At 63.6% G+C, this 48,114-nt stretch carries 43 protein-coding genes; 14 read left to right on the forward strand and 29 right to left on the reverse strand.

Annotated features, from left to right (window positions below):
• Positions 1-116: 116 nt before the first annotated feature.
• The 13 genes from ACIPQ1_RS24770 to ACIPQ1_RS24830 form a co-directional block, all read right to left on the reverse strand.
• Positions 117-1,274: a glutathionylspermidine synthase family protein gene (locus ACIPQ1_RS24770; RefSeq protein ID WP_207967268.1), complete on the reverse strand. Its 1,158-nt coding sequence runs from the start codon at positions 1,272-1,274 to the stop codon at positions 117-119.
• Between the two features lie 12 nt (positions 1,275-1,286).
• Complete coding sequence (locus ACIPQ1_RS24775) at positions 1,287-1,988, reverse strand: DUF1190 domain-containing protein (RefSeq protein ID WP_186729654.1); 702 nt, start codon at positions 1,986-1,988, stop codon at positions 1,287-1,289.
• 19 nt (positions 1,989-2,007) lie between these two features.
• Positions 2,008-2,436, reverse strand: coding sequence for a DUF350 domain-containing protein (locus ACIPQ1_RS24780; protein ID WP_446534963.1), 429 nt, complete (start codon positions 2,434-2,436; stop codon positions 2,008-2,010).
• 15 nt (positions 2,437-2,451) lie between these two features.
• On the reverse strand, positions 2,452-3,114 hold the full coding sequence (locus ACIPQ1_RS24785) for a DUF2491 family protein (protein WP_250962599.1): 663 nt from the start codon (positions 3,112-3,114) through the stop codon (positions 2,452-2,454).
• Complete coding sequence (locus ACIPQ1_RS24790) at positions 3,101-4,135, reverse strand: ion channel (RefSeq protein ID WP_411385753.1); 1,035 nt, start codon at positions 4,133-4,135, stop codon at positions 3,101-3,103. Before ACIPQ1_RS24790 ends, ACIPQ1_RS24785 begins: the two co-directional genes overlap by 14 nt.
• Before the next feature lie 309 nt (positions 4,136-4,444).
• Positions 4,445-5,143: a PspA/IM30 family protein gene (locus ACIPQ1_RS24795; protein WP_446534964.1), complete on the reverse strand. Its 699-nt coding sequence runs from the start codon at positions 5,141-5,143 to the stop codon at positions 4,445-4,447.
• Positions 5,144-5,165: 22 nt separating this feature from the next.
• Positions 5,166-5,747 (reverse strand): YjfI family protein, encoded by a 582-nt coding sequence (locus ACIPQ1_RS24800; RefSeq protein WP_250962602.1) that lies wholly within the window; start codon positions 5,745-5,747, stop codon positions 5,166-5,168.
• 387 nt (positions 5,748-6,134) lie between these two features.
• Positions 6,135-6,965: a YfaP family protein gene (locus ACIPQ1_RS24805; protein ID WP_446534965.1), complete on the reverse strand. Its 831-nt coding sequence runs from the start codon at positions 6,963-6,965 to the stop codon at positions 6,135-6,137.
• Between the two features lie 3 nt (positions 6,966-6,968).
• Positions 6,969-8,588 (reverse strand): DUF2300 domain-containing protein, encoded by a 1,620-nt coding sequence (locus ACIPQ1_RS24810; RefSeq protein ID WP_446534966.1) that lies wholly within the window; start codon positions 8,586-8,588, stop codon positions 6,969-6,971.
• 1 nt (position 8,589) lies between these two features.
• Entirely contained in the window at positions 8,590-13,158 is a 4,569-nt protein-coding gene (locus ACIPQ1_RS24815) for an alpha-2-macroglobulin family protein (protein ID WP_446534981.1), read from the reverse strand.
• Complete coding sequence (locus ACIPQ1_RS24820; RefSeq protein WP_186710539.1) at positions 13,155-13,814, reverse strand: DUF1175 domain-containing protein; 660 nt, start codon at positions 13,812-13,814, stop codon at positions 13,155-13,157. The genes ACIPQ1_RS24815 and ACIPQ1_RS24820 overlap by 4 nt, the downstream gene beginning before the upstream one ends.
• Positions 13,799-15,508, reverse strand: coding sequence for a DUF2138 domain-containing protein (locus ACIPQ1_RS24825; protein WP_446534967.1), 1,710 nt, complete (start codon positions 15,506-15,508; stop codon positions 13,799-13,801). The genes ACIPQ1_RS24820 and ACIPQ1_RS24825 overlap by 16 nt, the downstream gene beginning before the upstream one ends.
• 33 nt (positions 15,509-15,541) lie before the next feature.
• Positions 15,542-16,330 carry a DUF2135 domain-containing protein gene (locus ACIPQ1_RS24830; protein WP_186710545.1) on the reverse strand — a complete coding sequence of 263 codons (789 nt, stop codon included), beginning with the start codon at positions 16,328-16,330 and terminating at the stop codon, positions 15,542-15,544.
• A 268-nt stretch (positions 16,331-16,598) separates the two neighbouring features.
• On the opposite strand from ACIPQ1_RS24830, the gene ACIPQ1_RS24835 reads away from it, so the two are divergent.
• The 5 genes from ACIPQ1_RS24835 to ACIPQ1_RS24855 all read left to right on the forward strand — a co-directional run bounded on the left by ACIPQ1_RS24835 (position 16,599) and on the right by ACIPQ1_RS24855 (position 23,109).
• Positions 16,599-17,735 (forward strand): Fic family protein, encoded by a 1,137-nt coding sequence (locus tag ACIPQ1_RS24835; RefSeq protein WP_446534968.1) that lies wholly within the window; start codon positions 16,599-16,601, stop codon positions 17,733-17,735.
• Positions 17,736-17,962: 227 nt separating this feature from the next.
• Positions 17,963-18,205 (forward strand): exodeoxyribonuclease VII small subunit, encoded by a 243-nt coding sequence (locus ACIPQ1_RS24840; RefSeq protein ID WP_003185917.1) that lies wholly within the window; start codon positions 17,963-17,965, stop codon positions 18,203-18,205.
• Positions 18,202-19,089, forward strand: a complete 888-nt coding sequence (gene ispA / locus ACIPQ1_RS24845; protein ID WP_186707676.1) for a (2E,6E)-farnesyl diphosphate synthase — start codon at positions 18,202-18,204, stop codon at positions 19,087-19,089. Before ACIPQ1_RS24840 ends, ispA begins: the two co-directional genes overlap by 4 nt.
• A 113-nt stretch (positions 19,090-19,202) precedes the next feature.
• The gene (gene dxs / locus ACIPQ1_RS24850; protein WP_446534969.1) at positions 19,203-21,101 is read left to right on the forward strand and encodes a 1-deoxy-D-xylulose-5-phosphate synthase; all 1,899 of its coding nucleotides are present in this window, start codon (positions 19,203-19,205) and stop codon (positions 21,099-21,101) included.
• Between the two features lie 145 nt (positions 21,102-21,246).
• A complete protein-coding gene (locus ACIPQ1_RS24855) occupies positions 21,247-23,109 on the forward strand; it encodes a TonB-dependent receptor domain-containing protein (RefSeq protein ID WP_446534970.1) in 1,863 nt (620 codons plus the stop codon).
• A 138-nt stretch (positions 23,110-23,247) separates the two neighbouring features.
• On the opposite strand, the gene ACIPQ1_RS24860 is transcribed toward ACIPQ1_RS24855, so the two are convergent.
• The 12 genes from ACIPQ1_RS24860 to nrdR all read right to left on the reverse strand — a co-directional run bounded on the left by ACIPQ1_RS24860 (position 23,248) and on the right by nrdR (position 32,189).
• Positions 23,248-24,033, reverse strand: a complete 786-nt coding sequence (locus tag ACIPQ1_RS24860; protein WP_411385760.1) for a cobalamin-binding protein — start codon at positions 24,031-24,033, stop codon at positions 23,248-23,250.
• Positions 24,033-24,452, reverse strand: coding sequence for an MFS transporter (locus ACIPQ1_RS24865; RefSeq protein ID WP_411385761.1), 420 nt, complete (start codon positions 24,450-24,452; stop codon positions 24,033-24,035). The genes ACIPQ1_RS24860 and ACIPQ1_RS24865 overlap by 1 nt, the downstream gene beginning before the upstream one ends.
• On the reverse strand, positions 24,449-25,066 hold the full coding sequence (gene ribA / locus ACIPQ1_RS24870; protein ID WP_250962612.1) for a GTP cyclohydrolase II: 618 nt from the start codon (positions 25,064-25,066) through the stop codon (positions 24,449-24,451). Before ribA ends, ACIPQ1_RS24865 begins: the two co-directional genes overlap by 4 nt.
• Positions 25,067-25,332: 266 nt before the next feature.
• A complete protein-coding gene (locus tag ACIPQ1_RS24875) occupies positions 25,333-26,091 on the reverse strand; it encodes a substrate-binding periplasmic protein (protein ID WP_411385762.1) in 759 nt (252 codons plus the stop codon).
• 11 nt (positions 26,092-26,102) lie between these two features.
• Entirely contained in the window at positions 26,103-26,606 is a 504-nt protein-coding gene (locus ACIPQ1_RS24880; RefSeq protein ID WP_053125805.1) for a phosphatidylglycerophosphatase A family protein, read from the reverse strand.
• Positions 26,603-27,568: a thiamine-phosphate kinase gene (gene thiL / locus ACIPQ1_RS24885; protein WP_411385763.1), complete on the reverse strand. Its 966-nt coding sequence runs from the start codon at positions 27,566-27,568 to the stop codon at positions 26,603-26,605. Before thiL ends, ACIPQ1_RS24880 begins: the two co-directional genes overlap by 4 nt.
• Positions 27,569-27,589: 21 nt before the next feature.
• Complete coding sequence (gene nusB / locus ACIPQ1_RS24890) at positions 27,590-28,090, reverse strand: transcription antitermination factor NusB (RefSeq protein WP_186707683.1); 501 nt, start codon at positions 28,088-28,090, stop codon at positions 27,590-27,592.
• On the reverse strand, positions 28,087-28,563 hold the full coding sequence (gene ribH / locus ACIPQ1_RS24895; RefSeq protein WP_003206025.1) for a 6,7-dimethyl-8-ribityllumazine synthase: 477 nt from the start codon (positions 28,561-28,563) through the stop codon (positions 28,087-28,089). The genes nusB and ribH overlap by 4 nt, the downstream gene beginning before the upstream one ends.
• A gap of 214 nt (positions 28,564-28,777) precedes the next feature.
• Positions 28,778-29,869, reverse strand: a complete 1,092-nt coding sequence (gene ribBA, locus ACIPQ1_RS24900; protein ID WP_053125811.1) for a bifunctional 3,4-dihydroxy-2-butanone-4-phosphate synthase/GTP cyclohydrolase II — start codon at positions 29,867-29,869, stop codon at positions 28,778-28,780.
• Between the two features lie 16 nt (positions 29,870-29,885).
• Positions 29,886-30,548, reverse strand: a complete 663-nt coding sequence (locus ACIPQ1_RS24905) for a riboflavin synthase (RefSeq protein ID WP_186729645.1) — start codon at positions 30,546-30,548, stop codon at positions 29,886-29,888.
• Between the two features lie 46 nt (positions 30,549-30,594).
• Positions 30,595-31,728, reverse strand: coding sequence for a bifunctional diaminohydroxyphosphoribosylaminopyrimidine deaminase/5-amino-6-(5-phosphoribosylamino)uracil reductase RibD (gene ribD / locus ACIPQ1_RS24910; protein ID WP_186707685.1), 1,134 nt, complete (start codon positions 31,726-31,728; stop codon positions 30,595-30,597).
• On the reverse strand, positions 31,725-32,189 hold the full coding sequence (nrdR, locus tag ACIPQ1_RS24915; protein ID WP_163006734.1) for a transcriptional regulator NrdR: 465 nt from the start codon (positions 32,187-32,189) through the stop codon (positions 31,725-31,727). The genes ribD and nrdR overlap by 4 nt, the downstream gene beginning before the upstream one ends.
• A 127-nt stretch (positions 32,190-32,316) precedes the next feature.
• Between nrdR and ACIPQ1_RS24920 the strand changes: the two genes are divergently transcribed.
• From ACIPQ1_RS24920 to trxA, 3 genes are all read left to right on the forward strand, one after another.
• Complete coding sequence (locus tag ACIPQ1_RS24920; RefSeq protein ID WP_186707686.1) at positions 32,317-32,781, forward strand: YbaY family lipoprotein; 465 nt, start codon at positions 32,317-32,319, stop codon at positions 32,779-32,781.
• Positions 32,778-33,431 (forward strand): class I SAM-dependent methyltransferase, encoded by a 654-nt coding sequence (locus ACIPQ1_RS24925; protein ID WP_446534971.1) that lies wholly within the window; start codon positions 32,778-32,780, stop codon positions 33,429-33,431. Before ACIPQ1_RS24920 ends, ACIPQ1_RS24925 begins: the two co-directional genes overlap by 4 nt.
• A 186-nt stretch (positions 33,432-33,617) precedes the next feature.
• Positions 33,618-34,490: a thioredoxin gene (gene trxA, locus ACIPQ1_RS24930; RefSeq protein ID WP_186707688.1), complete on the forward strand. Its 873-nt coding sequence runs from the start codon at positions 33,618-33,620 to the stop codon at positions 34,488-34,490.
• Here trxA and ACIPQ1_RS24935 read toward each other — a convergent pair.
• On the reverse strand, positions 34,484-34,831 hold the full coding sequence (locus ACIPQ1_RS24935) for a hypothetical protein (protein ID WP_411385766.1): 348 nt from the start codon (positions 34,829-34,831) through the stop codon (positions 34,484-34,486). The two genes, trxA and ACIPQ1_RS24935, sit on opposite strands and share 7 nt — an antisense overlap.
• A 120-nt stretch (positions 34,832-34,951) precedes the next feature.
• Between ACIPQ1_RS24935 and ACIPQ1_RS24940 the strand changes: the two genes are divergently transcribed.
• The 5 genes from ACIPQ1_RS24940 to ACIPQ1_RS24960 all read left to right on the forward strand — a co-directional run bounded on the left by ACIPQ1_RS24940 (position 34,952) and on the right by ACIPQ1_RS24960 (position 39,170).
• The gene (locus tag ACIPQ1_RS24940) at positions 34,952-35,545 is read left to right on the forward strand and encodes a DUF2796 domain-containing protein (RefSeq protein ID WP_446534972.1); all 594 of its coding nucleotides are present in this window, start codon (positions 34,952-34,954) and stop codon (positions 35,543-35,545) included.
• Between the two features lie 159 nt (positions 35,546-35,704).
• A complete protein-coding gene (locus ACIPQ1_RS24945) occupies positions 35,705-36,415 on the forward strand; it encodes an ABC transporter ATP-binding protein (protein ID WP_186707691.1) in 711 nt (236 codons plus the stop codon).
• A gap of 1 nt (position 36,416) precedes the next feature.
• Positions 36,417-37,682 (forward strand): ABC transporter permease, encoded by a 1,266-nt coding sequence (locus tag ACIPQ1_RS24950; RefSeq protein WP_446534973.1) that lies wholly within the window; start codon positions 36,417-36,419, stop codon positions 37,680-37,682.
• Between the two features lie 11 nt (positions 37,683-37,693).
• Complete coding sequence (locus tag ACIPQ1_RS24955; protein WP_186707693.1) at positions 37,694-38,212, forward strand: DUF3299 domain-containing protein; 519 nt, start codon at positions 37,694-37,696, stop codon at positions 38,210-38,212.
• Between the two features lie 259 nt (positions 38,213-38,471).
• Complete coding sequence (locus ACIPQ1_RS24960; protein ID WP_186707695.1) at positions 38,472-39,170, forward strand: OmpW/AlkL family protein; 699 nt, start codon at positions 38,472-38,474, stop codon at positions 39,168-39,170.
• A gap of 140 nt (positions 39,171-39,310) precedes the next feature.
• Here ACIPQ1_RS24960 and ACIPQ1_RS24965 read toward each other — a convergent pair whose 3' ends face one another.
• Together ACIPQ1_RS24965 and ACIPQ1_RS24970 are read right to left on the reverse strand one after the other, a co-directional pair.
• A complete protein-coding gene (locus tag ACIPQ1_RS24965; protein ID WP_250962624.1) occupies positions 39,311-40,240 on the reverse strand; it encodes an NAD-dependent epimerase/dehydratase family protein in 930 nt (309 codons plus the stop codon).
• Entirely contained in the window at positions 40,233-41,117 is an 885-nt protein-coding gene (locus ACIPQ1_RS24970; protein WP_053188636.1) for a sugar nucleotide-binding protein, read from the reverse strand. The genes ACIPQ1_RS24965 and ACIPQ1_RS24970 overlap by 8 nt, the downstream gene beginning before the upstream one ends.
• Before the next feature lie 295 nt (positions 41,118-41,412).
• Here ACIPQ1_RS24970 and ACIPQ1_RS24975 point away from each other — a divergent pair, with 295 nt between their 5' ends.
• Positions 41,413-45,726 (forward strand): DEAD/DEAH box helicase, encoded by a 4,314-nt coding sequence (locus ACIPQ1_RS24975; protein ID WP_446534974.1) that lies wholly within the window; start codon positions 41,413-41,415, stop codon positions 45,724-45,726.
• Positions 45,727-45,849: 123 nt separating this feature from the next.
• Here ACIPQ1_RS24975 and ACIPQ1_RS24980 read toward each other — a convergent pair whose 3' ends face one another.
• Positions 45,850-47,937, reverse strand: coding sequence for a mechanosensitive ion channel family protein (locus ACIPQ1_RS24980; RefSeq protein WP_411385771.1), 2,088 nt, complete (start codon positions 47,935-47,937; stop codon positions 45,850-45,852).
• Between the last annotated feature and the right edge of the window lie 177 nt (positions 47,938-48,114).

The raw sequence follows: 48,114 nt of genomic DNA on the forward strand, positions 1-48,114 counted from the left end.
TTGTGGGAGCGGGCTTGCTCGCGAAGACGGCGCATCAAGCGACACCAATGGTGACTGTGCCGCCGCCTTCGCGAGCAAGCCCGCTCCCACAGGGGGTCAGTGCGTAGTCCAGAGAATCAATCCAGAATCAAGTGCGGCAAAAACCGGCTGGAATCCTTGGTGATCAGGCTGTTGTCTTCCCGCACGCCAATGCCGGCGGCCTGGTCGCCGATGACCCACGAGCCGATCAGGGTGTAGCTGTCGTCGAATTTCGGCAGTGGCGCGAATTCCTGGAGGATGAACGGCGCGTCGGTGTAGGGGCCGTCTTCCTTGACGATCAAGCCGTCAGCGGTCTGCAGCTCGATGTTGGCGCCTTCCCGGGAAAAGAACGGCTTGCGCACCCAGCCTTTCGGCACCGCTTTGCGGGTGTCGGTGTCCAGGTGGGCGGCAAGCAGGTTCGGGTGGCCTTTGTGGAATTCCCACAGCAGCGGCAGGATGCCTTTGTTGGAGATGATCGACTTCCAGGCCGGCTCGAAAAACTGCGTATCGCATTGAGCGATCGCTTCACCAAAGGGCTCGTGGAAGATGAATTCCCACGCGTGCAACTTGAACAGGTGAGGAATCCAGCGCTCTTCCAGGTCGACGAAACGTCCGTCGCTGTTGAGGCCGATGTCTTCGATATCGATGTGCCGCGATTCAATGCCGACTTTTTCCGCGATCAGGCGCAAGTAATCCGTGGTGCCCTTGTCTTCCACCGAGCCTTTCATCGAGGCGAAATAGAACGGCTCCTTGAGCTGCAACTGGGCGAAGGCCTGGTGCAGCTTGGTGTCGATGCTGTTGAACTGGTCGGCATGGGCCGGCAACATGCCGCGCTCGATGCATTGCTCCAGCCACCCCCACTGGAACGCCGCCGCCTCGTAGAGGCTGGTCGGCGTGTCGTAGTTGAGTTCCAACAACTTGGCCGGGCCCGTGCCGTTGTAGGAGAAATCCATGCGCCCGTACAGGTGCGGATGGCCTTCCAGCCATGACGTGCGCACCAGGTCGAAGAACGGCGCGGGAATGCTCAGGCGTTCCAGCAATTCTTCGCTCTGGACCACCCGGGCCACCAGGTCCATGCACATGTCATGGAGCTCGGTGGTCGGGTCTTCCAGGTCGTCCTCGATCTGCTTGAGGGTGAACTGGTAGTACGCGCTTTCGTCCCAATAGGGTTCGTCGTCGATGGTGTGGAACAGAAAGCCGAGTTGCTCGGCGGTCTGTTTCCAGTCGGGACGTTCTGCGCAATGGATCTTCTTCATGGCCCTCGTTCCTTAGCCGCCGGAGCTGCTCGAACCGCCCCAACCGCTGCGGGCACTGGACTTGCTGCCGAAGCCACCGCGCGAGGTGGACGACGCGACGGCCATCGCCTTGCTGGTCTTGACGGAGTCGGTGTAGCTGCCATACCGCGCCTGGTTGGACTTGGTAAAGGTCGAGCCGCTGGAAACCCGCTGGCTGAGCGTCGAGGACCCGAAGTTGCCGCGGTCATCGCGGTAGCGGTAGACCGGCTCGGAGTAATAACTGCTGCGGTTGCCGCTCAACATGTTGCCGATCAGCAGGCCGGTCAACAGGTTGCCAAAGCCTGAACCACCGACGTTCGCTTCCGAAGCCGGCAACTGGGCCCGGGCGGCATCGACCTCGGACTGCGTGACTTCGCCATCGGCGTTCAGCTCGAAACCACCCAGCTTGGGCAGGAACTTACCGGCCGAGTCCTGCTGGCACCAATCGGGCACGAAGTCGGCATCGCAATCGGCCTTGCTATCGTAGACCGGCGCGATGCGACGATGCTCACCCATGGCGGTCATGTAGGCGGTGGAGCAAATGTCCACCGGCAGCTTTTCATCGACACATTCCTGGACGGACTGGAAGTTGTACTTCTTCTGCAACTTGTAGGTTTTTTCCGCGGGCCCGCAACCGGATATCGCCAGGGCGACCGACGCGGCCAGCGAGAGCTGGACGTACTTGCTTCGTTTCATCGGGATCTCCGTGGCGCAATCAGTTCGTGGAAGGCGTCATGCACGCGGCGTTCAACATGCCGACGCTGATGGCCACGGCGGCGATGTAGATACCCGCGGCGATTTCACCGTTCTTGATGCGCGCGGAAGCGCCCTTGAGCACCAGGCTGGTGACCAGAAACGCCAGCAACTGGACGACCGCGGCGATCACTGCCCAGACGACGAAGTCCAGCATGCTGATCGAGTAGGCGATCACGTTGCTGGCCGGAATGGCGAAACCGATCACGGCGCCGCCCAAGGCAATGGCCGCGGCCACGTTGCCCGAACGGATCAGTTCGAATTCCTTGTGCGGCGTGACGCGGGTGTAGATGAACTGGAACAGCGCGAACAGCACGGCGGCGCCGAGGATGTACATGACAAAGCCAAACACGGCGGCTTTGTTCAGGGAAATGGAGAGCGCTTCAAGCATGGACTTCTTCCTTATTCAAAGAGTGTTCAGGTCAGTGGTGTACAGCGAAATACCCAGCGAAGTGCTCAGGCTGACAGTGCCTTCGGCGTCCTCTTCGACGGAAAACAACAGGAACTCCCGGCGATCCGTCAGGCCGGTGTCGCGGGCATACAGCATCGAACGGTGCTCGACGCTGTAGGACTCTTCGGGATTGCTTACGCGTTCGCTCAATCCCACCAGTTCGGTCTGGCCCGCCTCGGTGCCCCATTCGCGGGTGTACTCGACGCCGTCGTGGGTGTAGGTCGGCAGGCCGATCAGGCTTTCCGGGCCGGCCAGGCGACGCAATTCCGCTTCGCTGTTGATCGTGACGTAGCTGAGGTAGTTGAACAGGATCACCGACTCGACCTGCCCGGCGACGTCGCCGCTGGTGTGCACTTGCAACCAGTAGTCCTCGTCGTTCATGTAGCAGCGCGACAACCAGTTCGACTGCCCGAGGTCGACGATGCCCAGGCTCCAGATCTGTTGGTTGCCTGGGATGACTACGGCGGTGTTGCCGTCGAGCAGCAATTTGAGCGTGGCATCGAACATGACCTGCTTGCCGGAGGCCAGGCCCAGCGGCCCAACGACAGGCGCGCTATTGCTGGCTGCTGTGTTCGAATTCGGGGCCTCGAGCCCCATCAACTGTTTAAACCACCCCATGGGAAATTTCCTTGAGACGCGCCGAGGCGATATAGAAGAGTTCGCCGCCCACCACACGGGTGGCGCCGGGCGGGTTGATCGACGGCTGGCGGGCACCCTGGGCGCGGTAGCCGATCAGCGTAGCGTTGTGCTGTTCTTTCATCCGGATGTAGAGGTCGCCAAACGTCGCTTCAAACGCTTCGGGCAGCTTCATCAGGTATTGCGTGGCGCCTTCGCCGACGCAGAGCAATTCATTGATGACCACCGACGAGCCCGGGTCCTGGGAGGCACGCACCAGCATTTCGATGGCCATGCTGGAGGTGCATTCCAGGCTCGGCGCATAGGCGCTGGCGAGGGCGGCCACTTCGCTGTCATTGAAATGGGCGACCACATGCCCGACAGGCCCCAGTCGATTGACCGCCAGCACGGTGGCCAGGGTCAGGTCGTCGGAATGGGTGCGCACCAGCACGCGTTCGGCACCTGGCACGCCGGCACGCTGCAACAGCGCGACGGAGGACAGGCTGTCGCCTCTGATGTAGGTGGCCTTGCCGGGCATGGGGTTTTCTTCGAGATCGCAATCGCAGATGACGATCAGGTTGTCATTGGACGTTTCGTCCTGCAGCAGCAGTTCGATGACCCGCTCGCTGGTGGCGCCCTCCCAACCGATGAGCACCGTGTGGCCGACCTTGCCGGTGAAATCGCCTTTGCCCTTCATGCCTTTTCTCCATACATCGATGACGCTGCTGGTGGTTTTGCCGATGACCGTCGTCAACAGGGCAATGCCCCCGAGCATGATCCAGGTCGCCACGAAAATCCGTCCGGCGGAGGTCTGTGGCAACAGATCGCCATAGCCGACGGTGAGCGTGGTGGTGAGATAGAAGTAGATAAACGTGGCGGCGGCGATGAGGTGTTGCTCGCCCAACAGCACCAGGCCGATCCAGGCCGTGGACAGGTGCACGCCCAGCGCAATGGCCAGCCCCGCCCAACCGAAGCGATGGAAGAAGGACGATGCGTACGTGCGCAACAAAAGGAAAATCGACATTGCGTCCCTGACTCCGTGGGGCTTGGTTCCTGGCGGGATCATCGCTCCGGCGCCTGGGGGCGCGAGCGTAGTGGCCGGACAGCATTAAACCTGTTGCGGGGCTTGGATAGAAGTACCTGCAGCACAATTAAATCCATGGCGTGCCACACACTACTGTGGCGAGGGAGCTTGCTCCCGCTGGACTGCGAAGCAGGCCCCGTTTTTGGAGCCGCTTAGCGCCGCCGCGGGCGCCCGCGCCCCCGCCACCGGGTGACCCTCAGCGGGAGCAAGCTCCCTCGCCACGGGTTCACCCAGGACAGCGTGTAACGATTACTCAGCCGATTTTTTCTTCAGGCGTTCCAGGATCGCATTGGCGCTGCCTTCGTTTGGCGTGATGCCGGCATCGCGCAGCTTGCGCTCCAGGTCGGAGCCGGTGGAAGCCTCGGCCAGTTCGTCCTGGGCTTGCAGTTCAGCGGCACGTTGCTGTTGCTTGGCTTGCAGGCGGTTGAGTGTACCGACGGCGGTTTCCAGCTTGCCATTGGCGCCGCCACTGGCGATCGAGGCGCTGACCTGGGCCTTTTGCACGCTATCACGGGCCTTGGCCATGTCCACTTGCTGGCGCAGGCTCTTGATGCGGGCTTCGGCCTTGGTGATGTCCTTGCGCATGTTGTCCGCGTAACCGCCAAATTCGGTCGCGTGCTTTTGCTCGGCGTCCAGTTCGTTGGTCAGGGTCGAAATGGCTTCGGCCACTTCCAGCGCCAGGTCTTCGCGGTTGGCCTGGATCGCGGCCAGGGCCTTGGCTTCCAGGTCCTTGATCTTGGCGTTGTATTCGCCGACGCGATCGGTCGCCAGCTTGTGCTTGGCCATGATGGTGACCAGCTCACGCTTGGCATTGGCCAGCGCGCTGTCGGCATCGCGGATTTCCTGGTCGAGGATGCGCAGGGCCTGTTGGTCGACGATCGATTCGCCGACTTCGTTGGCACCGCCACGCAGTGCGGTGAACAACTTGCTCCAGATGGACTGAGTCATTGGATGGTTCCTATTCGGCGAATTAGATGAAGAAGCGTTCGAAGGCTTCGCTGGCGCGCTGGACATTGTCGACGAGGGTTTTGACCTCGGTGACGACGTTGGTCAGGCTGGAGTCGGCGCTCAACGCACCGAACATGTTGTAGACCACCTGTCCGTTGGGCATGGTCTCGATGCCGATGGACGACAGCGGGAACATTTCCCGACTGCGCAACACCGCGTCGTTGAAGGCCGCCACATCGCTGATCGACTCGACGTCCACCAGCACGGTATCGACGATGATCTGGTCGCCGACCACGGCGATGTAGATGGGCAAGCCACCGAAGTCATTCATTTCCAGCTTGATGCTGGACTCGGAGCCTTGGACGAGGGAGAGGGTGATGTCGTTCGCGACCACTTCGTCCAGGGCCTGAAGGGCGCTGTAGAGGCGATCGATGTTCCAGTTATTACCTGCGCTCATGTAATCCTCCGACATGAATGAGCCAGCCAGAATCGGTTGGCGTAGCTGTTTCTCCATTTGCTTGAGCAGGCTTCTGTTTTCGGGAAGCACCCAAGTCTCGTGTTTCACATACCCGGCGGCACTCAGGCCCGCGCGCATCTGCTTCATGTAGAAGCTCGACGGTTTTTTCGCCGAGGGTTTGGCGCGCTCTCCCGTGCGGCTCGCTGAATCGGTCACAGACCCGTCAGGCGGATCTGATGGAGAGCTGGTTGACATGGCACTGACCCCACTGTGAAAAACTCACGCGTGAGAAACACTACAGGCACTTTCCAAACCCCACAATAGCTCACGCGTGAGATTTTTCTGAATCACAAACACCGACGAACCCTGCGGGCTGACCGCTTTTGTGGCGAGGGAGCTTGCTCCCGCTGGGCTGCGCAGCAGCCCCAAGCGGCCAATACGATCAGCCTGACACTCCGTGGTGTTTGTTTTTGGGGCTGCTGCGCAGCCCAGCGGGAGCAAGCTCCCTCGCCACAGGGGTCATCCCACGCAGTTTTACGGGTAGCTAAAGCTTTTGACCAACGTCAGTTCCCCCACCGCCCGCATCGGCACGACGAAGGTTTCCATTTTCTCGTTCGGGGTGCCCTCTTCGGTGATCACGGTGACCTGCGCGGTGGTCAAGGCCTGTTGTGCCTGCGCCACGGACTCGCCCTCTTCACCGTCCTCTTCACTGCGATAACCGCCGCCGTAGTAATTCACATACACCAGGTACTGGCCCTTGATCGGCGCGGGCATGGCGAAGATTTCCGGGCCGTAGCCGGTGGTGACGTCGACGTCGAGGGCCGCGCCGTTGGCGACGGCGCGGTCGCCGTACCAGATGTGCGCGCCATCGGGGGTGACCAGGTGCAGGTCCAGGTCGGTGCCGTCGCTGTCCCACGTCAGCAGCACCCGCAGCTTGGCCGGGGTGGCGCCGCCGCTGGTGTTGAGAAACTGCGTGCGGTGGCGCTGCTGGCCATCGGCGCTGCGCACTTCAACGCTGTTGCTGCCGTTGGGGAACGAGAACGGCCGGTCGAAGCGACCTTCTTCATCCAGTTTCAGCGGCAGGCTGACGCCGTTGACGATCAACTGGCCCGGCGCGTTGCTGTCCTTGGGCGCACCTTTGATCTGCCCGGAAATGCGCGCGGTATCGGCCTGGCCCGGGGGCGTGTTGACCGACGAGGCCGGGTAATTGACGGTCTGGCTGAAGCTTTCGCCTTCACCGTCCGGCGCACCGCTGCGCCAGCCGCCAATGGGGGTATCGAGCTTGATGGAGTCGGCGGCAATGGCCGGTGATAACGCGGTCAGGGCGCAGAGCAACAGCAAGACCTGTGGATAACGGAGTGTCATGGTCTATTCCAGCAAGAGGTGACGGGCGAGCCCTTCGATATAGGTTTCGTCCTGGCCGTTGGGGTGAGCTTCGAAGGCCAGGTGCAAATATTCATGTGTCAGGTCGAGACGGTCTTGCAACGACAGCACGCCGCGCACGTAGATGCGCTTGCGTTCGCGGTCGACATACGGCCGGCCGAAGGCGACGCGGCACACCGCAAAAGCACTGATTTCGTTGTAGCCAACTTCACTTTCCAGCCGCTCGCGCCAGCCCCGGCGCTGCTTCAGCAGCCAGTCCTGGGCGGCGGGCAGCGCTTCGCAGGACGCCACCGGGTTGTCCCAACGGCTGAGGCTGGCGCGCGGGTAGGCGTGCAGGAGGATGGCGTCGTAGCGTTGGCCGGCGTTGGCCTGCTCCACGGCTTGCGCCCAGGACAGTTTGTCCGGGCCCGGCTGGTCGGAGTGGTAGGTGACGTCGGTGCCGGCCAGGACCAGGTCGCTGGTCCAGGCGGCAATGGCCCGGGTTCCAGGCGCCGCCGGACGTGGTGCGACACGCTGGCGATGGCTGCTGTCGTCGATGCTCAGGCAATCACCGTTGCGTTGGGCGTTTTGCAGCAGATACGTACGGATCGCCACCGCCAGGGCCTTGGCGGCTTCGGCGGGTTCTGCCTTGGCTTCGCGCTGCAAGACCCGGGCGACGTACTCCTCGCGGTCCAGGCGCGCCACCAGCTTGCCGGGCAGCAGGAACAGCTCGCCATCGCTGTGGATGTCCAATTGGTTGCCGTTGGTGAATTCGACGCGGTAGTCACCGCGCAGTTGGCCCGGTGTGGCCGGCCGCTCGCCGGCCATCACCCGTTGCAACGGATAACGGGCAAACAGATCGACTTCCACGCAGCGCCCGGTGTCCGCCGGCCAGCGGGACGGCAACGCCGCCGCCAGACCTTCACCGTAGACCTTGAGGACCTGCTGGCTGGTACCGCGGCCACCGGCCCACACCGGGGTGCCATCGGCCAGCCAACCGGCAAAACCGCCCTGTCGCGAGGAAGGCCCCTGGTCACCCAACCAGCTCCAGGTCTTGACCCGCAGGCGACTGCCCAACTCACCGACCAGCCGCCCGTCCGCCGCCCCGAGGACCACGTCCAACAGCACCCGACGGGCCTGGTCCTGGGCCGGCAGCATGGCCAGGGCCTTGAGCAATTGCGCGACCGGTACTTGCGTCTGGGGTTGCAGCGTTGGCAGGTCCAACAACCAGGGCGGCGCTTGGCGAGTCTGCCAGTAATCGCGCCAGTTCGAGGCCGACAGCCCGAGCCGCTGCGGCTCGAAATACAAGCCACAGGATTTCACCAGCGCCTGGTCACGACCGATGCTCTGCCCGGGATTGCAGCAATAGACTTCTTCCTTCGACTCGCCGCGGCACTCATACACCGGTTCGCGAGCGTTGGTGTCCACCAGCCAGGCGTAGACAAACAGCTTCCACAGGCTGCCCAACGGTGCCTGCAACGTGTCGGGCAATGGCTGGCGATCCAGCACCTGGGTTTGATTCACCCGCAGCAATTGACCGTCGAAGGCCAGGCGCAACGGCTCGTCCTGCGCTGTCGCCAGCGCAGGAACCAAGCACAACCACCACCAACCCCAAGGCCTGCGCATGTCAGTTGACCGTCACCTGACCGAGCGCCGGTTTCTGTTCGCGAGCCTGATTCTGTGGTGCATAGACTTGGGTGAAGCGCACCGGCGGCAAGGTGAACTGGCCTTTCTGGGAGAAGCGCACCAAGTGCCGCAGGCGCAGCTCGCCACTGAGGGCGTCCAGCGGTATCGCATAGGCCATCTGGCCCGGCTCGAAGCGCGCCTTTTCCAAGGATGTCGGCTCGCTGTCGGCCTTGCCCATCAACTGGATGCCCCAGGTGGTGCGCTCCACATCGGCGCCCGGCGGCAACGGCACTTCGAGCATGCCGTAGCGCAGTGGCGTCGGTGCCTTGCTGTTGATGATCACTTCATCCAGATAGAGGCTGTCGCTGGACAACGGTTTGTTGCCCACGGCTTCGAGCTTGAAGGTGAAGGCCTCGTCGCCCGGCACCAGGCGCGACAGGCGCCGGGTGATCGACACGGCCATCGGCGCCACCGGCGCTTGCTGGCTCTGGAAGCTCAATGCCGCTTGCAGTGGACGCTCCTCGGCACCGGTCAGGGTCAGCATCGTTGGAAGCTGCGCGCCCTGCCACTGCCAGTAGGTTTCCCCGGTCGCGCCTTGCTTGGCAACCCAGCCTTCGCCCGGCGCCAGGGCCACGGCCGGCGCGGCCTGTTCGATGCTGCGCTGCAACCAGGTCAGGGCCAGCGCCCGTTCCAGGGTGGACTGCTGCGGCAGCACGCGCTCCAGCAGTGCCGTGGCGCGGGCTTGATCGAAGCTCTGCAGCGACAGCAGCAAAGCCTCGACGAAAGGCTGCGAGCTCAGCTCCAGTTGCTGTTGCGCGGCGTCGGCCTGACGGCTGAAGGCTGCGGGCAACGGCACCTTCGCCTGCTTGGCGAGGGACGCGGTCAGCACTCGGGCGCTGGCCAGGCCAAGGGCGGAGTCCGGCGCGTACATGACCAGGCTGTCTTCGCCGCTGTCCAGCACGCTCTCGGTGCTGTCTTCGCTGGCCTTCGCCAGGTCGTCCATCAGGCCACTGAGCAAGGTATTCACCGGCAGTTGCATCTGCTTGGCGAACGAGAGGATCAACGCACGTTGCAGCAGCGGTGTATCCGCGGCCTCCTTGGCGTAGACCTCCAGCACCCGCTGCCAGTGTTCCGGCGGCAGGCTCAGGTCCAGGGCCTGGCTGGCGTGCCAGTCGGCGTAATAGGCATAGGCAGTGAGGAAGGCATCTGGCTCACCGTCCTGGCCCCACCAGGTGAAGCTCGCCGACGGCCCGGCCATCTGCACCAGGCGCAAGCGGCTGTTCTGCATGATCAAGCGCAAGCGGTCACGGATCTGCGGATTCGACGCCAGGGTCGGATAGGCGATGCTCAACGGCAACAGGCGGCTGGCGGTCTGCTCGACGCCACCGTAGGGGTAGCTCAGCAGGTCATCCAGGGCCGAACGGAACAACGCTTGCGGGCTGTCATCCAGGCGCAGGCGAATATCTGTGGCGTCGGTCGGCAGGGTCAGCGGTGTGTCGCCACTGGCCACATCAAGGCGCTGGCTCTGGGTCACTTGCCAGCCGTTGCCGCTGGCGTTCAGGTGCATGGCCAGGGCGTCCTGGGTTTCGCCGTTCAGTTGCAACTGCACGGTCAAGTCGCCGCTGCTCAATTCCAGGGCCGGCAGGGCCACGTAGTTGATGCCGTTTTTCAGCTCCGCCACCACGCGCTGTTCAGCACCGGCGTAACGGATCAGCAGCTCGGCCTTCAGGGGTTTTTCCGATTGGCTGAAGGCGAACAGGCCCAGTTGCGGCTTGTCGCCCGTGCGGAAGCGGGTCGGGCCGCTCCACTTCAGGTACAGCGGTTTTTCCGACGCAATGAACTGCTTCTTCTGGCCGACTTGGCCGTCGTCAGCGATCGCCTTGGCCGTGATGCGCCAGCGGGTCAGCGAGTCCGGCATCTTGAAGGTGAAGCGGGCCTTGCCGTTGACGTCGGTGACCAGCTCCGGCTGCCAGGCAGCGGTGTCGACGTCTTCACGCCGTGGCCGCTCCAGCACCTTGACCCCACGCTCGCTACGGTTGGCCTTGCCCGGCGCGCCGGGGCTGCCTGGCAGCGCCACGTCATAGCTAATGAACGACAGGCTGGCACTGGTGCGCACGTTGTTGCGACGCGGGTGATAGAAGAACTGGTCGATGGTCGGCGCCACTTCCGGTTGCAGGGCGTAGACCATCTCATCGACCACGCTGACCGTCAGGTGCGCCGGGATCGCCTTGCCGGCGAACTGGGTGCTCAGGTCCACGGTCACCGTGTCGCCCGGGCGATAGGTGGCTTTGTCGGTGATGACAGCCACATCGATCTGCGGCGTGATCACCTTGATGCCGGCGTTCTGGAAGCTGTACTGGCCGCCCTTGGTGTACAGCACCGAGAAGGTCAGGTTGGGCGCAAAGCTATCCTTCACGGCAATGCGCGCGCGGTATTGGGTGTCGCTGAGTTTTTCCATCTTCAGCCAGTCGCCGCCCTTGGAGAGCAGCGCCGTGGCCTCGACCTTGTCCCGCTCAAGCGACAGCAGCGCATCGCTGACCGGCTCCGGGAAGGTGATCAGCGCCAGCGCTTCGTCACCGGTCTTGTATTCAGGCTTGTCGAAGACAATTTCGACGGTGCCCGGCACAGCCTTGATGCCTTCACCGGTCACCGCATGGGCGGCGGCGCCAATGACCCGACCGTGGTCGTCCTTGAGCGTCAGGTTGTAGGTGCCGGGGCGCTCGAAGGTCAGGCTGAAGCCCTTGTCCTTGGCCGCCAGCTTGCCTTCGCCGGTGCTCTGGTCTTCCAGGCGCACCCAGGCATAGCTGCCGGGTGTCACGGCCTTGGCCTGTTCGTTGCCGCCTTCGTTGGCGTAGCTGAACGACACCTTCTGGCCAGCGGCGCTGAACCGCTGGGGAGCGCTCAGGCGGAAATTCGCCGCGCCACGGTCGATGAGGATTTCCTTGGTGGTCTTGACCCGATACGCCGCGCCATCGCTGGCGAATACGGTGAGCGTGTAGCGGCTCGGTTTGTCGGCAGCCGGCAGGTCGAGGGTCGCGTTGCCCTTGGCATCGGTGGTCACTTCGCTGCTGGTCAGTTCCACCGGGAATTGCCCCAGGTATTGCAGCTCGTTGTCGACCATCGACAATTGCTGGGCCCGCAGGCTCAGGCTCACCGTGGCATTCACCACCGGCTTGCCGTCCGGGTACAGCAGCACGAGGTTGCCCTTGACCGGCTCGCCAGTGCGGTAATCCTGCTTGGCCAGGTTCAGGGCGATCTCAAAGTGCGGCTTGATGTATTCGGCCACGCGAAAGGCGCTGCTGTAGAGCTGGTCCTTGTAACTGAAGCGCAGCTCATAACCACCGGCCACGGCGTTTTCCGGCAGTTGGAAACGGCCTTGGGTACCGGCCTTGGAGTCGAGCTTCAGGGCCAGGGTTTGCAGCGCGGTGCCGGTGGCATCGAGGACGCTGACATTGACGTCGGCGGCGGTCGGTTGCACCGAGTCACGGGCGTTCTTGAACTCGCGACCGACGATTTTCAGCGACACCCAATCCCCCGGCCGGTACAGCGGCCGGTCGGTGAACGCATACAGCTTGGTGTCGTAGATTTCGCTGTCGTAGTAGAAGTTTTCCGAAACGAATACGCCGCCCTCCTCGTCTTCACCGATGACGAACGAACGCTCCGGGCTGACGTGCTTGAGGCGCAGCAGGCCGTCTTCATCGGTGGCACCGCTGCTCATCACGCCCAGGCCGTCGGTCCACAGCACGTTGACCTTGGGCACCGAACGCCCTTCATGCTTGCGTGCGGCCCAGACCAGCAATTCATCGCCGGCAATCTTGCTCACGGCCACGGTATTGGAGACGAAGACCATGGTGGTCGCGCGGTATTTGCCGATCAGCGCTTCCACCAGGTACAGGCCTGGCTTCAACTGGCCCAGCGGCACATAGACGTTGCCCGGGGCGACGCTGACGAACTCACTGGACGAACCCGCCAGGTTGACCCCGGCTGGCGGCTGGATTGGCTTGGCCTGCCACAGCGGATAACGGAACTGGCTGACCACCGGCAAGCCCGGGATCAAGGCGAATTGCGCCGGTGCCTCGTACGGGGTCGGCGCGACCAGGGCGTCGCCGATCCTAAGTTCCGGCACTTCTTCGGTGACGTGCTGGCGCGATTCGTAGGAGAACGCCCGTTGCATCACTCGACGGGACTTGCGGTACCAGTTGTCCCACAGGTACGCGAGGGTGTTCGACAGGCCTTCGCCCTTGAACTGGCCGTCGCTGACCACGCGGTGCAGGTTTTTCTGGCGCTTGAGGAACTCCAGCGGTTTCTCGATGCGATAGACGCGGATATCGGCGCCGCCGTAGGGCTCCATGCGGTACCGACGGTAGTCGCGGCCCGGCGCTTCGAGGCGAACCATCGCCTGTTCGTCGCTGGCAAAACTGCTGTCGGCCAGCAGGAAAAAGCTTTCGCCGGACACCGGCGTGTAGCCGCTGGGCCCCACCGTGTCTTCGGCATTAACCATGGGTGCCAGCAACAGGGCGAACAGCAGGGGCAGTTTTGAACACAAGCGCAGCATGCGGGCACCGGTCATTGGGAGAGAAAGTTGAGTCGATAGACGCCGATGAAGTTGGGGTTGGCTGCGTCGGGTATCCATCGGGTGTCCTTCCAGTTCATGAGTTGTTGCAGGCTTGCGGAGCGCATGCCGTTGTCGGTAGGGGTTGTGGTGCCGGTGTGATAGGCGATGTAGCGGCCCATCCAGATCATCAAGTGCTGGTCATCGCCCTGATCGAAGAACATCAGGTCGCCGGGGCGGGCCTGGGCGACATCGCGGCCCACCAGGCGACTGTTGAACTGGATCAGCTTGATGGCGTTGACGTAGGGCCCGACCTTGCCGCCGCCCTGCTGCCACTGCTGGGCGAGGCGCCGTTGCGCATCGCTGAGGGGCAGTTCCGGGGGCAGGTAGCGATTGGACAGGCCATTGCTGCGCAGCCATTTTTCATCGTGGACCTTGAGTGCTTCGTTGGCGGCGAAACGCACCAGCCCGGCGCAATCCTGCTGGTACCAGCGCGGGCTCGGGCCTTTGGTCAGCTGTTCCTGGGCAATGCGCACGAACCAGGCGCGAAAAACCTGGGACTGCTGCACGTCCAACGCCGGCGCCTCGACGGCACGCGCCGGCCCGCCGAGTAGCAGCGCCAGCAGCAGCGTCAACGCAGGGTTGCGGATCAGTGCGGTCACAGCGCTTTCCATTCCAGCGGCAGCCACTGCCAATGACCGTCCGGCTCGCTGCCTGCGGGCAAGGTCAGGGCGTATTTGCCGTAGCCGCCGAGGGTGCGCAGTTTCGGGATCAGATAGGTTTGCGCGGCGTTATAAAACACCGGCTCCATGTCCTGGGGCAGGCTGTCGAGGGTTTCGCGCTGCATCAGTTGCGCCATGGAATCCGGGCCGAAGTAGACCGGCATCGGCAGGTCTTGGGGCACCACCTCGGCCATGGGCGGGAAGCGCTTGTCGAGGGTGCCGAGGGCCTTGTCCACCAACTTGTCGTCGAGGGAGAACAGCAAGGTCGAACCGTGGCGCGCCAGGCTGACCCGCAGGAACGCCTTGCCGGTAATCGCTTCGGGTTGCTCGGCTTCCTTGGCCGAATAAGGCCCGAAGTTGGAGCTGACCTGGCGTTGCCATTGGTGCGTCGAACCTGCTTGCTTTTCCACTACCGGGAACGCGTGTTCGGCGACGTTGTTTTCGTAGGCGCCGACCATCGAACCGAACAGGTTGCCCAGGTCGGCGTCGAGCTTGCCGTCGTCGTCATTCAGGCTCGCCACCAACAGCGGCGTGTACAGCCGCGAATCGGCGTACCAGCACAGGCCGGCGGCACCGGTCACATGATCGACCATGGCCTGGGCGGCTTTTTCCTCGGCGCCCAGTTTCACCAGCAATGGTTTCTGCTGCTCGGCCGCCAGGGGCAAGGCCACGCAGGCGCTGGCGCCCATGGGCATGGCTTGCCAGATTGGCTTGAAGTCGAAGTCCGGCTGGTTTTCCAGTTCGTCCATGGCCAGGAAGCTGTGCCAGCCCTTGTCGTCCATATCGAAGCGCAAGCCGGCGAAGTTTGGGATGAACCGCTGGTAGCCCATGGCGAGCACGCTGGCGTTGACCGAGATGCGTTGCTTGACCTCCGGCGCCTTGGCCGGCAGGCCGAAGGCTTCAGGGAACAGTTTGTCGCCGTTGAGCAAGGCCGCCAGGGCGGTCGTCGAAACGCTGCCCGGCTCCACCGCCGACCCGCTGGCCGGGTCGTACAGCTTGGTCGGGTTGGACAGCACGACCAGTTTGTCGCCGTGGGAGGCGAAGGCCAGGGATTTGCTGGCGTTGTAGCTGAGCTGGTAAAGCGCGACGTCGTCGCCGCCGACCTTGAGGTCGCTGAGCTTGCTCAGTTGGGTGTCATCCAAGGCGACCTTCGCCAACGGCTCCAGCACCTTGGCCAGGCCGCCGCGATCCATCACCAACAGGAAATCCTTGAGGCGACCGTCCGCACCGCGCCACAACGCGACGTCGGCCGGCTGGTCGAAAAGCGCTTCGATCAGACTGTCCTGCAGCTTGAGGTCATGCTCGTAGATGATCCGGCGCAGGCTGCCGATCAGCCCGAGGCGATCGGCGTGGGCTTCGTAATAGAAGACGAAGTCCTCGGTGAGCGTGGCCTTGAGGAACGGCACCGCCAACAGGTCCTTGGGCAACTGGCTCAGGGAATGGGTCTCGAGCAAGCCGTCGGGACGGCTCAGGCCGAGTTTGTCCAACGCCAATTCCATGGGCGGCGCCTTGGGCTTGGTCATGAACCAGCCCAGCCCGGCGGCCACACCGGCGACCAGGCACAGCCCGATCAGTATCGCCGGCCAGCGGCGCACAGGTTTGGCGACAGGTGTCGGCGTGGTCGGGGAAGCAGTGTTGTCGCTCATATTCACAAGGGCCTGTTCATCCGTGGAGCGGATTTAGTAGTTGAAAGTCTTGACCAGCAACAGATCGCCAATGGCGCGCAGGGGCACGACAAAGGTCTCGCGTTTTTCATCGACGGTGTTTTCGTTGAGCACCAGATTGATCTGCGAGGTGATCACCTCGTTCTGGTTGCTGGTCTCATCGAAGTTGTAGCCGCCGCTGCCGTAGTTGCCCCAATAGTTCACGTAGACCAGGTAGGTGCCGTGCATCGGCGCGGTCATGGTGAACATCTCAGGGCCGGGACCGTCGACGCCATCCGGGTCGAGGCCGCCGCCGTTGGTCAGCGCCGGGCGACCGAAGAAGGCATGTTGGCCGTCGGGTGTGACGATATGCAGGTCGAGCTCGGCCTTGGGGTCGTCCCAGCCCAGCACCACGCGGATCTGCGCCGGGGTGCGCAGGTTGTTGGCTTCATAGAATTGCACGCGCTTGAGGGACTGGCCTTCGGAACTGCGCACCTCGACGCTGTTGGAGCCGGCGCCGAACGCATACGGCCGGGCGAACCGTCCTTCGTCGTCGGTATAGAGATTCAGTGGATTGCCGTTGACCGCCAGGCTGTGGGGCTGGCGCGCCGTGCCCATCGCCTTGATCTGGCCTTCGATCATCGTGCGGTTGCGCTGGATGCCGCGATCGATGGGTGGCGTGGGATACGCGACTTGCGGGTTTTCCGTACGATCGAGCAAGCCGCTGTAGCGCCAGCCGCCGACCGGCTCCGACATTTCAGCCGAAGGCGCGGCCCACGCCAACGGCGCACCGAGCAACACGATCAATAAAGAAAGAAAACGCACGTATGCCTCCTGCCATGCACGACGCAACCCGGCGCCCTTCCAGGGCGCTGCTTGTGATTATTCGGGTTTCGTCTGAAGGCCCCGTTACAAGGGGCCGTAGATGGCGCGAAGAGTAGCCATTTGACGGATTTTTCACAATCGGGGAACACGCGATTCTGTGTGGGAAATCACGTACTGGGAGAAGCGTGAGCCGAATAGGGGATTTATTCGGCTCACGAAATGAGCCGAATAGCGCTATTATTCGGCTCATTCCTCTCTGGACAGGCTCATGGCACCTCATTGGATCTGGCAACAGCCCGACTGGCCCGACTTCCACTGGCAAGCGGAAGCATTGGCACCGCTGTTGCGCGAATGCGTGCAGGCCCAAGGTCAATTGCTCGGAATGACCGGCGCGGTCACGGCTTCGCTCAACGCCCAGAACGAACTGGATGCCTTGCTGCAAAACATCGTGACCTCCTCGGCCATTGAAGGAGAACAATTGAATGTGGGTTCGGTGCGCTCGTCCTTGGCTCGCCGACTGGGCCTGGAGCCCGTCGACAATAATCCCGCCAGCCCACGCAGCGAGGGCTTGGCGAATCTGTTGCTGGACGCAACCCGGCATTTCAACCAGCCGCTGACTGTCGAGCGCTTGCTGGATTGGCACGAGTGGCTGTTTCCTGATCAAACCAACGATCTGGCTCATCGGCAGATCCGCGTCGGCACGCTACGCGGCGATGAACCGATGCAAGTGGTCTCGGGCAGGTTGGACCGACCTACCGTTCACTTCGAGCCCCCCCCGCGCCAGGGTCTTGAAGATCAGTTGCAGCGGTTTGTCGACTGGTTCGAGGCGAGCCGTCATCAGGTCGATCTCGACCCGTTGCTGCGAGCCGGCATCGCTCATCTCTGGTTCGTCACCCTGCACCCATTCGACGATGGCAATGGCCGCCTGACCCGCACCCTGACCGACCTGGCATTGGCCCAGGGCGAGGCCCAGGCGATCCGCTTCTACGCCATGTCCGCAAGCATCCTGGATGACCGCGCCGGTTATTACCGAACCCTTGAAAACAGCCAGAAGGCCACGCTGGATATCACCGCCTGGCTGACCTGGTTTCTGCAAACGCTGTTGCGCAGCCTGCACACCGCGATGGCGCAAATCGAAAGCGTGCTGGGCAAGACACGGTTCTGGCAGGCCCATCGCGCCTCAGCTCTCACCCCTGAACAGACCAAAGTGCTTAACCGGCTACTCGATGGAGGTGAAAAAGGGTTCGAACAGGGGATCAGTGCCGCTCAATACCAGGCCGTGGCCAAGGTCTCAAAGGCGACGGCCACGCGACACCTGGCGGAACTGCTGGAAAAAGGCTGCCTGGAGCGGATGCCCGGTGGCGGACGCAGCACCCGGTACAGAATCAACTATCCAGCCGACTGAACACCCTGTGGCGAGGGAGCTTGCTCCCGCTGGCCTGCGAAGCAGGCCCCAAGCATTGGCGACCGCTTCGCGCTCGAGCGGGAGCAAGCTCCCTCGCCACAAAAGCCGATCGACCACAGCCTGTATCGGTTCATCCGTTGCGCTTCGATTCACCCCGCCCTGATTTGCCCGAACACCCCATGTCTGCTAGTGTCGCGCCGGTTTAACAGTCAACCGGAATAGCCGCCATGGCCCGCAAAAAAGCTGCACTGGATTTCGAACAATCTCTGGCCGACCTGCAAACGCTGGTCGAACGCCTGGAGAACGGCGAATTGTCGCTGGAAGACTCGCTGACCGCCTTCGAGCAAGGTATCGGCTTGACTCGCGACTGCCAGGCGGCGCTGGCCCAGGCCGAGCAGAAGGTGCAATTGCTGCTCGAACGCGACGGTGAACTGACCGAAGAGCCTTTCGACGCGGAACAACCTGAATGATCGGCGCGTATCAGGCCAGCAGCCAGGCCCGGGTCAATGCTGCACTGGATACCTTGTTCAGCGCCCCGAGCCCGGAATTGGCGCGCCTGTACGAAGCCATGCGCTACAGCGTGATGAACGGCGGCAAACGTGTACGGCCGCTGCTGGCCTATGCCGCGTGCGAAGCCTTGGGCGGCCAGGCCGAACAGGCCAACGGCGCCGCCTGTGCGGTGGAACTGATTCACGCCTATTCGCTGGTGCACGACGATCTGCCGGCCATGGACGATGACGACCTGCGCCGCGGCCAGCCGACCACTCACAAACAATTCGACGAAGCCTGCGCGATCCTGGCTGGCGACGGCTTGCAGAGCCTGGCCTTCAGCGCCCTGCTGGACCCGGCCTTGAGCGATTGCCCGGCGCAGGTTCGCCTGGACATGGTCAGCGCCCTGGCGTTGGCGGCAGGCCCGGCCGGAATGGTCGGCGGCCAGGCCATCGACCTGGGCTCGGTGGGCCTGAAGCTGGACCAGGGCGCCCTGGAATACATGCACCGGCACAAGACCGGCGCCTTGATCGAAGCCAGCGTCAAGCTCGGCGCCCTGGCCAGCGGTCGGGCCACCCCCGCACAACTCCAAGCCTTGCAGACCTACGCCCGGGCCATCGGCCTGGCGTTCCAGGTGCAGGACGACATCCTCGACGTCGAAAGCGATACCCAGACCCTGGGCAAACGCCAAGGCGCCGACATCGCGCGCGACAAACCGACCTACCCGGCCCTGCTTGGCCTCGACGCGGCCAAGGCCTATGCCCTGGAGTTGCGCGACCAGGCCCTGGCCGCGCTGCGACCCTTTGACGCGGCGGCCGAGCCGTTGCGCGACTTGGCGCGTTATATCGTCGAACGACGCAGCTGATACAAGGTCAACCCTAAAGATTGCGTATCGGCCAAGTTCCGGCCTACGCGTGGGCAGCTTGCGATGCATAAGGTAAACTGCCGCCTCTTTCTATACCTATAACGATTCGCCTGATGCCCACGACGTTTCAAGAGATCCCCCGCAAGCGCCCGACCACGCCCCTGCTGGACCGCGCCAACACGCCGGACGGCCTGCGTCGCCTGGGTGAAGCCGAGCTGGAAACCCTGGCCGATGAGTTGCGCCTGGAATTGCTCTACACGGTCGGCCAGACCGGTGGGCACTTCGGTGCAGGCCTGGGCGTCATCGAGCTGACGATCGCGCTGCATTATGTGTTCGACACCCCGGACGACCGGTTGGTGTGGGACGTCGGACACCAGGCCTACCCGCACAAGATCCTCACCGATCGTCGCGAGCGCATGGGCACGCTGCGCCAGAAGGATGGCATCGCCGCCTTCCCGCGTCGCTCCGAGAGCGAATACGACACCTTTGGCGTCGGCCACTCCAGTACGTCCATCAGCGCCGCCCTGGGCATGGCGATTGCCGCCCGCCTGCAAAACAGCGAGCGCAAGGCGATTGCCGTGATCGGCGACGGCGCACTGACCGCGGGCATGGCTTTCGAGGCGCTGAACCACGCGCCGGAAGTCGACGCCAACATGCTGGTGATCCTCAACGACAACGACATGTCGATCTCGCGCAATGTCGGTGGGTTGTCCAACTACCTGGCGAAGATCCTTTCCAGCCGTACCTACGCAAGCATGCGCGAAGGCAGCAAGAAGGTCTTGTCGCGCCTGCCCGGCGCCTGGGAAATCGCCCGGCGCACCGAAGAATACGCCAAGGGCATGCTGGTCCCCGGCACGCTGTTCGAAGAACTGGGCTGGAACTACATCGGCCCCATTGACGGCCATGACCTGCCCACGCTGATCGCCACCCTGCGCAACATGCGTGACCTCAAGGGCCCGCAGTTCCTGCACGTGGTCACCAAGAAAGGCAAAGGCTTCGCCCCGGCGGAAGTCGATCCGATCGGCTACCACGCCATCACCAAGCTCGAACCCGTGGACGCCCCGGCGGCCGCGCCGAAAAAAGCCGGCGGACCGAAATACTCCGGCGTCTTTGGCCAATGGCTCTGCGACATGGCCGCTGCCGACCCGCGCCTGGTGGGCATCACCCCGGCGATGAAGGAAGGCTCGGACCTGGTGGCCTTCAGCGAACGCTACCCGCAGCGCTATTTCGACGTGGCGATTGCCGAGCAGCACGCCGTGACCCTCGCCGCCGGCATGGCCTGCGAAGGCGCCAAGCCAGTGGTGGCGATCTACTCGACGTTCCTGCAGCGGGCCTACGACCAATTGATCCATGACGTGGCGGTGCAGAACCTCGACGTGTTGTTCGCCATCGACCGCGCCGGCCTGGTGGGCGAAGACGGCCCGACTCATGCTGGCAGCTTCGACCTGTCGTTCCTGCGCTGCATCCCCGGCATGCTGGTGATGACCCCGAGCGATGAAAACGAGCTGCGCAAGATGCTCACCACCGGCCACCTGTTCAATGGTCCGGCGGCGGTGCGCTACCCGCGTGGCACCGGCCCGAACGCGACGATCTCGGCCGACCTCGAGCCCATCGAGATCGGCAAGGGCGTGATTCGCCGCCAGGGCAAGCAAACCGCCCTGCTGGTGTTCGGCGTGCAACTGGCCGAGGCCCTGAAAGTCGCCGATACCCTGGACGCCACCGTGGTGGACATGCGTTTCGTCAAACCCTTGGACGAAGCCCTGGTGCGCGAGATGGCCGGCAGCCATGAACTGCTGGTGACCGTCGAGGAGAACGCCATCATGGGCGGCGCCGGAGCGGCGGTCAGTGAGTTCCTGGCGCGGGAAAACATCCTCAAGTCGGTGCTGCACCTGGGCCTGCCAGATGCCTACGTCGAACACGCCAAGCCGGCGCAAATGCTGGCCGAATGCGGCTTGGACGAGGTTGGGATCGAAGCGGCGGTGCGTCAACGGTTGCAGTTGTTGGGCTTGTAAGTACAGCCAACACAAGCCCCCTGTGGGAGCGAGCTTGCTCGCGATAGCGGTGTGTCAGCCAATCATTAATTGACTGATCTCCCGCTATCGCGAGCAAGCTCGCTCCCACACTGGCTTGGTGTGAATCAGCATGATCGGAACATCAATGAAACGCCGCCTCACCCTAGCCCTCGCCCTGCTCCCCATCCCCAACCTGCTCGCCGACACCTTCGAACGCGACCAGGCCCTGAAGCTGCCCGATATCGTCATCAGCGCCAACCGCCAGGTCGAGGCCCGTAACGACAGCAGCGCCGCCAACACGATCTTCACCCGCGACGACATCGACCGCCTGCAACCGGCCAGCGTCACCGACCTGCTCAGCCGTGTGCCTGGTGTGCAAGTGGCGCCCCTGGGTGGGCGCGGCAGCCTGCCGGGGATTTACATTCGCGGCACCAAATCAGCCCAGAGCCTGGTATTGGTGGACGGCCAGCGCATCGGCAACGCCACCTCCGGCGACAGCAACCTGCAGCGCCTGAACATCAACCAGATCGAGCGCGTGGAAGTGCTGCGCGGTTCGCGCTCGGTGATCTACGGTGCCGATGCCGTGGGCGGGGTGATCCAGATTTTCACCCGGCGCGGCAGCGAGCAAGGCCTGCAACCGCGCCTGCATGTGGGGGTCGGCAGCCACCAGACCTGGGAGCGCAGTGTAGGTCTGTCCGGCGGCGATGAGCAGACCCGCTTCAACCTCGGCGCCAGCCTCGACGACAGCGCCGGCAGCAATCGGACCCACGACTCCTACGCCAGCGACCGCGACAACGATGCCAATCGCAACCAGTCCTTCAGCCTGAGCCTGAGCCATGCCGCCAGCGATGACTTGGAAGTTGGCCTGAACCTGCTGGATAACCGCGGCAAGAGCGAATACGACAACCCGGCCGCCATCGAATCCCTGCCCCAGCAACCCTATAGCGAGTTCGCGGTGAGCAGCTTCAGCACCTATATGGATGGCCGAATCAACGACAGCTGGAAGTCGCGCCTGGAACTGGGCCACAGCGAAAACCGCGAAAAAACCTTCGACAAGCTCAGCGACGTCCGCGAAGTCTTCAACACCTACCGCGATTCCGTGACCTGGCAGAACGATGTGACCCTGAACGCGCGCAACAGCCTGATCGTGGGTGGCGACTGGTATCAGGACCGGGTCAACAGCAGCACGCCGTTCGACGAAGACAGCCGTTGGAACCGCGCAGCGTTTATCCAGCACCGCTTCCAGGCCGAAACCTTTTCGACAGAGCTGGGCCTGCGCCGCGACCAGAACCAGCAATTTGGTGGACAGAACAGTTGGAGCGGCACCCTGACCCTGCCGGTCAACCCGGACAACGACGTGCTGCTGACCTACAGCGAAAGCTTCCGCGCGCCGACCTTCAACGACCTGTACTACCCGGACTACAGCAACCCGGACCTGAAACCCGAGACAGCCAAGAGCTACGAACTGCAATGGCGCAGCCAACTGAGCGACAGCGCCCGCCTGGAAACCTCGCTGTACCGCACCGACCTGGAGGACGCGATCATCTTTGGCCGCGACTCCCGCCCGCAGAACGTCGTCTCGGCGCGGATCAACGGTTTCGAGATGGCCTACCTGCAGGATCTGTTCGGCTGGCAGGGCAATCTGGCCCTGGCCATCATCGACCCACGGGACCGCGACAGCGGCCACACCCTCGCCCGCCGCGCCCGGCGGACGTTGAGCCTGGACCTGGATCGGCAATTCGATCGGCTGGGCCTGGGCGCCACCTGGCAAGCGGTGAGCAGCAGTTACGACGAGGAAGACAACCGCAACGCCCTGGGCGGCTATGCCCTGCTCGGGTTGCGCGGCAGTTGGGCGTTGACCCGGGAGGTGAAGCTGGAGATGAAGGTGGATAACCTGTTGGACAAAGGGTACAGCCGGGCGCTGTATAGCCATGATGGAGGGCAATATGGGTATCGGGAGGAAGGTCGGAGTTGGTTGTTTGGGGTGACTTGGACCCCGGCACTCTGATCTGGGATTTGTAGTGCCTGGGCCGGCCTCTTCGCGAGCAAGCTCGCTCCCACAGTTGGCCTGTTGTGAATATGGAATTGGCGCTCGCCACACATCCTCTGTGGGAGCGAGCTTGCTCGCGATTGCAGGCGCCGCGGTCTACCGATCTGGCGCAATCAACTCACACAACCGCGCCGTCGCCTCGATCATCTGCCCACTGGGCCGTTCCAGCCCCTTGTCGTTGACCAGCAGCAATCGCCCCTGCGCCACCGGCCAGGTTTTCCAGGCATTGAGCTGCGCCTGCTCCGTAGCGAGGATGACTTGCGGATTGCGCTGCAGCACCGCTTCCACACTCACCTGCGGAGCCGGCACGCTCAGGTCGGCGAAGACGTTGCGCGCCCCGCACACCGCCAGCGCATCACTGATGATCTGCCTGCCACCGACGGTGTATAGCGGCCGGTCCCAGACTTGGTAGAACACCGGCAACGGCGGGTCCCGTCGATAGCGCTGGCGTAACCCCTCGAGACGCACGCGCAACTGCGCCGCCCGCTGCACGCCGCGCTCCGGACGACCGAGTTGCAAGGCGATGGTTTCGATTTGCGTGATGAGTTGGTCGAGGCTGCGAGGCTCGGCGGTATAGATGGGAATGCCCAGCGTTTTAAGCTGCTCGCGCTGGGCCGGGCCGACACTGCCGGGCCAGAGCAGGAGAAGATCGGGCTTGAGGCTGAGCAAGCGCTCCATCTCCAGTTGCCCGTAACGACCCACCGAGGGCACTGCCTTGAGCACCGGCGGACGCTCACCGCCATCCAGCACGCCTACCAACAGGTCGGCGGAATCCAGCTCAACGACGATTTCCGACAGCGAGGGCGCGAGACTGACGACCCGCGAGGCCGCCATCGTCGAGGCGCTGACGGCCAGCAGCAAGACCGCCAGCCAGCGGCTCATCAGCCGAGTTGACGCGGGATGCGGTACAGGTAGAACAACACGGCGGTCGACAAGGCCAGCAGCATCAACGGCACCGCTTCCAGCCCAACGAACACCGCCAGGGCGCCAACCCAGGCCGGCAACCCGGCCACCAGCAAAGCGGCGCGGCGACGGGCCGCCAAATCAATCCAGGCCTGGGGTTCTTCGGGCGTGTCGAGGGCTTTCTGGGTGGTGATCAAGGCCTGTTTATACGGCCCGAAGAAGCGCAGGCTGACAAACATCGACGCCACGCCGGCAATGAACAGCGGCATCGCCAGCACCGGCAGAATCGCTTCGCCCTGGCCGAACACCGCGTTGATAACAAACAAGGGCAGCAAGGCCAGGGCCAGGTATTGCCACCAACTGACCGACAGCCGCCGCCGAACCTGACCGCGCGTCACGCCCGATCAACCTCGCCCTGGTGCTCGTTGCCCATCATGTGGTCGAGCTTGCTGGCCTTGGTCGCCAGGTAGAGTTTGTTGTGGGGGTTGTGACCGGTGTGCAGCGGCACACGCTCGGCCACCACGATACCCATGTCGGTCAACGCCTTGACCTTGCGCGGGTTGTTGGTCATCAAGCGCAGCGACTTGACGCCCAGGTGCTCCAGCATCGGCAGGCATATGCTGTAGTCACGCAGGTCGGCGGCAAAGCCCAGGCGTTCGTTGGCTTCCACGGTATCGGCGCCGCCGTCTTGCAGCTCATAGGCGCGGATCTTGTTCAACAGGCCAATGCCACGGCCTTCCTGGCGCAGGTACAGCAACACGCCACGGCCTTCCCGGGCGATGGCCTGCAGCGCGGCCTCGAGTTGCGAACCGCAATCGCAGCGCTGGCTGAACAATGCATCGCCCGTCAGGCATTCGGAATGCAAGCGGCCCAGCACCGCAGAACCGTCGGCGACATCACCCAGGCTCAGCACGACGTGCTCACGGCCGGTGGCCTCATCGAGAAAACCATGCATGGTGAATTGCGCAAAGGGCGTTGGCAGCTTGGAAGCGGCAACAAAAACGACAGGCACCGGTGTGCTCCTGATCTAGTACTGGAGATTCGCAGAGACGGGCATTGTAACAGCACGATCCGGCAGACGCTTAGGCTGAATTATCGGCCAGTGGCCTGTGTGGTTAGTTCGTTAGTTCAAATTCGGATGCCAGAAGTCCATAACCAAGGCGCTGTGACGAGTCATAGCCCGCTATGGCGAGGAGCAGCAACGCAGGATATGGGCTTCTGGCGCCGAAGTTGACTAACAGAACTGACCACACAGGCCACTAGTATCGAAAAGTTTGATCAAGGCTTCGGTGGCTTGCCGTGCTCGTCAAAAGGATAGGGTTGCTTCCACTGTTCGAAAATCGGCTTCAACTGGCCGCTCTTCACCAACACTTCCATGCGCTGGTCAAACAGCGCACGCAGCACACGACCGTTTTCAGTGTTGGCGAAGCCCAGGTACAGCGGCAAATTAATCAACGGTGAGAGTTTGAATTGCTTGGGATCATCGGCCTTGGCGAGCACTTCTTCGATTTCCATCGACGCATCGATGTAGAAATCCGCTCGCTCATGAATCAGCATCGGCAAGATACCCACCGCCCGGTGGATCTCATTGAAACGCCGGATGTTGGGCAGGTAATTGTTGTATTCGTACCCGCGCATCCATACCAGCCGATAGTTGCCAATCGTCGCCAGGGTGGGCGTCGGCTTGGAGGCCAACCCCAGGGCATAGATATGATCGACGTCGTAGTGCCACCTCGGGTAGAGCACGCCTTCGGACTCATCCCGATAGGCGCCGACCTGCACGTCAACTTCGCCACGCTGTACCAACCCGATCGAGCGGGTGTAGGGCACACTGCGGATTTCCAGCTTGACGCCTTCGGGCTCGAACACCGCCCGCAAGATATCCCAGCCCATGCCCTGGCCATCGGCCTGGGTGTAGTCGGCCCACTCCTCGCTGGCCGCGCGGACCTTGGCGGGCAATGGCGCCGACTGGGCCGCCCCCGCTGCCACACAGGCTCCCAAACACAGCAACAGCAGTAGTGCGCGGCTTACGCCCATGCCTGGCTCCTTCAGGTGAAACACCACACCAATCCCTGCATTGCCAGCCAGGCGAAAACCCCGGCCAGTACATCGTCAAGCATGATCCCGACACCTCCGTGCACATGCCGGTCGATCCAGCGGATCGGCCACGGCTTGAGGATATCGAAGAAACGGAACACCAGAAATCCCGTCAGCAACCAGTACCAGCCCTCCGGTACCAACCACAAGGTGATCCACATGCCGACCATTTCGTCCCAGACGATACCTTCATGATCGTGCACCCTCAGGTCGTCCGCCACTTTGCCACATAGCCAGAAGCCAAACAGCATGGTGATGCCCAGCATCAACCAGTAGCCCCAGTCCGGCAACATCTGCCACAACGGTATGAAGGGTAGCGCAACCAGCGAGCCCCAGGTGCCCGGCGCTTTGGGTAAAGTGCCCGAACCGAAGCCAAACGCCAGGAAATGCCAGGGATTGCGCCAGACCGAAGGCGGAACGAACTCTGCCGGGACCTGGTTGGGATGATCTGTCACGGTGTCTCCCGAAAATGTTGATAGCCCCGTGTTTGCGGGGTGATGTCGTGCCCGACGTCGTCGACCAGCGTGACGCCCTGTCCGGCCAGTACGCTGCCGATCACATGGATCGGCCCGCCTTCGGCCTGCAACGCCGGCCATCGGCTTGGTGGCACGGCGAACAACAGCACGTAATCGTCACCACCGCTCAGGGCGGCCTGCTCAGCATCCGCCCGGCCAAAAAACGCTAGCAGAGCGTTGGACAGCGGCAGTCGGTCCCGTTCCACCTGCAAGGCCACCCCGGATGCGAGGGCGATATGCCCGCAATCGGCCAGCAAGCCATCGGAAATATCCATCGCCGCGCTGGCCTTGCCCCGCAACGCCAGGCCCAAGGCAATCTGTGGTCGCGGTGACCAATAATGAGCCAACAGCGGCTCGGCGATGGCGGGCTCGGCGTGACGCTGGCCAAGCACCAACGGCAATGCGCCGGCGGCATTGCCCAACTCGCCGCCGACGCACAGCAGGTCGCCGGGCTGCGCGCCGCCGCGGGTCAAGGCCTGGCTGCCAGGCACATGGCCGAATACCGTCAGGGTCAGGCTCAACGGCCCGCGCGTGGTGTCGCCTCCCACCAGCGCCACGCCACAGGCCTGGGCCATCTGGTTCAAACCGCGGGCATAGGCTTGCAGCCAATCGGTGGTCACCGTCGGCAAGGTCAAGGCAAGGGTAAAGGCGAAGGGCTTGGCGCCCATCGCGGCCAGGTCGCTGACCGCCACGGCCAGCGAGCGCTGGCCGAGCAGGAACGGATCGCAAGGGTCTGGAAAGTGTACGCCGGCCACGAGCGTGTCGGTGGACACCGCCAGCTGCTCCCCGGGAGGAACGGCCAGCAGGGCGCAGTCGTCGCCGATCCCCAGCGCAACGCCCTCGCCGCCCTGCGCACAAGGCGCGGCGGCGAAGTAGTTACGGATCAGCTCGAACTCACCCATTAAGTGTCGCTCAAGCGCCAATCAGCGCTTGAACGCCTTCACTTCGGCTTCACGCAGGCGTGGGGCGAGCTTGTCGAGCACACCGTTGACGAACTTGTGGCCATCGGTGGAACCGAAGACTTTCGCCAGCTCGATCCCTTCGTTGATCACCACGCGGTACGGCACGTCGACGCGCTGCATCAGTTCCCAGGTGGACAGGCGCAACACCGCCAACTCAACCGGGTCCAGCTCGTCGATCGTCAGGTCCAGGCAAGGTGCCAGGGCGATGTCGATCTCGGTCTTGTGAGCCGGCACGCCATGCAGGATCTCGCGGAAATAAGCACCGTCTACATCACTGAAATCGTTATCGACCCGAAATTGCGCTTCGATCTCGTTCAGCGATTGCTTGGCCATGTGCCATTGGTACAGCGCTTGCGTCGCGAGCTGACGGGCTTCACGGCGCTTGACGCTTTTCGACGGCTTGCCGGCATCCGCAGGCTTTGGATCGCGCGGGTTGAAACGATCGCTTTCGTCGCTAATCACTTGGCCTCCAACTGCGCCAGCAGGCTGACCATTTCCAGGGCGGACAGGGCAGCTTCGGCACCTTTGTTACCGGCCTTGGTGCCGGAACGTTCGATGGCTTGCTCGATGGAATCAACGGTCAGCACGCCGAAAGCGACCGGCACGCCGAATTCCATGGACACTTGGGCCAGGCCCTTGGTGCATTCGCCAGCCACGTATTCGAAGTGCGGAGTACCGCCACGAATGACCGCGCCCAAGGCGATGATCGCCGCATATTCGCCCTTTTGAGCGACTTTCTGCGCAACCAGCGGAATTTCGAAGGCGCCAGGGGCGCGGATGATAGTGATGTCGCTTTCGCTCACGCCATGGCGAACCAGGGCATCGACCGCACCGCCCACCAGGCTCTCGACCACGAAACTGTTGAAACGGCCCACTACCAGAGCGTAGCGGCCTTTGGGGGCGATGAAGGTACCTTCGATGGTCTTCAGGGTCATTCGTCAGATCTCTTAAAGAGCCAGAGCGCGTTCTATACGCGCTCCTTCAGTGATATTAGCCACGAATACTAACTTCAATCGAGGACGAAGGCCCCTGTGGGAGCGAGCTTGCTCGCGATGGCGCCAGATCAGCAACACGGTTGTTACCTGACACATTGCTATCGCGAGCAAGCTCGCTCCCACAGGAGGCCCCTTTCTCAATTGAATGAGGTCATTATTCAGAGGGCACGTATTCTACAACTTCCAGATCGAAACCGGATATCGCATTAAATTTCATCGGTGCGCTCATCAGGCGCATTTTACGCACGCCCAGGTCCCGAAGGATCTGCGAACCGGCACCGACAATGCTGTAGGTGGTCGGTTTTTTCGGCGCCGCCTGGTCGGCGGTTTCGCGGATGTGCGCCAGCAGCACGTCGCCATCAAGCGGGTGCCCGAGCAGCAACACTACGCCGCTGCCGGCCTCGGCCACGGCGGCCATGGCGGCCCGCAGGCTCCAGCGGCCGGGTTGCTTGACCATCAGCAGGTCGCGCAGCGGGTCCATGTTGTGCACCCGCACCAGGGTCGGCTCTTCGGCGCATACGGTGCCCAAGGTCAGCGCCATGTGCACGTCACCTTCCACCGAGTCGCGGTAGGTCACCAGGTTGAACTGCCCCAGTTCGCTGTCCAGTGGCTGCTCGGCAATCCGCTGAACGGTACGTTCATGGATCATCCGGTAGTGGATCAGGTCGGCGATGGTGCCGATCTTGATGTTGTGTTCGGCGGCGAAGGTTTCCAGTTCCGCGCGACGGGACATGGTGCCGTCGTCGTTCATCACTTCGCAGATCACGCCGCTGGGTTCGAAACCGGCCATGCGCGCCAGGTCGCACGCCGCTTCGGTGTGGCCGGCGCGGGCCAGGGTGCCGCCGGCCTGGGCCATCAGGGGGAAGATGTGGCCGGGGCTGACGATGTCTTCGGCCTTGGCGTCCCGGGCGGCAGCGGCCTGTACGGTGCGTGCGCGGTCAGCGGCGGAGATCCCGGTGGTCACGCCCTCGGCGGCCTCGATGGACACGGTGAACTTGGTGCCGAAGCCCGAGCCGTTGCGCGGCGCCATCAGCGGCAGCTTCAACAGCTCGCAGCGCTCGCGGGTCATCGGCATGCAGATCAGCCCGCGGGCATGCTTGGCCATGAAGTTGATGTGCTCGGCCTTGCAGCATTCGGCGGCCATGATCAGGTCGCCTTCGTTCTCGCGGTCTTCGTCATCCATGAGGATGACCATCTTGCCTTGGCGGATGTCTTCAACCAGTTCTTCGATGCTATTGAGCGCCACGCGGCACCCCCTTGGGTCAGGATTTGAGGTAGCCGTTGGCGGCCAGAAAACTTTCAGTGATGTTACCGGCTGCAGGCGTTGCGGCCTTGTCGCCCAGCAGCAGGCGCTCCAGGTAACGGGCCAGCAAGTCGACTTCCAGGTTGACCCGGCGACCTGGCCGGTACGAAGCCATGATGGTTTCGCTCAACGTGTGGGGAATGATCGTCAGCAGGAATTCGGCGCCGTCCACCGCGTTGACCGTCAGGCTGGTGCCGTCGACGGTGATCGAGCCTTTATGGGCGATGTACTTGGCCAGTTCCTTCGGGGCGCGGATGCGAAATTCCACGGCCCGGGCGTTATCCGTGCGCGAGACCACTTCGCCGACGCCGTCCACGTGGCCGCTGACCAGGTGCCCGCCCAGGCGAGTGGTGGGGGTCAGGGCTTTTTCCAGGTTGACCGGGCTGCCGCTCTTGAGGTCGTTCATGGCCGTGCAGTCGAGGGTTTCGCGGCTGACGTCCGCCAGGAAACCGTTGCCCGGCAATTCGACGGCGGTCAGGCACACGCCGTTTACCGCGATGCTGTCGCCCAGCTTGACGTCGCTCAGGTCGAGCTTGCCGGTTTCGACATGGACCCGCACATCGCCGCCCTTGGGGGTGAGTGCACGGATGCTGCCGATGGATTCGATGATGCCGGTAAACATGGAGTCCTCCTCGAGAACGGGCCGCCGCTTGAGCGAAAGCCGGGAATTATACGCTGGCCGGTGGAACGGGAACGGCGATGACTCGCCAGTCATCGCCCACGGCGCGGATTTCGGTGATTTTCAGCGCCGGGGCGTCTTTCATCTGCGCCAGCGGCCAGTCCAGCAGTGGCCGCGCCGAAGAACCGAGGAATTTGCCAGCGATGAAAATCTGGAACTCATCCACCAACCCCAGCCGGGCGAAAGCCCCCGCCAGGCGCGGACCGGCCTCCACCAGCACCTCATTGACGCCACGGCCCGCCAGCTCCACCAGCAGGCGATGCAGATCGACCTGGCCGTCATCGCCGGCCACGATCATGCATTCGGGACCGTTGGCGTATTGTTCTTCCACCGCCATGCAGGTAGCGACCAGCGCCGGGCCGGCCTTGAAAAACGCCGCATCCAGCGGCACCCGCAGGCGCCCGTCCACCAGCACCCGCAGCGGCGGGCGGCTCATGACCAACGCGGTCTGCTCGGCATCGAGCCCCAGTTCATCGGCGCGCACGGTCAACCGGGCGTTGTCCGCCAACACCGTGTCGGCGCCGGTCAGCACCACGCTGGCCTGGGCGCGCAGGCGTTGCACCGCCGAGCGTGCAGCCGGGCCGGTGATCCACTGGCTTTCGCCGCTTTCCATGGCGGTGCGGCCATCAAGGCTCATGGCCAGCTTGACCCGCACGAACGGCAGGCCCTGTTCCATGCGCTTGAGAAAACCTTCATTGAGCGTGCGCGCTTCGCCTTCCAGCACGCCGCTTTGCGTGGCGATGCCGGCCTGGGCCAGGCGCTGCAGGCCGCGACCGGCGACTTCCGGGTTGGGGTCCTGCATCGCTGCCACCACCCGCGCCACGCCGGCATTGACCAACGCATCGGCACACGGCGGCGTACGCCCGTGATGGCTGCACGGTTCGAGGGTCACGTAGACCGTGGCGCCCCTGGCATTATTGCCGGCGGCACGCAGGGCATGGACTTCGGCATGGGGCTCGCCGGTGCGGATGTGCCAGCCTTCGCCGACAACCTGCCCGTCCCGCACGATCACGCAACCGACCCGGGGATTGGGGTGGGTGGTGTAGTGACCGCGCCGTGCCAACTCCAGGGCACGGGCCATGTAATGGGCGTCGAGGACGGCCTGCTGCGCCGAGGCGGTCATTGTTTCACCGGTTCGCGGGCCAGGCGGTCGATTTCTTCGCGGAACTCGTTCAGGTCCTGGAAGCGTCGGTATACCGAGGCGAAACGGATGTAGGCGACTTCGTCGAGCTTCTGCAGCTCGGCCATCACCAGCTCTCCGACCACCAGGGACTTGACCTCGCGCTCGCCGGTGGCCCGCAGCTTGTGCTTGATGTGCACCAGCGCCGCTTCCAGGCGTTCGACGCTCACCGGGCGTTTTTCCAGGGCGCGCTGCATGCCGGCGCGCAGTTTTTCTTCGTCGAACGGCTGGCGGCTGCCGTCGGTTTTGATCAGGCGCGGCAACACCAGTTCAGCGGTCTCGAACGTCGTGAAACGTTCGCCGCAAGCCAGGCATTCGCGGCGGCGGCGGACTTGTTCGCCCTCGGCGACCAGTCGCGAGTCGATGACCTTGGTGTCGTTGGCACCGCAGAAGGGACAGTGCATGGTGGCAGGCAACAAAAAAAGGGAGGGCCATGGTAGCGCATCCCACTGGCAAGACAAGCCATAGGGTTTACGGTATACAGACGGGCTTACCGTCAGATCCATGGAATTCACCTTGCTGGAGCCACACATGCCGCTACGATCGCTCGTTTTGCTCAGTTTTTTCAGCCTGCTGATGGCGTGCAGCAGCGATGCCCCAAAGCCCGCCGCTCCTGCTCCGGCCCCCGCGCCGAAACAGGCCCAGGAAAAGGCCCGGCAGGCCACCGAGCTGGGGCCGCTGCCGGCGCATCAGCGTGAGTTGAGCGGCACCTTGCAAGGCGTGCCGGCCGGTGCCGAGGTCGAATTGGCGTTGCTGGTGATCGACGAGAAAGACCGTCCGCAGCAATTGCTCGCCAGTTCCAGCCTGATCGGCACCAATCAGGCCCTGCCCTTCCGCCTGCGCTTCAACCCGCAAGCCTTCCCGGTCGGCGCCCGCGTGGAACTGCGTGGCCGCGCCAGCCAGTCCGGCCAGTTGATCCTGCACTTGCCGGAGCAACGCATCAGTCAACCGACCACCCAGGCGTTGGGCACCCTGCAATTCGTCAAAGCCCCATGAATGCACCGCAAGACTTGCAACGGGCGTTGAGTGAATTGCTGGGCGACGCGCGCCTGGTGGCTTGTCCGCTACCCGGCACTGACTTGAAGTTGTGGCTGATCGACGGCGACAACATGGATCGCGCCTTCAGCCCGGAAGAAACCCGGCGCATCCTCCACGAGCCGCCCTATTGGAGTTTCTGCTGGGCCAGCGGCCTGGCGATGGCCCGCTACCTGGCCGAACAGCCGCGGTGGGTCGAGGGCAAGCGGGTGTTGGATTTTGGCGCCGGCTCCGGCGTGGCAGGCATCGCGGCGGTCAAGGCCGGGGCGCTGGAAGTGGTGGCCTGCGACCTGGACCCATTGGCGATTGCCGCCTGCCAGGCCAATGCCGCGCTCAACGGCGTGGCGCTGGGTTATTCGACGAATTTTTTCGCCGAGGCTGATCGCTTCGACCTGATCCTGGTCGCCGACGTGCTCTACGACCGGGCCAACCTGCCGCTGCTCGATCAATTCCTCAGCCGTGGCCGCGAGGCATTGGTGGCCGATTCCCGGGTGCGGGATTTCCAGCATCCGCTGTACCGGCGCATCGAAATGCTCCAGGCCATGACCCTGCCGGACCTGGCCGAGCCCGAGGAGTTTCGGCATGTGAGCCTGTACCACGCTCGGCGCTGACTCATAGAAGCATCGCGAGCAAGCTCGCTCCCACAGGGCCCGCATGAACACTTGAGATTCCTGTGGGAGCGAGCTTGCTCGCGATAAGGCCCTGCCAATCAATACACCTCTCACTGCCACCCCGCTTTCAGCCACCCCCCACCAAGCCGTATAGTTGCCCCATTCAAGCGCTCTACGAGATTGCCCATGACTCAGGAAACGCCCTACATCTTCGACGCCACCACGGCCGATTTCGATCAGTCGGTGATCGCCAACTCTTTCCACAAACCGGTGCTGGTGGACTTCTGGGCCGAGTGGTGCGCGCCGTGCAAGGCGCTGATGCCGATGCTGCAAAGCATTGCCGAGAGCTACCAGGGCGAACTGCTGCTGGCGAAGGTCAACTGCGACATCGAGCAGGACATTGTCGCCCGTTTCGGCATTCGCAGCCTGCCGACCGTGGTGTTGTTCAAGGACGGCCAGCCCGTGGATGGCTTTGCCGGTGCCCAGCCGGAATCGGCGGTGCGGACGATGCTCGAACCCCATGTGCAAATGCCGCCGCCGGCCGCCGCCGATCCGTTCGAACAGGCCCAGGCGCTGTTCGACGACGGTCGTTTCGCCGATGCCGAAGCCGTGCTCACGGTATTGCTGGGTGAAGACAACACCAACGCCAAGGCCCTGATCCTGTACGCCCGCTGCCTGACCGAGCGCGGCGAGCTGGACGAAGCGCAGACGGTACTCGACGCGGTGAAAAGCGACGAGCACAAGGCCGCCCTCGCCGGTGCCAAGGCGCAGATCCAGTTCCTCGGCTTGGCCAAGCACCTACCGGACGCCGCCGACCTCAAGGCCCGCCTGGCGAAAGACCCGCAGGACGATGAAGCGGTGTACCAACTGGCGATCCAGCAACTGGCGCGCCAGCAGTACGAAGCGGCCCTCGATGCGCTGCTCAAGCTGTTCGTGCGTAACCGCGGCTACAGCGAAGGCTTGCCCCACAAGACCTTGTTGCAGGTGTTCGAACTGCTGGGCAACGACCATCCGCTGGTGACGACCTATCGCCGCAAGCTGTTCGCCGCGCTTTACTGACCGACCCAACTGTAGAGCGGTGTATCGGCGCCGCTCAGCACCTTGACCTCGGCGCTATGGCGCAAGCGCACCAACAAGCGCTTGCCCGCCGAGGCGCTGCCAGTCAGGCCTTCGAGCTGTTCCAACAGGTCCGGGCCGCTCAGTTGCCCGGCCTTGCGCAACAGCTCCTTAGCGATCTGCCACTGGGCGTCATCTTGATTCGCCGGTTTGGCCGCAGGCGCCACTACGTTCTCGGACTTGGCCACTTGCAACTGCGCGCCGAGCTGCGCCCAGTCGCCCTCATCCATCTCAATCGTCAAGTCCACCGGCCATTCGCCGACGGTTCCGCGTATCCGCAACATCACCGTGCTCCTGAATATTTCATGTACGCATGCTCCCATGGCCCTTGCGCGACGCCAAGCAGCCGGTCAAACTCTGCACACTTTCGTTATAAGATTACATAACCTTTTCGGAGACTCGTCATGCGTCGTCTGCTTCTCGCTTTGCCGTTCGCCTTGCTGCCATTGGCTGTCGCTCACGCGGCGGTGGAGCATGACCACGATCATGATCACGAACATGGCAGCCTCGGCGCCCATGAACACGGTGTCGCTCGATTGAACGCTGCCCTGGATGGCCAGACCCTTGAACTGGAGCTGGAAAGCCCGGCAATGAACCTGGTGGGCTTCGAACACGCCGCCACCAGCGATGCCGACAAGGCCAAGGTCGCCGCCGTACGCGCACAGCTGGACAAGCCGCTGGCGCTGTTCAACCTGCCGGCCGCCGCCACGTGCACCGTGGCCCAGCAGGAACTGGAAAGCCCGTTGTTTGGCGATGAACCGGACCACGATCACGACCATGACGAGGACGCTGATGGCGACGAGCACCACGGCGAGCACAGCGAGATCCATGCCCACTACCAGTTCACCTGTGCTGCCCCTGGCGCCTTGAAGAACCTGGACCTGGCCACACTGTTCAAAACCTTCCCGGCCACCCAGAAAATTCAGGTACAACTGATCAGCCCGAGCGGCCAGCAAGGTGTGGAAGTGACGGCCAAGGCGCCAGCCCTGAAATTCTGATTCATCGCAAAACCCAAATGTGGGAGCAAGCCTGGTGGGAGCAAAGCTTGCTCGCGATAGCAGTCCAACCGTCAGCTACCCAGTTGAATGTGATGGCCTCATCGCGAGCAAGCTCGGCTCCCACAGGTCTTCCACAGGTTCCACTTTGAAGCGACAAACATGACCCAAGCACTCATCGAACTGTCCGACCTGGGCTTCAGTTGGCCCGGGCATCCGCCCTTGCTGGATATCCCGGCGTTTCGCCTGGAAGCCGGCGAAACCTTGTTCCTCAAGGGCCCGAGCGGCAGCGGCAAGACCACGTTGCTGGGGCTTCTGGGCGGGGTGCAGACGCCGGATCGCGGCAGCATCCGCCTGCTGGGCCAGGAACTCAGCGAACTGGGCGCCGGCCGCCGAGACCGCTTTCGCGTGGACCACACCGGCTACATTTTCCAGCAATTCAACCTGCTGCCGTTTCTCTCGGTGCGCGAGAACGTCGAACTGCCCTGCCATTTCTCCAAGCTGCGTGCGCAACGGGCCATCCAGCGCCATGGCAGTGTCGATCAAGCCGCCGCCACGCTGCTGGCCCACCTGGGCTTGACCGATGCGAAGCTGTTGGAGCGCCGCGCCGACTCGCTGTCCATCGGCCAGCAACAACGGGTCGCCGCGGCTCGGGCGCTGATTGGCCAACCGGAACTGGTGATCGCCGACGAACCCACTTCGGCCTTGGACTACGACGCTCGGGAAAACTTCCTGCGGCTGTTGTTCGCTGAATGCCGCGAGGCCGGCTCGAGCCTGTTGTTCGTCAGCCACGACCAGAGCCTGGCACCGCTGTTCGACCGCCACCTCTCGCTGGCCGATCTCAATCGTGCCGCCACGCCACTCGAGGTTTGAGATGTATTTGTTCCGTCTAGCCATGGCCAGCCTGGCGAACCGCCGCTTCACCGCGATCCTCACCGCATTCGCCATCGCCCTGTCGGTGTGCCTGCTGCTGGCGGTGGAACGGGTGCGCACCGAGGCGCGGGCCAGTTTCGCCAGCACCATCAGCGGCACCGACCTGATCGTCGGCGCCCGCTCCGGCTCCGTGAACCTGTTGCTGTACTCGGTGTTTCGCATCGGCAACGCCACCAACAACATTCGCTGGGACAGCTTCGAGCAGTTCGCCAACAACCTGAAAGTGAAGTGGGCGATCCCCATGTCCCTCGGCGATTCCCATCGTGGTTATCGGGTGATGGGCACCACCGAGGCCTACTTCGAGCACTACCAGTACGGCCGCCGGCAACACCTGGAGCTGGCCGATGGCCGGGCGTTCGCCACCGATCCGTTCGAAGTGGTGCTCGGCGCCGAAGTCGCCGAAGCGCTGCATTACAAGCTCGGTGACAAACTGGTGCTGGCCCACGGCGTGGCGGCGATCAGCCTGGTCAAGCATGACGACAAGCCCTTCACTGTGGTCGGGATTCTCAAGCGCACCGGCACCCCGGTGGACCGCACGCTGCACATCAGCCTCGGCGGCATGGAAGCGATCCATGTTGATTGGAAGAACGGTGTGCCGGCCCAGGGCAACGGACGCATCAGCGCCGACCAGGCCCGCAACATGGACCTCACGCCCCAGGCGATCACCGCGTTCATGCTTGGCCTCAACAGCAAGATTTCGACCTTTGCCTTGCAACGCGAGATCAACGAGTTCCGTGGCGAACCGCTGCTGGCGATCCTGCCCGGCGTAGCCCTACAGGAATTGTGGAGCCTGATGGGCACGGCGGAGAAAGCCCTGTTCGTGATTTCGCTGTTCGTGGTGCTGACCGGGTTGATCGGCATGCTCACGGCAATCCTCACCAGCCTCAACGAACGTCGCCGGGAAATGGCGATCCTGCGTTCGGTGGGCGCGCGGCCGTGGCACATCGCGACGCTGCTGGTGCTCGAAGCCTTTGCCCTGGCATTGGCCGGGGTCACCGCCGGGCTGGCACTGCTGTACATCGGCATCGCCGCCGCCCAGGGTTACGTGCAGTCGGCCTACGGTTTGTACTTGCCGCTGGGCTGGCCGAACGAATATGAATGGACGCTGCTGGCTGGCATCCTGGTCGCCGCCCTGCTGATGGGCAGCGTGCCGGCCTGGCGCGCCTATCGCCAATCGTTGGCCGACGGCCTGTCGATCCGTCTATGAGGACCTTGAAAATGCCCCGCGCCCTGCTAGCGCTGTTGATGATGGTCACCCTGCCGTTGTGGGCGGCCGAGCCGAGGGACCTGGCCTGGTCGGAAATGATCCCGCCGGACGCACCGCCGGAAGTGCCGAACATGACGCCGCTGCATGACCTGTCGAAGATGAGTGATGCGTTGGCCGCCGAAGCCGCGCCCGCGGCCAAGCAGGACCTGCCCAACGCCCCGGTGGTCAAGGCCCTCGACGGCCAGCAGATTCGCTTGCCGGGCTACATCGTGCCGCTGGAAGTCAGCGAGGAAGGCCGCACCACGGATTTCCTGCTGGTGCCATATTTCGGCGCCTGCATCCATGTGCCGCCACCGCCGTCGAACCAGATCGTGCATGTGAAAAGCGAAGTCGGGGTCAAGCTCGATGAGCTGTACCAACCGTACTGGGTCGAGGGGCCGATGCAGGTCAAGCCGTCCACCAGTGAACTGGCCGATGCCGGGTATCAGATGGAGGCTGAGAAGATTTATGTGTATGAGCTGCCGGAGTGAATCTGGCTATTAGTTGTTGCCTGTTAGATAGCTTTCGCGAGCAAGCCCGCTCCCACAGTTTTGATCGCATTCTTCCTGAAGAAACTCGGTCTATTGTGGGAGCGGGCTTGCTCGCGAAGGGGGCCTCGAAATTGACTCATCATCATTTCATTGAGCTGAGTCAATTAAACACCCCCTGACTCATTGAGCTGTGTCAAAAGACCGGGCCAGACGGCTTCGTACCATGGGACATCAAATTTCGATGCCCTTTGGAGCCCCCATGAACAAGTCCTTGCTCAGCGCGTCCCTCGTTGCCCTCGCCCTCGCGGCCCCGCTCGCCCAGGCCCATACCGCCGGCGACATCATCGTTCGCGCCGGTGCGATCACCGTCAACCCGGACGCCGACAGCTCCAGCGTCAAGGTCGACCGTGGCCCCCTGGCCGGCGCCGACCTGGGTGGCAAGGCGACCATGAGCAGCGACACGCAACTGGGCCTGAACTTCGCCTACATGATCACCAACAACCTGGGCATCGAACTGCTGGCGGCCTCGCCGTTCGAGCACGACGTAAAGCTCAAAGGCACCGCCCTGGGCGCGGCCAATGGCAAGCTCGGCACCCTCAAGCACTTGCCGCCGACCCTGAGCCTGGTCTACTACCCTCTCGACGCCAAGTCGGCGTTCCAGCCTTACGTCGGCGCGGGCATCAACTACACCTGGATCTATGACGAACACGTCGGCAGCGACGCCAGCGCCAACGGTTTCAGCAACTTTCGCGCAAGCAACAGCTGGGGCATGGCGTGGCAAGTCGGTGCTGACTACATGTTGACCGACAACATCATGATCAACGGCCAGATCCGCTACATCGACATCGACACCACCGCCTATGTGGACAACAACGCCGTGGCCGGCGGCACCCGGGCCAAGGTGGACGTCGATGTGGATCCGTTCGTCTACATGGTGGGGTTGGGCTACAAGTTCTGACCCAAGACTTGAAGGTACAAACATCCCTGTGGGAGCGAGCTTGCTCGCGATGACGGTGGATCAGCCAACAAAGATGTTGACTGACCTACCGCTATCGCGAGCAAGCTCGCGCCCACAGTGTTTTTTGGGCGGGGAGAGTCTCAGCGCCCCAACAACCGCGCCAGGCCCACGCTCATCGGTGTCTGCTGAGGGAAGCTGAAGCGTTGCAACAGCCGATGGTTGTCCGCCCGGGAATGGCGGATGTCGCCGGAGCGCGCCGGGCCGTAGCTGATCGGCGGCAGGTCCCCCACTACGGCGGCCAGGGCCTGGAGCATCTGCTTGAGGGTCGTGGCCTGGTTCCAGCCGACGTTCACCGCACCCACTTCCACCTCGGGCTTCTCGATGGCCTGCACCAGCAAGTCCACCAGATCTTCCACATAGACAAAGTCCCGCGTCTGCTCGCCGTCGCCAAACACGGTGATCGGCAGGCCTTTCTGCGCCCGTTCGCTGAAGATGCTGATGACGCCCGAATACGGCGAGGACGGATCCTGGCGCGGGCCGTAGATGTTGAAGAAGCGGAACACCACCGGTTCCAGGTCGTGCTGGCGGCGATAGAAATCGAAGTAGAACTCGCTGGCCAGTTTGTCCGAGGCATAGGGTGTGAGCGGGGCCTTGGGGGTGTCTTCGTCGATGGGCTCGCCTTCGCCGTTGTTGCCATAGACCGCCGCGCTGGAGGCGAACAGCACGCGTTTCACCCCGCTCTGGCGCATGGCTTCGCAGACATTCAGGGTGCCGATGAAATTGCTCTGGTGGGTGCGCACCGGGTCATCCACCGAGGCTTGCACCGAAGCCACCGCCGCCAGGTGCGCCACGGCGCTGCAACCGGCCATGGCCCGGGCCACCAGCGCGGCATCGGCGACGTCGCCTTCGATCAGCTCGACCGCCGGGTTGTCCAGCGGCAGGTTGCTGCGCTTGCCGGTGGACAGATCATCGAGGATCCGCACCGCATGCCCCTTGGCGAGCAAGGCGTCGGTCAGGTGCGAACCAATGAAACCCGCACCGCCGGTGATTAAAACAGGGCCTTTAGCCATGGCGATAAAACCTATCCAGTAAGCCCGGGAGTGCCGCGCGCCAGGCGCGGGGCTTGATCCCGAAAGTGTGCAGAATTTTCTTGCAGGCCAGCACCGCGTGCTGCGGTTCTTCCGCGGCGTCCGGCCGTGCGGCATGAGCCTGGGGGGTGGGCGACTCGATGGCCAGCGGATGCAGGGCGCGGGCTTCGGTGAGGATCGCCTGGCCCAGCGCCAGCGGCGTGGTCGCCTCGTGCCCGGCGTAATGATAGGTGCCCCACAGCGGCGCCGCGCAATCGAGCTGCTTGAGCACCGAAATGATCACCCGCGCCGCATCGTCCACGGGCGTCGGGTTGCCGCGACGGTCGTCCGCCAGCAACAGCTCTTCGGGCTGTTCGGCCCGGGCCAGGAAACGGCCGAGGATACCGTCGGCGCTGTCATCCAGCAGCCAGCCGAAGCGCAGCAGTACGTGTTGCGGGCAGGTGGCGCGCACGCTTTGCTCGATCCGCCAGAGCGCCTGGCCACGCACGCCCAAGGGCACCGGCTCGTCCTTTTCGCTGTAGGCCGTGGCGCGGGAGCCATCGAACACGCGATAGCTGGACGGTTGCAACAAGACGATGTTGTGGTGCTGGCACAGCTCGGCCAGGCGCTCGACAGCGCGCTCCTGGCTGGCCAGGCGCTGCTCGCTGACAGCCTCGGCCTGGAACCAGTCGAAGTAGTACGCCAGGTTGATCAAGGCGTCCGGACGGGTATCGTCGAGCAGTTGCGTCAGGCTCGCGGCATCCCAGCCGTCTTCGGGCGGGCGGGGGGCAAGAAAACCGATGTCTTCTTCTGCACCGAGGCGAATCAGCGCCTGCCCAAGGGCATTTCCGCCGCCCAGTAACATAAGGCGCATTCGCATAAAGTCAGCAGGCCCAGTCTATTGGCACAAGAATTTGGTCGATAACGCCCGCAGGCGTTGTCGGAATCGTTGCATTTTGCGGGTTTAGTGCGCAACCGTCATCCGCAATGTGCAGATCACCGGGTTTGTACAGGTCTTGGGGCCCTCATCGCGAGCAAGCTCGCTCCCACAGGGGATCTCCAATGTGCATGCGATCCCTGTGGGAGCGAGCTTGCTCGCGATGAGGCCGGAACAGCCAATGGAGATCCCGGACGGTACTTGCATCTTCCCCACCCCACCCGCCTAAACTGCCCACATGAATCTGCCCCTTGCAGCCAACCACGCCATGGCAGGCTTTCACCCCGCCGTTCGTGCCTGGTTCAGCCAGACCTTCCCGGCGGTCACGGCCGCCCAGGCCCAGGCGTGGCCGTTGATCGGCCAGCGTCGCTCGGTGCTGGTCGCAGCGCCCACCGGCTCGGGCAAGACCCTGACGGCCTTTCTCGCCGTGCTCGATGACCTGGTGCACCGTGGCCAGGAACAAGGCGGCCTGCCGGACCAGACCCTGGTGGTCTATGTCTCGCCGCTCAAGGCCCTGAGCAACGACATCCAGATCAACCTGCAGAATCCCCTGGCCGGCATCACTGAACAGCTACAGAAAATGGGCTTGCCGCCCTTGCCGATCACCACCGCCGTGCGCACCGGCGACACGCCGCAAAAAGACCGCTCGGCGATGCGCAAGACCGCACCGCACATCCTGGTGACCACGCCTGAATCCCTCTACGTGCTGCTCGGCTCCGATTCCGGCCGACAGATGCTCGCCAGCACCCGCACGGTCATCGTCGACGAAATCCACGCCATCGCCGCCAGCAAGCGCGGCAGCCACCTGGCCTTGAGCCTGGAGCGCCTGCAAGCCCTGTGCGCCGAACCGCTGATGCGCATCGGTTTGTCGGCCACGCAAAAACCCATCGAAGCGGTCTCGCGGTTTCTCGTCGGCGAAGGACGTGCCTGTGACATCGTCGACATCGGCCACGCCCGCCCCCGCGATTTGGACATCGAGGTGCCACCGGTGCCGCTGTCGGCGGTGATGGCTAATGACGTGTGGGAACTGGTCTACAACCGCCTCGCCGAACTGGCCCGTGAACATCGCACCACCCTGGTGTTCGTCAACACCCGGCGCCTGGCCGAACGCCTCAGCCGACACCTGAGCGAACGCCTGGGCAAGGACGCCGTGGCCGCTCACCACGGCAGCCTGGCCAAGGAGTTTCGCCTCGACGCCGAACAACGCCTGAAACGCGGTGAACTGCAGGTGCTGATCGCCACCGCGTCCCTGGAGTTGGGCATCGATATCGGCGACGTCGACCTGGTCTGCCAGATCGCCTCGCCCCGTTCGATCTCGGCGTTCCTGCAAAGGGTTGGACGCTCCGGCCACCAGGTCGGCGGCACGCCCAAGGGGCGTCTGTTCGCCACCACCCGCGACGACTTGATTGAATGCGCCGCCCTGCTCGACTGCGTGCGCCGAGGCGAACTGGACATCCTGCACATCCCCAAGGCACCGCTGGATGTGCTGGCCCAGCAGATCGTCGCCGAAGTCAGTTGCCAGGAATGGTCGGAACAGGCGCTGCTGGAAGCCTTCCGCCGCGCCTCGCCTTACGCCGAGTTGGACGACGGGCATTACCAGGCGCTGCTGCAAATGCTCGCCGAAGGCCTCAATGGCCGCCAAGGCGTGCGCAGCGCCTACCTGCACCGCGACGCCGTGACCCGGACCTTGCGCGGGCGCCGGGGCAGCAAGCTGACGGCGGTGACCAGCGGCGGCACCATTCCCGACAATGCCGACTACAGCGTGCTGCTCGAACCCCAGGGCTTGAACATCGGCAGCGTCAACGAAGACTTCGCGGTGGAGAGCATTGCCGGCGACGTATTCCAACTGGGCAATACCTCCTACCGCATCATTCGCGTCGAGACCGGCCGCGTGCGGGTCGAGGACGCCCAGGGCCAACCGCCGACCATCCCGTTCTGGCTCGGCGAAGCCCCGGGGCGCAGCGCCGAACTGTCTTTCGCCGTGGCGCGCCTGCAAGCCCAGCTCGACCACCTGCTGGCCGCCACGCCGGGCCACCTGCAACCAGCCCTCGACTGGCTGACCAGCACCTTGCGCCTGAACCTCGCCAGCGCCGAACAATTGGTCGATTACCTCGCCCCGGCACGCCTGGCCTTCGGCGCCCTGCCGTCCCAGGACACGTTGCTGATGGAGCGGTTTTTCGACGAGTCCGGCGGCACGCAACTGATCATCCACACACCCTTTGGCAGTCGCATCAACCGCGCCTGGGGCCTGGCCTTGCGCAAGCGCTTCTGCCGCACCTTCAACTTCGAATTGCAGGCCGCCGCCAGCGAAGACGCCATCGTGCTCTCACTGTCCACCAGCCACAGCTTCGAACTGGACGAGGTCTGGCGCTACCTCAACAGCCACAGCGCCGAGCAGATCCTGGTCCAGGCGGTGCTGGATGCACCGCTGTTCGGCGTGCGCTGGCGCTGGAACGCGGGCGTGGCCCTGGCGTTGCCGCGCTACACCGGCGGGCGCAAGGTCGCCCCGCAAATCCAACGCATGAAGAGCGAAGACCTGATCGCCAGCGTGTTTCCGGACCAGATCGCCTGCCTGGAAAACCTCGCCGGCGAGCGGGAAATCCCCGACCACCCGCTGGTGGAACAGACCCTCGACGATTGCCTGCACGAAGCCATGGACAGCGAAGGCTGGCTGGCATTGTTACGGCGCATGGAAGCGGGCGAGGTGCGCCTGATCAGCCGCGACCTGCCGGCGCCCTCGCCGCTGGCGGCGGAAATCCTCAGCGCCCGCCCCTACACGTTTCTCGACGACGCGCCACTGGAAGAACGGCGGACCCAGGCGGTGATCAACCGGCGCTGGAGCGATCCACAGGCCACCGACGACCTGGGCGCGCTGGACGCCGAGGCCATTCAATCGGTCCGGGATGAGGCCTGGCCGACGCCGGCCAATCTCGATGAGATGCACGAAGCCTTGATGAGTCTGGCCTGCATCGCCGACAGCGAAGTCGACGCCCACGTGCCGTGGCTGGATTGGTTGCAGGCATTGGCGGCCAGTGGGCGCGCCAGCCACCTGCAGATCAGCGCCGAGCGTGGTTTGTGGGTGCCGCTGGAACGCCTGACCTGCTTGCAAGCCATTTATCCACAGGCCCGGTGGCAACCGGCACTCACACCATTGGCGGGTTTCGATGAAGCCTGGGACAGTGACGAAGCCCTGGTGGAGGTGCTTCGCGCCCGCCTCAGCGCCTTTGGCCCGTTGCCGTTGAAGGCCATCGCCTACCCGTTGGGGTTGTCGACCCCGCAGGCCACCCAAGCCCTGGCGCAGCTTGAGCAGCAAGGCTACGTGCTGCGCGGGCGGTTCACGCCGGGCACCGGGCAGGAGGAATGGTGCGAGCGGCATTTGCTGGCGCGGATCCACCGCTACACGGTCAAGCGCCTGCGCCGGGAAATCGAGCCGGTGATGTTGCAGGACTTCATGCGGTTCCTGTTCGATTGGCAGCACCTGTCCTTGTCCACCCAGGGCCGGGGCAATGCCGTGCTGCCGTCGATCCTGAGCCAGTTCGAAGGCTACCCGGCCGCCGCGTCAGCCTGGGACAGCGACCTGTTGCCCGGCCGGATCAAGGATTATTCGCCCAGTTGGCTCGATGAGCTGTGCCGCAGTGGCAAATGGGTATGGACGCGCCTGAGCGCACGTCAAAAACCGTCTGCCAGTGCCCTGCGCAGCACGCCGGTGGTGTTGCTGCCCCGCAGTCAGGTGGCGTTGTGGAGCAGCCTGGCCGGGCAAACGCCCCTGGATGAACTGTCGCCCAAGACGCAAAAAGTCCATCAGGCCCTCAGTGAACACGGCGCGCTGTTTTTCGATGAGCTGGTCCACGAAGCCCACCTGCTGCGCAGCGAACTGGAAATCGCCTTGCAGGAACTGGTGGGCGCCGGGTTGGTGAATGCCGACAGCTTTGCCGGCTTGCGCGCCCTGATTACGCCGGCCAGCAAACGCCAGGCCCGTAGCAGCCGGCGCGGGCGCGGCGCGTTTGTCGGCGGTATGGACGACGCCGGACGCTGGGTCTTGTTGCGCCGCAGCCCACCCGCCCCCGTGGAGGGCAACCGCCCCGTGCCCACCGCGCCGGATGCGTTGGAGCACATCGCCATGACCTTGCTGCGCCGTTACGGCGTGGTGTTCTGGCGCCTGCTGGAGCGCGAGGCCGACTGGCTGCCGAGCTGGCGCGAGCTGCTGCGCACCTTTCATCGCCTGGAGGCGCGGGGCGAGATTCGCGGCGGGCGTTTTGTCAGCGGCCTGGCGGGCGAGCAATTCGCCCTGCCCGAAGCCATCCCACTGCTGCGCGAAACCCGCCGCCGCCCCACCGACGGTAGCCTGGTGGCGGTGTGCGGGGTCGATCCGCTGAACCTGGCCGGCACGTTGCTGCCGGGGGCGAAAGTGCCGGCGCTGGCGAGTAATCGGCTGGTTTACCGGGATGGGTTGCCGGTGGCGGCGCTGATTGCCGGCAAGCAGCAGCTTTGGGTGGAGTTGGATGCTCAAGGGATGGCTGAGGTCAGGAACAAGCTCATTCAGAAAGTTTGAGGGTGTCTGGGCGGGCCTCATCGCGAGCAAGCTCGCTCCCACAGGGTTTTTCCATTCACCACAACCCTACTGTGGGAGCGAGCTTGCTCGCGATGAGGCCATAAGCCCCACCACAAAACTCAACTATTGAGATTGATCAGGCACCTCTTCCCCCGCCTTCGGCTCCTCGGCCAACCGCTTCGGCATCACCACCTGCTGTGGATAAGTCTGCGCAAAATGCACCGCCGGGTGGTTATCCACAAGCTTTTTCAGCCGCTGGTTGAACGCCCGGCTCACCGCATACTGCCCACCCGACACGGTGCGGAACTGCGCCGTGAGTACCACGCCGTTGAGGTCCATCTTGTCCACGCCGAACACATCCAGCGGCCCTTGCAGGTTGAACTTGAGGAACGGGTCTTCGGCAATCGAACGCCCGGCTTCGCGAATCAACTCGATGGCCTCGTCCACGTCGGTGTCGTAGGTGAATTGCACGGAGAAGAACGCAAAGGCGAATTGCCGGGACTGGTTGGTCACGGCCTTGATCTGGCCGAACGGCACCGAATGCACGAAGCCCTTGCCGTCGCGCAGGCGCAGGGTGCGGATGGTCAGGCCTTCGACGGTGCCGGCGTGGCCGGAACTGAGCACCACCCAATCGCCGATGGACAGCGTGTCTTCGATGATGATGAACAACCCGGTGATCACGTCCTGTACCAGTTGCTGGGACCCGAAACCGATCGCCAGCCCCACCACCCCGGCCCCCGCCAGCAACGGTGCGACGTTGATGCCCAGGTTGGCCATGGTGGTGATAGCGCAAATCACCACCAGGATGATTTTCGCGGCGTTGCGCAACAGCGGCAGGATGGTCTTGACCCGGGTGCTGGGCTGGCGTGCGCCGCGCTTGTTCAGCGGCGGCTTCAAGGCTTCCTGGATCGCCGTGTCGAGCACCACCCAGGTGAGCCAGGTCATCAGGACGATCAGGCCGATGCGGCTCAACGAATCACTGATCGCCCGACCGATGGCATTGCGCGAGGCGAATTCGAACAGGGATATCCCCCAGATTCGTCCGAGGATTTCAATGAATGCCACCGCCATGACGATGCGTAGCAAGGCGTGCAGCAGACTTAGCAAACGACCCTTGTAGGCGCTGTTGCGCTGGATGGCTTCGGCCTTGGGCGACTTGAAGACATGTTGGAACACGGTGCTGAGAAACACCGTGGCGATCAGCAGGATGGTGGTGAACAAGGCACAACGCAGGGCTTTCTGGTTGTCCTCGCCGACGCCGATCAGGCTCACCGCCGACACCAGCACCATCAGCAGGATCGGCCAGTACCAGAGCCCGGAGAAAATCCGCAGCGACTCCTGCAAGGCCGGCTGCTTCAAGCGCTGGGCCAGCGGGCGGTTGCGAATCAAGTGTGCCACTGGCCGGCGCATGTGAATCACCAGCCAGCCAAAGATCATTGAAGCCGACAACCCGGTGAACACCGCGACGCTGCTGGTGATGTTACCGCCCAGTTGCCGGGCGATCTGCGGGCTGGTCAGGGCATCGCTGAGGGCGGCGAGAAAGCCAATCAGAAACAACGGCCGCGGGCTGAAGCGCCGAATGATCGCCACCGCGCGACGTTTGTGCCCGGCGTTGAACATGACGATCACGCAGAGCAACACCGAGGTGGAGAAAATACCGCTGCTGGTGGCGTAGGCGAAGCACAGCGCCAGGGCACGGCCGACCGAGACTTGCAGAAAGTGGCTGATATAGAGGGTCAGTGGCAGGCAGGCCACCGCCGGCAAGGTATAGGGCAGCAGGTAACCGAGCAGGTCGTGCACGCGCTGACGGGTACGCAACCAACGGCGCCGACCGAGACGCCGTACCAGCAATCGCGCGCCGGCCCACAGCAGCGCAAACGTCCCCAGCCACACGCCGGAGAGCAAGAGGAAATCCCCCGCCACGCGCCAGGACGAGCGGGACGTCTGGTCCACCAGCCGGTCCACCTCGTCCGCCGCCCGGTCCGCCCGCAGGCGCCAGGCATCCACCAGGCTCTGGTTGAGGTCGAGTTTGTCCTGGACGTCGTCGATGCTCGAACTGATGGCCCCCAACAGACCGCCCTGCACCAGCGGCGCGGGCTCGGCGGGCGGTTCGTCGGGCTTGGCGGTGCCAGGGACAGCGACGGTCCCGTAGGCGCTGGTGCCGGTCATCGCCAGCAATAACAGCAGCAATACAGTGCTCAATCGAGACAAAACGCGAGGCTCCTTCACACGGGATGGGTAAGGAACTGATCAATATTGGGCCGGCAAGTTCGCCCGGAAGATCAATACAACCCCTGTGGCGGGGGGGGGTTGGGCCCCGGGGGGGGGGGGGGGGGCGGGAATTTTTGGGGGGGGGGGGGCGGCCCACAGGGGGGCGCACCCGCCCCC

The organism is Pseudomonas sp. LARHCG127, from assembly GCF_052871455.1.

Coding starts and splice junctions, on each gene's coding strand:
- ACIPQ1_RS24800 (WP_250962602.1), bottom strand. CDS start 5,747: ATGAAGCAGATGCGCGCGGGCCTGAGTGCCGCCGGGTATGTGAAACAC.
- ACIPQ1_RS24935 (WP_411385766.1), bottom strand. CDS start 34,831: ATGTTGCGGATACGCGGAACCGTCGGCGAATGGCCGGTGGACTTGACG.
- ACIPQ1_RS24940 (WP_446534972.1), top strand. CDS start 34,952: ATGCGTCGTCTGCTTCTCGCTTTGCCGTTCGCCTTGCTGCCATTGGCT.
- ACIPQ1_RS24825 (WP_446534967.1), bottom strand. CDS start 15,508: ATGAGCGACAACACTGCTTCCCCGACCACGCCGACACCTGTCGCCAAA.
- ACIPQ1_RS24780 (WP_446534963.1), bottom strand. CDS start 2,436: ATGCTTGAAGCGCTCTCCATTTCCCTGAACAAAGCCGCCGTGTTTGGC.
- ACIPQ1_RS24805 (WP_446534965.1), bottom strand. CDS start 6,965: ATGACACTCCGTTATCCACAGGTCTTGCTGTTGCTCTGCGCCCTGACC.
- ACIPQ1_RS24920 (WP_186707686.1), top strand. CDS start 32,317: ATGCCGCTACGATCGCTCGTTTTGCTCAGTTTTTTCAGCCTGCTGATG.
- ACIPQ1_RS24960 (WP_186707695.1), top strand. CDS start 38,472: ATGAACAAGTCCTTGCTCAGCGCGTCCCTCGTTGCCCTCGCCCTCGCG.
- ACIPQ1_RS24860 (WP_411385760.1), bottom strand. CDS start 24,033: ATGAGCCGCTGGCTGGCGGTCTTGCTGCTGGCCGTCAGCGCCTCGACG.
- ACIPQ1_RS24875 (WP_411385762.1), bottom strand. CDS start 26,091: ATGGGCGTAAGCCGCGCACTACTGCTGTTGCTGTGTTTGGGAGCCTGT.
- ACIPQ1_RS24820 (WP_186710539.1), bottom strand. CDS start 13,814: ATGGAAAGCGCTGTGACCGCACTGATCCGCAACCCTGCGTTGACGCTG.
- ACIPQ1_RS24835 (WP_446534968.1), top strand. CDS start 16,599: ATGGCACCTCATTGGATCTGGCAACAGCCCGACTGGCCCGACTTCCAC.
- ACIPQ1_RS24815 (WP_446534981.1), bottom strand. CDS start 13,158: ATGACCGGTGCCCGCATGCTGCGCTTGTGTTCAAAACTGCCCCTGCTG.
- dxs (WP_446534969.1), top strand. CDS start 19,203: ATGCCCACGACGTTTCAAGAGATCCCCCGCAAGCGCCCGACCACGCCC.
- ACIPQ1_RS24905 (WP_186729645.1), bottom strand. CDS start 30,548: ATGTTTACCGGCATCATCGAATCCATCGGCAGCATCCGTGCACTCACC.
- trxA (WP_186707688.1), top strand. CDS start 33,618: ATGACTCAGGAAACGCCCTACATCTTCGACGCCACCACGGCCGATTTC.
- ACIPQ1_RS24955 (WP_186707693.1), top strand. CDS start 37,694: ATGCCCCGCGCCCTGCTAGCGCTGTTGATGATGGTCACCCTGCCGTTG.
- ACIPQ1_RS24950 (WP_446534973.1), top strand. CDS start 36,417: ATGTATTTGTTCCGTCTAGCCATGGCCAGCCTGGCGAACCGCCGCTTC.
- ACIPQ1_RS24810 (WP_446534966.1), bottom strand. CDS start 8,588: ATGCGCAGGCCTTGGGGTTGGTGGTGGTTGTGCTTGGTTCCTGCGCTG.
- ACIPQ1_RS24970 (WP_053188636.1), bottom strand. CDS start 41,117: ATGCGAATGCGCCTTATGTTACTGGGCGGCGGAAATGCCCTTGGGCAG.
- thiL (WP_411385763.1), bottom strand. CDS start 27,568: ATGGGTGAGTTCGAGCTGATCCGTAACTACTTCGCCGCCGCGCCTTGT.
- ACIPQ1_RS24790 (WP_411385753.1), bottom strand. CDS start 4,135: ATGTCGATTTTCCTTTTGTTGCGCACGTACGCATCGTCCTTCTTCCAT.
- ribD (WP_186707685.1), bottom strand. CDS start 31,728: ATGACCGCCTCGGCGCAGCAGGCCGTCCTCGACGCCCATTACATGGCC.
- ACIPQ1_RS24975 (WP_446534974.1), top strand. CDS start 41,413: ATGAATCTGCCCCTTGCAGCCAACCACGCCATGGCAGGCTTTCACCCC.
- ACIPQ1_RS24945 (WP_186707691.1), top strand. CDS start 35,705: ATGACCCAAGCACTCATCGAACTGTCCGACCTGGGCTTCAGTTGGCCC.
- ACIPQ1_RS24785 (WP_250962599.1), bottom strand. CDS start 3,114: ATGGGGTGGTTTAAACAGTTGATGGGGCTCGAGGCCCCGAATTCGAAC.
- ACIPQ1_RS24795 (WP_446534964.1), bottom strand. CDS start 5,143: ATGACTCAGTCCATCTGGAGCAAGTTGTTCACCGCACTGCGTGGCGGT.
- nrdR (WP_163006734.1), bottom strand. CDS start 32,189: ATGCACTGTCCCTTCTGCGGTGCCAACGACACCAAGGTCATCGACTCG.
- ACIPQ1_RS24775 (WP_186729654.1), bottom strand. CDS start 1,988: ATGAAACGAAGCAAGTACGTCCAGCTCTCGCTGGCCGCGTCGGTCGCC.
- ACIPQ1_RS24840 (WP_003185917.1), top strand. CDS start 17,963: ATGGCCCGCAAAAAAGCTGCACTGGATTTCGAACAATCTCTGGCCGAC.
- ACIPQ1_RS24770 (WP_207967268.1), bottom strand. CDS start 1,274: ATGAAGAAGATCCATTGCGCAGAACGTCCCGACTGGAAACAGACCGCC.
- ribH (WP_003206025.1), bottom strand. CDS start 28,563: ATGACCCTGAAGACCATCGAAGGTACCTTCATCGCCCCCAAAGGCCGC.
- ispA (WP_186707676.1), top strand. CDS start 18,202: ATGATCGGCGCGTATCAGGCCAGCAGCCAGGCCCGGGTCAATGCTGCA.
- ACIPQ1_RS24855 (WP_446534970.1), top strand. CDS start 21,247: ATGAAACGCCGCCTCACCCTAGCCCTCGCCCTGCTCCCCATCCCCAAC.
- ACIPQ1_RS24965 (WP_250962624.1), bottom strand. CDS start 40,240: ATGGCTAAAGGCCCTGTTTTAATCACCGGCGGTGCGGGTTTCATTGGT.
- ACIPQ1_RS24925 (WP_446534971.1), top strand. CDS start 32,778: ATGAATGCACCGCAAGACTTGCAACGGGCGTTGAGTGAATTGCTGGGC.